At 54.9% G+C, this 41,316-nt stretch carries 41 protein-coding genes and 1 tRNA gene; 23 read left to right on the top strand and 19 right to left on the bottom strand.

Going from position 1 to position 41,316, the window contains the following annotated elements:
• The 9 genes from ACTG3X_RS12745 to rfbA form a co-directional block, all read left to right on the top strand.
• The coding region (locus ACTG3X_RS12745) for an ATP-dependent nuclease (protein WP_439111656.1) at positions 1 to 1,172 on the top strand (1,172 nt) is incomplete at its 5' end.
• A 221-nt stretch (positions 1,173 to 1,393) separates the two neighbouring features.
• Positions 1,394 to 2,617, top strand: a complete 1,224-nt coding sequence (locus tag ACTG3X_RS12750; RefSeq protein ID WP_439111657.1) for an MFS transporter — start codon at positions 1,394 to 1,396, stop codon at positions 2,615 to 2,617.
• 72 nt (positions 2,618 to 2,689) lie between these two features.
• Entirely contained in the window at positions 2,690 to 3,655 is a 966-nt protein-coding gene (locus ACTG3X_RS12755) for a KpsF/GutQ family sugar-phosphate isomerase (RefSeq protein WP_439111658.1), read from the top strand.
• Positions 3,652 to 4,443 carry a 3-deoxy-manno-octulosonate cytidylyltransferase gene (locus tag ACTG3X_RS12760; protein WP_439111659.1) on the top strand — a complete coding sequence of 264 codons (792 nt, stop codon included), beginning with the start codon at positions 3,652 to 3,654 and terminating at the stop codon, positions 4,441 to 4,443. Before ACTG3X_RS12755 ends, ACTG3X_RS12760 begins: the two co-directional genes overlap by 4 nt.
• Positions 4,440 to 5,264 (top strand): 3-deoxy-8-phosphooctulonate synthase, encoded by an 825-nt coding sequence (gene kdsA, locus ACTG3X_RS12765; RefSeq protein WP_439111660.1) that lies wholly within the window; start codon positions 4,440 to 4,442, stop codon positions 5,262 to 5,264. The genes ACTG3X_RS12760 and kdsA overlap by 4 nt, the downstream gene beginning before the upstream one ends.
• Positions 5,265 to 5,267: 3 nt before the next feature.
• Positions 5,268 to 5,828: a dTDP-4-dehydrorhamnose 3,5-epimerase gene (gene rfbC / locus ACTG3X_RS12770; RefSeq protein WP_439111661.1), complete on the top strand. Its 561-nt coding sequence runs from the start codon at positions 5,268 to 5,270 to the stop codon at positions 5,826 to 5,828.
• Entirely contained in the window at positions 5,825 to 6,862 is a 1,038-nt protein-coding gene (rfbB, locus tag ACTG3X_RS12775; RefSeq protein WP_439111662.1) for a dTDP-glucose 4,6-dehydratase, read from the top strand. The genes rfbC and rfbB overlap by 4 nt, the downstream gene beginning before the upstream one ends.
• A complete protein-coding gene (gene rfbD / locus ACTG3X_RS12780) occupies positions 6,859 to 7,692 on the top strand; it encodes a dTDP-4-dehydrorhamnose reductase (RefSeq protein ID WP_439111663.1) in 834 nt (277 codons plus the stop codon). The genes rfbB and rfbD overlap by 4 nt, the downstream gene beginning before the upstream one ends.
• Positions 7,689 to 8,561: a glucose-1-phosphate thymidylyltransferase RfbA gene (gene rfbA, locus ACTG3X_RS12785; RefSeq protein WP_439111664.1), complete on the top strand. Its 873-nt coding sequence runs from the start codon at positions 7,689 to 7,691 to the stop codon at positions 8,559 to 8,561. The genes rfbD and rfbA overlap by 4 nt, the downstream gene beginning before the upstream one ends.
• 1 nt (position 8,562) lies before the next feature.
• Here the strand turns inward: rfbA and ACTG3X_RS12790 are convergent, their stop codons facing one another.
• From ACTG3X_RS12790 to ACTG3X_RS12800, 3 genes are read right to left on the bottom strand one after another with little or no spacing between them, the layout of a single operon-like run.
• The gene (locus ACTG3X_RS12790; protein ID WP_439111665.1) at positions 8,563 to 9,147 is read right to left on the bottom strand and encodes a Smr/MutS family protein; all 585 of its coding nucleotides are present in this window, start codon (positions 9,145 to 9,147) and stop codon (positions 8,563 to 8,565) included.
• Entirely contained in the window at positions 9,144 to 10,181 is a 1,038-nt protein-coding gene (gene mltA, locus ACTG3X_RS12795) for a murein transglycosylase A (RefSeq protein WP_439111666.1), read from the bottom strand. Before mltA ends, ACTG3X_RS12790 begins: the two co-directional genes overlap by 4 nt.
• On the bottom strand, positions 10,178 to 10,834 hold the full coding sequence (locus ACTG3X_RS12800; RefSeq protein WP_439111667.1) for a Tim44/TimA family putative adaptor protein: 657 nt from the start codon (positions 10,832 to 10,834) through the stop codon (positions 10,178 to 10,180). The genes mltA and ACTG3X_RS12800 overlap by 4 nt, the downstream gene beginning before the upstream one ends.
• Positions 10,835 to 10,938: 104 nt before the next feature.
• Here ACTG3X_RS12800 and ACTG3X_RS12805 point away from each other — a divergent pair, with 104 nt between their 5' ends.
• Both ACTG3X_RS12805 and secB read left to right on the top strand, forming a co-directional pair.
• Positions 10,939 to 11,418 carry an FxsA family protein gene (locus ACTG3X_RS12805; RefSeq protein ID WP_439111696.1) on the top strand — a complete coding sequence of 160 codons (480 nt, stop codon included), beginning with the start codon at positions 10,939 to 10,941 and terminating at the stop codon, positions 11,416 to 11,418.
• A gap of 70 nt (positions 11,419 to 11,488) precedes the next feature.
• A complete protein-coding gene (secB, locus tag ACTG3X_RS12810) occupies positions 11,489 to 11,974 on the top strand; it encodes a protein-export chaperone SecB (protein ID WP_439111668.1) in 486 nt (161 codons plus the stop codon).
• A 3-nt stretch (positions 11,975 to 11,977) separates the two neighbouring features.
• Here the strand turns inward: secB and dnaQ are convergent, their stop codons facing one another.
• From dnaQ to ACTG3X_RS12830, 4 genes are read right to left on the bottom strand one after another with little or no spacing between them, the layout of a single operon-like run.
• Positions 11,978 to 12,667 (bottom strand): DNA polymerase III subunit epsilon, encoded by a 690-nt coding sequence (dnaQ, locus tag ACTG3X_RS12815; RefSeq protein ID WP_439111669.1) that lies wholly within the window; start codon positions 12,665 to 12,667, stop codon positions 11,978 to 11,980.
• Complete coding sequence (coaE, locus tag ACTG3X_RS12820) at positions 12,660 to 13,253, bottom strand: dephospho-CoA kinase (RefSeq protein WP_439111670.1); 594 nt, start codon at positions 13,251 to 13,253, stop codon at positions 12,660 to 12,662. The genes dnaQ and coaE overlap by 8 nt, the downstream gene beginning before the upstream one ends.
• Complete coding sequence (locus ACTG3X_RS12825; protein WP_439111671.1) at positions 13,253 to 14,086, bottom strand: shikimate dehydrogenase; 834 nt, start codon at positions 14,084 to 14,086, stop codon at positions 13,253 to 13,255. Before ACTG3X_RS12825 ends, coaE begins: the two co-directional genes overlap by 1 nt.
• Positions 14,083 to 14,682 (bottom strand): Maf family protein, encoded by a 600-nt coding sequence (locus ACTG3X_RS12830; RefSeq protein WP_439111672.1) that lies wholly within the window; start codon positions 14,680 to 14,682, stop codon positions 14,083 to 14,085. Before ACTG3X_RS12830 ends, ACTG3X_RS12825 begins: the two co-directional genes overlap by 4 nt.
• Positions 14,683 to 15,083: 401 nt before the next feature.
• Here ACTG3X_RS12830 and hemJ point away from each other — a divergent pair, with 401 nt between their 5' ends.
• The 7 genes from hemJ to ACTG3X_RS12865 all read left to right on the top strand — a co-directional run bounded on the left by hemJ (position 15,084) and on the right by ACTG3X_RS12865 (position 22,426).
• Positions 15,084 to 15,533, top strand: a complete 450-nt coding sequence (gene hemJ, locus ACTG3X_RS12835; RefSeq protein WP_439111673.1) for a protoporphyrinogen oxidase HemJ — start codon at positions 15,084 to 15,086, stop codon at positions 15,531 to 15,533.
• 120 nt (positions 15,534 to 15,653) lie between these two features.
• Positions 15,654 to 16,934, top strand: a complete 1,281-nt coding sequence (rho, locus tag ACTG3X_RS12840) for a transcription termination factor Rho (RefSeq protein WP_439111674.1) — start codon at positions 15,654 to 15,656, stop codon at positions 16,932 to 16,934.
• 30 nt (positions 16,935 to 16,964) lie between these two features.
• Positions 16,965 to 18,251 (top strand): tRNA uridine-5-carboxymethylaminomethyl(34) synthesis GTPase MnmE, encoded by a 1,287-nt coding sequence (gene mnmE, locus ACTG3X_RS12845; RefSeq protein ID WP_439111675.1) that lies wholly within the window; start codon positions 16,965 to 16,967, stop codon positions 18,249 to 18,251.
• 11 nt (positions 18,252 to 18,262) lie between these two features.
• Positions 18,263 to 20,125 (top strand): tRNA uridine-5-carboxymethylaminomethyl(34) synthesis enzyme MnmG, encoded by a 1,863-nt coding sequence (gene mnmG / locus ACTG3X_RS12850; protein ID WP_439111676.1) that lies wholly within the window; start codon positions 18,263 to 18,265, stop codon positions 20,123 to 20,125.
• Positions 20,122 to 20,727: a 16S rRNA (guanine(527)-N(7))-methyltransferase RsmG gene (gene rsmG / locus ACTG3X_RS12855; protein ID WP_439111677.1), complete on the top strand. Its 606-nt coding sequence runs from the start codon at positions 20,122 to 20,124 to the stop codon at positions 20,725 to 20,727. Before mnmG ends, rsmG begins: the two co-directional genes overlap by 4 nt.
• On the top strand, positions 20,720 to 21,529 hold the full coding sequence (locus ACTG3X_RS12860) for a ParA family protein (protein WP_439111678.1): 810 nt from the start codon (positions 20,720 to 20,722) through the stop codon (positions 21,527 to 21,529). The genes rsmG and ACTG3X_RS12860 overlap by 8 nt, the downstream gene beginning before the upstream one ends.
• 9 nt (positions 21,530 to 21,538) lie before the next feature.
• A complete protein-coding gene (locus ACTG3X_RS12865) occupies positions 21,539 to 22,426 on the top strand; it encodes a ParB/RepB/Spo0J family partition protein (protein WP_439111679.1) in 888 nt (295 codons plus the stop codon).
• On the opposite strand, the gene ACTG3X_RS12870 is transcribed toward ACTG3X_RS12865, so the two are convergent.
• Genes ACTG3X_RS12870 through rph form a run of 4 tightly spaced genes read right to left on the bottom strand, consistent with a single transcriptional unit; the run spans position 22,427 to position 25,245 of the window.
• Complete coding sequence (locus tag ACTG3X_RS12870) at positions 22,427 to 22,777, bottom strand: YbaN family protein (RefSeq protein ID WP_439111680.1); 351 nt, start codon at positions 22,775 to 22,777, stop codon at positions 22,427 to 22,429.
• Positions 22,778 to 23,935, bottom strand: a complete 1,158-nt coding sequence (hemW, locus tag ACTG3X_RS12875; protein ID WP_439111681.1) for a radical SAM family heme chaperone HemW — start codon at positions 23,933 to 23,935, stop codon at positions 22,778 to 22,780. It abuts the gene before it with no gap.
• On the bottom strand, positions 23,928 to 24,536 hold the full coding sequence (gene rdgB / locus ACTG3X_RS12880) for an RdgB/HAM1 family non-canonical purine NTP pyrophosphatase (protein WP_439111682.1): 609 nt from the start codon (positions 24,534 to 24,536) through the stop codon (positions 23,928 to 23,930). Before rdgB ends, hemW begins: the two co-directional genes overlap by 8 nt.
• Complete coding sequence (gene rph, locus ACTG3X_RS12885) at positions 24,529 to 25,245, bottom strand: ribonuclease PH (protein WP_439111683.1); 717 nt, start codon at positions 25,243 to 25,245, stop codon at positions 24,529 to 24,531. The genes rdgB and rph overlap by 8 nt, the downstream gene beginning before the upstream one ends.
• Before the next feature lie 112 nt (positions 25,246 to 25,357).
• On the opposite strand from rph, the gene hrcA reads away from it, so the two are divergent.
• Entirely contained in the window at positions 25,358 to 26,419 is a 1,062-nt protein-coding gene (gene hrcA / locus ACTG3X_RS12890) for a heat-inducible transcriptional repressor HrcA (protein WP_439111684.1), read from the top strand.
• 11 nt (positions 26,420 to 26,430) lie between these two features.
• A complete protein-coding gene (locus tag ACTG3X_RS12895) occupies positions 26,431 to 26,994 on the top strand; it encodes a nucleotide exchange factor GrpE (protein ID WP_439111685.1) in 564 nt (187 codons plus the stop codon).
• A 6-nt stretch (positions 26,995 to 27,000) separates the two neighbouring features.
• Here the strand turns inward: ACTG3X_RS12895 and ACTG3X_RS12900 are convergent, their stop codons facing one another.
• The 7 genes from ACTG3X_RS12900 to ACTG3X_RS12930 form a co-directional block, all read right to left on the bottom strand.
• On the bottom strand, positions 27,001 to 28,998 hold the full coding sequence (locus tag ACTG3X_RS12900; protein ID WP_439111686.1) for a hydantoinase/oxoprolinase N-terminal domain-containing protein: 1,998 nt from the start codon (positions 28,996 to 28,998) through the stop codon (positions 27,001 to 27,003).
• A gap of 45 nt (positions 28,999 to 29,043) precedes the next feature.
• Positions 29,044 to 30,096 carry a tRNA epoxyqueuosine(34) reductase QueG gene (gene queG, locus ACTG3X_RS12905; RefSeq protein ID WP_439111687.1) on the bottom strand — a complete coding sequence of 351 codons (1,053 nt, stop codon included), beginning with the start codon at positions 30,094 to 30,096 and terminating at the stop codon, positions 29,044 to 29,046.
• Between the two features lie 15 nt (positions 30,097 to 30,111).
• Positions 30,112 to 30,777, bottom strand: coding sequence for an FtsZ-binding protein FzlA (fzlA, locus tag ACTG3X_RS12910; protein ID WP_439111688.1), 666 nt, complete (start codon positions 30,775 to 30,777; stop codon positions 30,112 to 30,114).
• A gap of 56 nt (positions 30,778 to 30,833) precedes the next feature.
• Positions 30,834 to 31,559: a monofunctional biosynthetic peptidoglycan transglycosylase gene (gene mtgA, locus ACTG3X_RS12915; RefSeq protein WP_439111689.1), complete on the bottom strand. Its 726-nt coding sequence runs from the start codon at positions 31,557 to 31,559 to the stop codon at positions 30,834 to 30,836.
• A 96-nt stretch (positions 31,560 to 31,655) separates the two neighbouring features.
• Complete coding sequence (gene gltB / locus ACTG3X_RS12920; RefSeq protein ID WP_439111690.1) at positions 31,656 to 36,194, bottom strand: glutamate synthase large subunit; 4,539 nt, start codon at positions 36,192 to 36,194, stop codon at positions 31,656 to 31,658.
• Positions 36,195 to 36,198: 4 nt separating this feature from the next.
• On the bottom strand, positions 36,199 to 36,624 hold the full coding sequence (locus ACTG3X_RS12925; protein ID WP_439111691.1) for a GFA family protein: 426 nt from the start codon (positions 36,622 to 36,624) through the stop codon (positions 36,199 to 36,201).
• Between the two features lie 143 nt (positions 36,625 to 36,767).
• Positions 36,768 to 38,201, bottom strand: coding sequence for an NAD(P)-dependent oxidoreductase (locus ACTG3X_RS12930; RefSeq protein ID WP_439111692.1), 1,434 nt, complete (start codon positions 38,199 to 38,201; stop codon positions 36,768 to 36,770).
• Positions 38,202 to 38,417: 216 nt separating this feature from the next.
• On the opposite strand from ACTG3X_RS12930, the gene ACTG3X_RS12935 reads away from it, so the two are divergent.
• Entirely contained in the window at positions 38,418 to 39,224 is an 807-nt protein-coding gene (locus tag ACTG3X_RS12935; RefSeq protein ID WP_439111693.1) for an undecaprenyl-diphosphate phosphatase, read from the top strand.
• Here ACTG3X_RS12935 and ACTG3X_RS12940 read toward each other — a convergent pair.
• On the bottom strand, positions 39,221 to 40,201 hold the full coding sequence (locus tag ACTG3X_RS12940) for a complex I NDUFA9 subunit family protein (RefSeq protein ID WP_439111694.1): 981 nt from the start codon (positions 40,199 to 40,201) through the stop codon (positions 39,221 to 39,223). The genes ACTG3X_RS12935 and ACTG3X_RS12940 overlap by 4 nt on opposite strands.
• Positions 40,202 to 40,348: 147 nt before the next feature.
• On the opposite strand from ACTG3X_RS12940, the gene ACTG3X_RS12945 reads away from it, so the two are divergent.
• Positions 40,349 to 40,434 (top strand) — tRNA-Leu (locus ACTG3X_RS12945).
• Positions 40,435 to 40,499: 65 nt separating this feature from the next.
• The coding region (locus tag ACTG3X_RS12950) for a DUF6538 domain-containing protein (RefSeq protein ID WP_439111695.1) at positions 40,500 to 41,316 on the top strand (817 nt) is incomplete at its 3' end.

Here is a 41,316-nt window from a genome sequence, read left to right on the forward strand (position 1 = left end):
AAAACCCACTAAAAGGAGCAGTCAAAGCAGCTTTGGCTGAAGCTCAATGTAAGATCCGTGAAATCGAAGCTTTGGTACAGGAAAAGGCAGAAGAAATTGCACGGCTAACACACGATGCATTAAAGGATATTGATCCCAAACTCGCCGAAACACTAACGCCAAAGTATAATCCTCCCGTGGACTCAAAATGGGCGAGTTTGTTCTCAATTGGAATGGAAACAAATAACGGAATTTCACTAAACAAGCGTGGTAGCGGTGCTCGCCGTATGATCCTTGTCAGTTTTTTCAAAGCTGAAGCAGAAAGGAAAATGCGTAACTCTAGAAAATCAAATATAATATATGCTATTGAAGAACCTGAAACTTCCCAACACCCCGCCAACCAAAAAATTCTTGTCAGCGCATTCCGTGACTTGGCAGTATTACCTGGGTGTCAGGTTCTATTAACGACTCATAGTCCAGGTCTAGCAGCAGAACTTCCCACTGATAGCATTCGCTTCATACATGCACCCGAACAAGGAAAAAATCCCGTCATCTCAACTGGAGATGACGTTTTCGGTGAAGTGGCATCTGTTCTAGGCTTAATACCAGATAGTAGAGTAAAAGCCCTAGTTTGTGTTGAAGGCTATACAGACGTCGATGCTTTGAAAGCTCTAAGTCACATAATACATCTCTCAAACAGCGAGCTTCCTGATTTATCCAGCGACCCTCGCTTTGCTTTCATAAATTTAGGTGGATCGAATTTGGTCCACTGGGTAAATAATCACTATCTAAAAGCACTAGGCCTTCCTGAAGCACACATTTACGACGCTGATGTACCAAAATATCAAAAGCACGTGGAACTAGTGAATGCTCGCAACGATGGATCATGGGGAACTCTGACTAAAAAACATGAAATAGAATGTTACCTCCATCCTGATGCTATAAACGATAGATTTGGCTACACATGCCAAGTTTATGACCAACCAGACGATTCAAATCCATCTGTACCAACCGCTTTTGCTCTAGCTTGGCAAAATGCAGAAAACTTAGATGGAAAGCCTAGTGATAATAAGGCTAAGGCAAAGCTAGTAACTGCATTTCCACATATGACACTTGATCGCTTGATAGAGCGGAACGCCAAAGACGAGGTCGAGGACTGGATGAAAAATATCCTCAAAATGATTAGCGACTAGCCTTATTAAAAAATAGGACTTCGTAATCACCCCCCACCGAACGCCCCGTTACCTAATTTTCTGTTAAAATCTCTCTCCAACAGGCGGTGCACGGGGGGTGCACGCGTGGTGCACGGGTTTCACCCCCCTGTTTCGGGGGGCTTGGCGGGCATTAACCCCACCGTGCGCTTGGCGGGCGTTTTGGGGTTTTCATTCGCTCACTTATTGGCAAAAGCTGGCAGATGGACACGCTTTCTTTCCTCAAGCTCAACAGTCGCTGGCTCGCCGCGGGGGCTTTGCTCACCTTTATGTCGAGCTTCGGGCAGACGTTTTTTATCTCTATTTTTGCTGGTGAAATCCGTGCTGAATTTGGGCTAAGTCACGGAGATTGGGGCGGAATTTATGCGCTCGGGACTTTGGCTTCGGCGGGGGTGATGGTCTGGTCTGGCGGGCTGACCGACCAGTTCCGCGTGCGCGTTCTGGGCCCCGCCGTGCTCATCCTGCTCGCCTGCGCCTGCGCCTTCATGGCCACCAACCACGCCGCATGGCTCCTCCCCGCCGTCATCTTCACCCTGCGCATCACAGGGCAGGGCATGACCAGCCACATCGCCCTGGTCGCCATGACCCGCTGGTTCCAAAAAACCCGAGGCCGCGCCCTCTCCATCGCCACGCTCGGCTTTGCTTTGGGTGAGGCTGTACTCCCGTTACTCTTTGTTTTTCTTCTGGTTTTTTACGACTGGCGGCTTTTGTGGGGGGCTGCAGCGATTGTTGCTGTGCTCGGTGTCCCCCTGCTCGTTAGCCTTCTTAAAGAAGAGCGCACACCGCAGTCTATGGCCCAATCCTCGCAATCAGTTGGCATGAACCGCCGCCACTGGACCCGCAATCAAGCCATGTCCCACTGGCTGTTCTGGGTCATGGTGCCCAGCATCCTCGGCCCCTCGGCCTTCGGCACTGCGCTCATGTTTCATCAAGTTCACTTCGCCGACGTCAAAGACATCTCTCACCTGACGTTTGTAGCTATGTTTCCGATTTACACAGCCGTCACGATCTTTTCGATGGTGCTGTCGGGTTGGGCGCTTGACCGTGTCGGAACGCCACGCCTCATTGTATATATGTACCTACCCGCAGTCGCTGCCTTTCTGGTATTTGGCCTTAGCTCTGGTGCAAGTGGGCTGCTTCTGGGCTTTGTACTTTTTGGCCTGACCTCAGGCGCAAACTCTACGCTCCCCAATGCCTTTTGGGCCGAGTTCTACGGAACAGCCTCTATTGGCTCGATCAAAGCCATGGCAGCCGCCATCATGGTGCTTGGTTCTGCGATCGGGCCTGGCCTTACCGGCTGGGCAATTGATGCGGGTATCGGTCTTGAAGCACAGTATGTTGCCGTTGCCGCTTACTTCCTTTGCTCAAGTGCGCTCTTATTTTTCGGGGTTCGCAAGGCTGCAGCTCTGCTCCCCGGTAGAGGCTAGCACGCTTGTTATTAAGGCTCGTGCCCGCTATGTGCTTAGATCAGGAAATGCCGTACAGAGCCAAGGACACCCATGACCGAACCCAACAATAACCCTGCGATCCGCTCGGCGAGGCGTGTTCTGACAACCGAAGCCAATGCCATCCACAAAATGGTTGAACACCTGCCAGACGACTTTCCAGATGTGGTTGACCTTGTGCTCAAAACCAAGGGGCGTGTGATTATTTCCGGCGTTGGGAAATCCGGCCATATTGGCCGCAAAATCTCGGCTACACTGGCAAGCACAGGCACACCCTCCTACTTTGTTCATGCCTCCGAAGCCAGCCATGGTGACCTTGGTATGATCACCGAAGATGACATTGTTGTACTCATCTCAAACTCTGGCGAAACGCAGGAGTTGCGGGATATTCTCTTGCACACCCGCCGCTTCAACATCGCGCTGATCGGAATTTCATCCAAGATCAACAGCACCCTTTTGCAATCGGCTGATTTCAAACTCAATTTACCCGACCTACCCGAGGCTTGCGCCATCGGTATGGCCCCGACAACATCTACAACGCTCACATTGGCAATGGGCGACGCCCTCGCCGTGGCCGTGATGGAGCAGCGCGGATTTGGCTCTGAAGATTTTCTCAAGAACCATCCGGGTGGAAAGCTTGGGGCCCAGCTCTCACGCGTTGCCGAGTTGATGCACAAGGGGGATAAAGTTCCAACTGTTGATGCTGATACAGCGATGTCTGATGTGCTTTTGTCGATGACATCCAAGGGGTTTGGTATCACTGGTGTCGTCAAAGACGGCACGCTGTTAGGTGTCATTTCCGACGGGGATTTGCGCCGCCACATGGGCAACCTTATGGAAAAGACAGCTGGTGAAATTGCCTCGCTTGACCCTGTCACAGCCACTCCCGATCTCTTCGCCGCAAAAGCTCTGGCTATTCTGAACGAGCGCAAAATCTCGGTGCTCATGGTGGTTGATGAAGCCAAGCGACCCATCGGTATTGTGCATATTCATGATCTTCTTCGCGCAGGTGTCGCATGAAAACAGTCGTTCTCATTCCCGCTCGCTATGCCTCGACCCGCTACCCAGGCAAGCCGCTCGTACCCCTGCGCCAAAAAGATGGCCGCTCAAAAACGCTGATAGAGATGAGCTATGACGCCGCCTCCCAGATTGCAGGTGTCTCCGAGGTTTACGTTGTCACCGATGATGCGCGCATCCGCGATGCCGCTGAGGCATTCGGTGCAAATGTTATCATGACAAGCCCAGAGCGTGAGAACGGAACCGCGCGCGTGGCAGAAGCCGTGGACGTAGCTGAGCTTGATGCGGATCTTATCGTCAACTTTCAGGGCGATGCCCCCCTGACTCCACCATGGTTTGTGGAAGATCTGATTGCTGCAATGAAAGCTGACACCACGGCGCAAATGGCTACGCCCGTCTTGCAGTGCGATGCGCAAACATACGCCATGTTCAAGGAAGACCGCGCCGCTGGACGCGTTGGCGGCACAACGGCTGTCTTCGGCGCCGAGGGCCGTGCGATCTATTTCTCCAAAGAAGTGTTGCCATATATTGATGCAGGCAAGGTGCCGTCAGAGAACATCCCTGTCTATCACCACGTGGGCGTCTACGCCTACCGTCCCGAAGCGCTCAAATCTTATATCTCATGGCATGAGTGCCAGCTCGAGAGGTTAGAAGGGCTGGAGCAACTGCGCTTTCTCTACAACGGCGTCGCTGTGAAATGTGTTGAAGTAGATGCAAAAGGCCGCCTTTTCTGGGAGTTGAACAACCCCGAAGATGTGGCACGAATTGAAAAGGTATTGGCAGAGCAATGACCAAAGTTATCGACGTCCAAGGCATAAAAATCGGCGGCCAGGAGCCATTCGCGCTTATCACCGGCCCCTGCCAGCTTGAAAGCCTCGATCACGCGCGCATGATGGCTGAAAAAATAGCCGAAGCCTGCGCGCCCACAAATACTGGCTTCATATTCAAGGCCAGCTATGACAAGGCCAACCGGTCATCCATCACCACAAAACGTGGTCTTGGTATGCAAGAAGGCCTGACGATCCTCTCCAAAATCCGCGACGAGTTTGGCTGCCCGATCCTCACCGATGTGCATGACGCACACCAATGTGAGCCCGCAGGACAAGCTGTTGATGTCATCCAAATTCCTGCGTTTTTGTGCCGCCAAACAGATCTACTGCTTGCAGCCGGCGAGACAGGTGCGGCGATCAACGTGAAAAAGGGCCAGTTTCTCGCACCATGGGATATGGGCAATGTTGCAGAAAAAATCGCCAGCACAGGGAACGAGCGGATCATGCTCTGTGACCGTGGTACAAGCTTTGGCTACAACACACTCGTCAGCGATTTCCGTGGCCTGCCTATCATGGCTCAGACGGGCTACCCTGTTGTGTTTGATGCAACCCATTCGGTGCAGCAGCCAGGCGGCCAAGGCACAACCTCAGGCGGTCAGCGGGAGTTTGCACCCGTTCTGGCCCGCGCGGCAGTGGCTGTAGGTGTTTCCGCCCTCTTTATCGAAACACATGAAGACCCTGATAATGCGCCCTCAGACGGACCAAACATGATCCCGATCGAGCAAATGCAAGCGCTCATCGGCAATCTTGCCCGCTATGATGCGATCAGCAAAGAGGGCTAACCTATGAAAGTTACGCCTACGGCCTTGCCTGATGTTATTGTTTTTGAGCCCGCCCGCCACGGTGACGCGCGCGGCTTTTTTTCTGAATGCTGGAACAAGGCACGTATGGCAGAGCACGGGGTCGACATAGACTTCGTGCAAGACAACCACTCACTGTCCTCAGCAAGCGGCACGGTGCGCGGTCTGCACTTTCAGGCGCCACCCTACGCGCAGGCCAAACTGGTGCGTTGTGGGCATGGTACGCTCTTTGACGTTGCCGTTGATATCCGCAAAGGCTCGCCCACCTATGGCCAATGGATAGGTGTTGAGCTCAGCTTTGAGAACGGCAAGCAGCTCTTCATCCCCGAAGGCTTCGCCCACGGCTTCATCACCCGCACACCAGACACCGAAATCATCTACAAGTGTAGCGCTTACTATTCTCCCGAGGCAGACGGTGCGATCTTGTGGGACAGCTGCGGCATTGACTGGGGCTTTGATGGCGCACCAGGGTTGAGCAGCAAAGACGCCAGCGCGACACCCTTTGACAGCTTTGACTCCCCCTTTATCTGGGAGGGCTCAGCATGAAGCTGCTTGTCACAGGCGGCGCTGGCTTTATCGGCTCAGCCGTTGTGCGCCTCGCTGTTTCGCGCGGGCATGAGGTTGTGAACGTAGATGCGCTCACCTACGCCGCGTGTCTTGAGAATGTGGCCAGCGTTGCTGACAGCCCACTCTACAGCTTTGAGCAAGCCGATATCCGTAACATAGCAGCGCTTGAAGCAATCTTCGCGCGTCACAAGCCCGATGCGGTTATGCATCTCGCTGCTGAGAGCCATGTAGATAGAAGCATCGACGGCCCCCAAGCCTTTATAGAAACAAACGTGATGGGCACGTACAATATGCTGCAAGCTGCGCGGCAGTATTGGGAGGCCGAAGGCAAGCCCGAGAGCTTCCGTTTTCATCACATCTCAACCGACGAGGTCTTTGGCTCGCTCGGCGCAACAGGGCAATTTACCGAAGAAACACCCTATGATCCGCGCTCGCCTTACTCTGCCTCAAAGGCCAGCTCCGATCACCTCGTGCGCGCTTGGGCAGAAACCTACGGGTTGCCAGTTGTTCTCACCAACTGCTCCAACAACTACGGCCCCTACCACTTCCCGGAAAAACTCATCCCTGTTGTGATCCTCAACGCGCTGCATGGTCGTCCGATCCCGATCTATGGAAAGGGTGAGAACGTCCGCGACTGGCTTTATGTAGAAGATCACGCCGATGCGCTGTTACTTGTGCTCGAAAAAGGCCAGCTCAACCGCAGCTACAACATCGGCGGCGAAAACGAGCGGAGCAACCTGGAGCTGGTTCAGACAATCTGCGCAACTCTTGACAGACTCAAGCCCGCCACGGCGCCCTATGCTGAGCTAATCGAGTTTGTCACAGATCGCCCCGGTCATGACCTGCGCTACGCGATTGATCCGACCCGCATCCGCACCGAGCTTGGCTGGCGGCCCTCCGTCACCGTTGAGGAAGGCTTGGAGAAAACCGTGCGCTGGTACCTTGAGAACGAGGCATGGTGGCAACCCCTTTTGGCCCGTGAAGGTGTTGGGAAGAGGTTGGGCAAAGCATGAGTGTGCTAGTCTTTGGTAAAAGTGGCCAAGTCGCGCAAGAGTTGCAACGCGCCTACCCCGAATATAGCTACCTCAGCCGCGCCGATGCAGACTTGTCACAACCAGCAGATTGTTCTGCTGCCATTTTTGCCAAAACGCCCATCGCCGTGATCAACGCGGCAGCCTATACAGCTGTTGACCGCGCTGAAGACGAAGAGGCCCTGGCCCACATAATCAACGCCGAGGCACCCGCTGCCATGGCTCGTGCCTGTGCAACACTTGGCATACCCTTCATTCATATATCGACAGACTATGTCTTTGATGGCAGTGGCAACACTTCACGCACACCTCAAGCCCCTACCGCTCCGATCAATGCCTATGGCCGCACCAAGCTGGCAGGCGAAGAGGCAATCCGCGCAAGCGGCGCGCTTCACGTGATCTTGCGCACGTCTTGGGTTTTTTCCGCCCATGGAAATAACTTTGTCAAAACCATGCTACGCCTGTCTGAGACACGCGATACCTTAAGCGTGGTTGGTGACCAGATCGGCGGCCCAACACCCGCAAGCGCCATCGCCAAAGCCTGCGCCCGAATGGCCGAAACCACGAAAACCAGTGGCACCTATCATATCACTGGCGCGCCCGAAGCGAGCTGGGCCGAGTTTGCCCGCGAGATTTTTGCGCAAGCAGATCGCAAAGTTGACGTGAAAGATATCGCAACCGCTGACTACCCAACACCAGCAGCGCGCCCGCTCAATTCTCGGCTCGATTGCGCCTCACTCCTGTCAGATTTCGGTATTAGCCAACCATCATGGCGAGAGGCTTTGGCCGAAACAATCAGAGAGCTGACATGACACAACGCAAAGGCATCATTCTGGCAGGCGGATCAGGCACACGGCTTTACCCCATCACCATGGGTGTCTCAAAGCAGCTCCTGCCAATCTATGACAAACCAATGATCTATTACCCGCTGTCTGTGCTCATGTTTGGCGGTATCCGTGAGATTGCGATTATCACAACCCCGCAAGACCAGGACCAATTCCAGCGTACGCTGGGTGATGGTTCTCAATGGGGCCTGTCGCTCACTTATATCACACAGCCCTCGCCTGACGGGCTTGCTCAGGCCTATTTGCTTGCAGAACGCTTTCTTGATGGTGCGCCAAGTGCGATGGTTTTGGGTGATAATATCTTCTTTGGGCACGGCTTGCCCGAAGTTCTCGCAAAGGCCGATACTTTAGAAACAGGCGGCACAGTCTTTGGCTACCGTGTCGCCGATCCCGAGCGCTATGGTGTTGTCGATTTTGCCAAGGATGGCACCGTAAAGTCGATCATCGAAAAGCCGGAGATTCCACCGTCAAACTATGCTGTGACTGGTCTCTACTTCCTTGACGGCTCAGCACCCGAGCGCGCAGCCAAGGTTCAGCCTTCTGCCCGTGGAGAGCTTGAAATCACATCGCTGCTGGAGAGCTACCTTAACGACGGGTTGCTCAATGTGCAGCAAATGGGCCGCGGCTATGCATGGCTTGATACCGGCACACATGGTTCACTTCTGGATGCCGGCAACTTTGTGCGCACAATCTCAGAGCGCCAAGGCCTGCAGGTGGGCAGCCCCGAAGAGATCTCCTATGCAAACGGCTGGATCACCGCTCAGCAGCTACAAGACCGCGCAGAGCTTTTTGGCAAAAATGCCTATGGCCAGTATCTTCTGAACCTTCTGAAGTAACTCAGCGCTGGCGCCGCAAGTACACATAGTACGCGCCACCACCGCCATGGCGCAGATGCGCTTCTGTCATCTGTAAAACAACCTGCGCAAGCGGAGGTGTTGTCAGCCACTGTGGAACCTGATGGCGCAACACACCGAGGCGCACAGGAATTGGCCCGCCATCATCCCTCATCTTGCCCTTACCTGTCACGACAAGCACAAGGCGCTTCTGGCTTTGGTAGGCTTTCAAAATAAACGCGGTCAGTCGCGGGTGAGCCTGATCCAGCGTCATCCCATGCAAATCAAGCTTTGCTTCGGGCTTGAGCTTCCCTTGTTTTAGCTTGCCATGTGCTTTCTTATCCATCTGGACAGGCGCTTTTGCCACACGTTCGCGAATATCAGGCAGAATATCATGCGCCGGCTGAAACGACCGTGCGCGCGCACTTACCTCAAAAGCAGCAATAGGCGATGCAGGCGTTTTTGCTGGCGGCTTTGGCGCGCGCAAAGTATCTTGCGGCTTCCTGCGCTTGGGGTGCATAGGTACGGCGGTTTCCGCAACCTTGCCCCAAAGCTCCAGCTCATCCTTATGTAGCTTGCGGCGGCTCATTGTGCATCGACAGGCAGGTAAGCATAGGCCCGCTGGATTGGCATAAGCACAACCATGCGTCCAGGGTCTTTGAGCCGTCCGGCTTTGCGGCCAGCCGCATCACCTGTGCCAAAAAAAATGTCCGCCCGCTGCGCGCCCTTGATAGCCGAACCCGTATCTTGAGCAATCATAAGGCTTCTGATCTTGGTCTTTCCGTCTTTTTCCACCCAAACAGGCGCACCAAGCGGGGTATAGCGCGGGTCTACGGCAACGGTGCGCATCGTGGTAACCGAGCGGTTCATCGCACCAAGCGGCCCCAAATGCGCAGGCACTTCACTCACTTCGCGAAAAAACACATAGGAGGGATTGTGGCGAAGCAACTCAAGTCCGTCTATCGGATTTCGGCGCACCCAATTCTTGATCACCTGTGCAGACACCTGATGAACGTTGTATACGCCACGGCGCACCAGCTCCTGACCAATCGAGCGGTATTCGTGGCCGTTTTTGCCGCCATATCCAACACGGATAAAACGGCCATCTGGCAACCTGATCCGCCCTGACCCCTGGATCTGCAGAAAGAAAAGCTCAACCGCGTCATCAACCCAAGCTATCTCGAGGCCGCGCCCCTCCATCGCCCGTGTCTCTTCCATATCACGGCGGCTGATCCATCTGCCGTCGCGCGCTTCCGGCGGCAAAGCATAGACAGGAAAGCGGAACCTGTCCGAGCGATACAGATCACCATCAAGCTCAGGCTCAAAGTAGCCTGTGAAAAGCGCAGGCTTCCCATCACTTATCTCAACAGGGCGAAAAAACAGTTCAAAAAATGCTTTGGCGTTGGTCTGCTCGGCGGCCACGCGGCAAAGCCCCTTCCAGTCGGGGCTTTTCATATCACCACATGTGCTCAGAAATACCTTAAGCGCTTCCGCATGATCGTCACTTTCCCAACCATCCAGCTGGGAAAACTCGAGAATACGGTAGTCCGTCTCTTCAGCGGCTTTCCCTGCTCCGGTCATTGCAAGCCCAGCCGTTATTGCCGCTAAAAGAAAACGCTTCATTCACCTGTGGCAACCAAAATCCAGTTTGGATCGTTCACACCCATTTCGCGCTCGAACGTCCAGATATCTTTCTGGGTTTTGACTTTACCTTCCTTACCTTCAACAACATCGCCAGCATTGTCTCGCACAATGTAGGTAAGCTCGCCAACAAACTTTACAGATATTTCCGCTGTACCGCTCGCATCATGGAAATCAGCCGCGTGAAGCGTCATCTCGCGAATACCAACAAAATCAGCCTCGACTTTGAGACCTTTCTTTTCACGTGCTTCAACAACTTCTGCAAAGACTTCATACACATCATCAGCCAGAAACGGCTTGATCTCGGCCAATTCGCCGCGCTCAAAGCCCATCAGGATCATCTCATAAGCGCCCCGCGCACCAGACAGGAACGTGCCGACAGCAAATGAAGGTTCACGCTGCTTCATGCGCGCGAGCGCTTTCGCGGCATCGCTACCATCTTCGACATGGTCGGTTATATCCTCATCAGGGCCACCTTCGATCACGTCAAACTTACGTTTGCGCTCATCAAGGCCAGCTGGAGGAACCTGTGGCGCTTCATAGCCATCTCGCGTGCCCAGAACACTGCGCAACCGAAGAATGAGAAAAATGGCAATTCCCGCAAGGACGAGCAGTTGAAGAATAGGCGAATTCATGAAGACCTCATTAAGTGAGCGTGCAAATGGCGCTATCTGCACTTATGTAGGGTATGGGCGTGGTCAAGTCTACTACGCCCAAAGACATGCAGGAGATCAACAAAATGTGGATTTTGATGGCGTTTATCGCCGTACCCCTCATCGAAATCGCTCTTTTCATTCAGGTGGGTGGGGTTATTGGCCTTTGGCCTACGTTGCTGATTGTGGTTCTCACCGCGTTTATTGGTACATCTCTCTTGCGAAAACAGGGCTCACAGGCGCTCAACAACCTGCGACGCTCGTTTGGCGAGCTACAAGACCCAACCGAGCATTTGGCTCATGGCGCGATGATCCTGTTTTCCGGGGCTCTTCTTCTGACGCCGGGGTTTTTCACCGATGCTGTCGGTTTTTTGCTTCTGGTCCCCGCCGTTCGCAGCAAAGTATTTCACTACATGCGCTCGCGCGTGAAAGTGCAGAGCTTTTCAGCTCATTCCCATGGAGAGCAGCCGCACAAAGCGACAGATGATATCATTGAAGCCGAGTACCACGAAGTTGACAGCAACAAACGTCCAACACACCCAAGCTCTGGTTGGACAAAACACTAACACAGCAGGCATTGAGACCAGTGCGCCTTCTTGCTAAAGGCTTGGGCAAGACTTTCACTAGGAGAATACCATGGCCGAGAATGGCGCTGTAGAAACACCCCAAGTCAAAATGAACGTGGTCAACCAGTTCATTCGTGACATGTCGTTTGAAAACATCCTTGCTCAAAAAGGCGTGCAAGGCGAAGTGACCCCTGATGTAAACGTACAGGTCAACCTCGATGCAAAGAAGCGTGCGGCAGAGAACCAGTATGAAGTTGCTATCAAACTGATCGTGACATCAGTGAACAAAGAGAACACAGCTGAAAAGCTGTTCCTCATGGAAATTGACTATGTTGGCATCTTCAACATCGAAGGCGTTCCGGACGAACAGCTGCACCCCTTCTTGCTGATTGAGTGCCCCCGTCTGCTGTTCCCGTTCCTGCGCCGCATCGTTTCAGATGTGACCCGTGATGGCGGCTTCCCACCGCTCAACCTTGAGAACATCGACTTCATGGCGCTTTACCGCCAAGAGCTTGTGCGCCGTCAGGCCGAAGAAACACCAAAAACAGTTTCTTAAAGCTTAGCCAAACTTCTTCCAAAGCGCGCCGTCGCCCAGGCTTTCAACAAAAGCCGAATGGGCGGCGGCTTCTTTTTCAGTAATACGAGCCGGCAAAGCAGCGCTCCGTGGCTGCGCACGCCACCGTGTTTCACCAGGTTTTGCCTCTGTCTCGGTGTTCGCCGAGAGGCCAAAGTCAGGCTGTTTGCCACCGATCAGCTCGAGATAGACCTCCGCAAGAATTTCAGAGTCAAGCAAAGCGCCGTGCAATGTGCGCGACGAGTTATCAATGTTAAACCGTCGGCAAAGCGCATCAAGCGAAGCAGGTGAGCCGGGGAACCTTTTGCGCGCAATATCAAGCGTATCAAGCGCTTGGCTCATAGGAAGCTGCGGCGCATTCATCCACTTTAACTCGGCATTGAGAAACTTCATGTCAAACGCGGCATTGTGAATGACCAACGTGGAATCTTGGATAAAATCAAGAAACGCCTGCCCGATCTGGGCAAACTTTGGCTTATCCGCCAAAAACTCATCCCCCAACCCATGCACTTCAAAAGCCTCTTGGGGCATTCCGCGCTCTGGGTTGATATATTGGTGATACGTGCGGCCCGTGGGCATGTGGTTGAAAAGCTCAACCGCCCCGATCTCGACAATGCGGTCACCTTGCATTGGCTCAAAGCCTGTTGTCTCGGTGTCGAGTACAATCTCACGCATCGGTTAGCCCTGCCCTTATCTCTTTTACAATTTCTGCCACCTGCGCCTCAGCGCTTTCAAGCGTATCAGTTGTCACAATATAATCCGCTCGCGCACGCTTTTCCACATCTGGCATTTGCTTGGACTTTATAAGCTCAAATTGCTCAGAGGTCATGGTGCCGCGCTCAAGCACACGGGCCCGTTGACTTGCCTCATCGGCACTCACCACAACAACGGCATCCATATTGCCCTCGTTTCCGCCCTCAAACAGCAACGGAATATCAAAAACAATGATATCCGCCTCTGCAGCCTTGGCAAATGCGGCGCGGTCAGCCGCAACAAGAGGATGAACGATCTGTTCTATTTCGCTTAATCGCGTCGGGTTGGCAGAAAGTATCTCTTTCAGCTTTGCGCGCGAGACCTCGCCATCAAAAACAGCCTCTGGAAAGGCGTCTTCCATTGGGCCAACAGCCGCTCCACCCTTTGCATAAAGCCTATGCACGGCTGCATCAGCATCCCAGAGCGCACAACCTTGGGCCGCAAACATCTTGGCGGTGGTGGATTTCCCCATGCCGATAGAGCCCGTAAGACCAAGCCAAAACGCCATCAGCGCAAGACCGCCGCGCGTGTTTCGTCTGTCACTTGTGGGCGCACCCCAAACCAACGTTCAAAAGCAGGTACAGCTTGATGGAGCAGCATACCAAGACCATCAACCGTGACACAGCCCGCTTTGTCGGCCTCGTTCAAGAAGTGGGTCATCAAGGGTGCATAGACAAGGTCTGTCACCAAAGCGCCCTTCTGAAACCCGTCAAGCGGCACACGCAGAGGCGGCTTACCCACCATTCCAAGAGATGTCGTGTTGATAACAGTTGAAGCTTCTTCAAGCATGTTGCCAGCCTGCACCCAGTCAACAACACGAAGCCGTTTGCCAAAGTCCGATTGCAACTGCTCGGCTCGCCCCTTTGTACGGTTTGAAATAAGAATTTCTGGCACTCCCACTTCGACAAGCGCAGCAATAACGGCGCGTGCAGCGCCACCTGCCCCAAGAATAGCCGCTGGCCCGGCTTTCGGGTCCCAGTCCGGCGCTTTGTGCCGCAGATTCTGAATAAACCCGTAGCTGTCCGTATTGTCTGCGTGGATCTTCCCATCTTTACGAAAGATAAGCGTATTGGCCGAACCAATTAGCGCGGCACGGTCTGTCACCAGATCAGCCAGCTCCATGACTTTTTCCTTATAGGGAACCGTCACATTCACGCCGACAAACCCCATTTTTGGGAGCATCCGAACAACCTGCTCAAGGTCTTCATGGGCAACATCCATCGGAATATAGTGCCCAGCGATACCAAGTGATTTGAGCCAATGTGTATGAAGAGCCGGTGATTTGGAGTGCGCAATAGGTGAACCGATGACCCCCGCCAAAGGAATTTTGTTCAAGCTCATCCGTCAAGATCTCCCGCAAGTGTTAAATGGTTAATGAGTTCTATAAGGGGCAAACCAAGAATGGTGAAATAGTCCCCCTCAACACGGCTGAAAAGCCGCACGCCCTCTTCTTCGAGCTTATAGCCACCAACCGAACTTTGCAGACTTGGCCAGTTTCGCGTGACATAGTCATCAAGATAAGCATCCGAAACATTACGCATATACAGGCGCACTTGCCCGACATGGCGCCAAACCGGCTTAAGCTCATGATAGAGAACAATGGCTGAGAGCAAGCTGTGTCGCTTGCCGCGCAACGCCTTTATCTGAGCGATAGCTTCTTCTGCTGTCGCTGGTTTGGAAAAAATCTGCCCCTCAAAGTCCAAAACCTGGTCGCACCCAACAACCAACTTTTCAGGGTGCTTGCCACTCACCTTACGCGCCTTAGCTTCAGCGAGCGCATCGGCCATATCTCTGGGGCTTGCATCCTCGGCTTTCAGGGCTGCTTTAAGCATCTCTTCATCAACGCGTGGCATAACACTCTCAAAGGGTATGCCTGCGTTCTGAAGCATCTGCCCCCTGATTTGAGAGCCAGAGGCCAAAATGATCTGCCGTGCCATGTGGAAAACTCCAGTAAAGTTGTGGAACAGTTAATGCACAAACAGGAGCACAATCAACGCCACAGCCAAATATGAGGAAAACTAAGCCATTTCACCAAGCTTTGCCTTTTCTAACCTCAAGTGGATAAGAATAACTGTGCGTTGCCCGGTCGTGTATCTCAAATCAACTCATACACAGATTCTCCACAACCGAATCTGATCAAGGTTTTTACATTTTGTTAACGAAATCAAATTGTTAAAAATTCCATACCCACAGATATCTCGAAATGAACTTAAATTATTCACATATGGGTAACTCCTAGGATAACTCAGTAATCCACAGGCAAGGCAATCCCTACTTAATCATCAACCTTTTCTTCTTTTATATTTATTTATAAGGGGAGATAGAAAGGATGGTGGATATGTCTGATCTTCTCGCTGAGCTCTACCCTTGGACCAAGTCGTTTCACATTATGTCTGTGCTCGCATGGATGGCAGGCTTGTTCTATTTGCCCAGACTCTTCGTCCACCACACCGAACAAAGCGAAACAGGCGATGAAAAGGATGCCTTGTTTCAAATGATGGAGCTGAAGCTTCTCAAGCTCATCATGAACCCGGCTATGATATCAACTTGGCTTTTCGGTCTACTGCTTGTCCTTACACCAGGGATTGTTGACTGGTCGTCAATCTGGCCTTGGACAAAAGCTATCAGCGTATTGGCTATGACATGGTTCCACATGTGGTTAGGCCTTCGCCGCAAAGACTTTGTGAACGGGGTTAATAGCCATACTGGCCGTACCTATCGGATGATGAATGAGCTCCCGACAGTCCTTATGATCGTGATTGTGCTTTCGGTGGTCGTAAAGTTCTAATTCATTGACTCAAGCGCCCCCCGAGCGTATTCCACACACAAGCCTGCCCGTTCTGGGAGAACAGGTATTTCCAGATTTAAACCAGCACATCGCCTCAATTGAGGGCGTAAAGGTATTCCTATGACAGAAGAAACCCAAGAACAGCTTCACCTTGCCGAGCTTAAAGCCATGCACCCTAAAGAGCTGGTGACAATGGCAGAAGAGCTCGAGATCGAAAACGCCACGACAATGCGAAAGGGCGAGATCATGTTCTCGATCCTGAAAGAGCGTGCTGAAGAAGGCTGGATGATCGGTGGTGAAGGCGTTCTTGAAGTGCTGCAAGACGGCTTCGGTTTTTTGCGAGCGCCAGAGGCCAACTATCTTCCCGGTCCTGACGATATTTACGTGTCACCAGACATCTTGCGTAAATTCTCATTGCGTACAGGTGACACAATCGAAGGTCATCTGAAGCAGCCAGAAGACAACGAGCGTTATTTTGCTCTCACTCACGTGACCAAAATCAACTTCGAAGAGCCTGAAAAAGCGCGCCACAAGATTGCCTTTGACAACCTGACACCGCTCTATCCGGACGAGCGGCTGAAAATGGAGATCGAAGATCCGACGATTAAGGACAAATCAGCGCGTATCATCGACTTGGTTGCGCCGATCGGTAAGGGCCAACGCTCGCTCATCGTGGCACCGCCGCGTACTGGTAAAACTGTTCTGCTCCAGAATATCGCCCACAGCATCGAAAAGAACCACCCTGAGTGCTATCTCATCGTTCTGCTGATAGATGAGCGCCCAGAGGAAGTTACGGACATGCAGCGCTCTGTTAAGGGCGAGGTGGTCTCCTCGACATTTGACGAACCTGCAACGCGCCACGTCGCCGTGTCAGAAATGGTCATCGAGAAGGCCAAGCGCCTTGTTGAACACAAACGCGATGTGGTGATCCTGCTCGATTCCATCACGCGCCTCGGTCGCGCATTTAACACGACTGTGCCGTCGTCAGGTAAGGTTCTGACGGGTGGTGTTGATGCCAACGCACTCCAGCGCCCCAAGCGCTTCTTCGGGGCCGCACGTAACATCGAGGAAGGTGGCTCTCTGACGATTATTGCGACAGCTCTCATCGACACGGGTTCACGCATGGATGAAGTCATCTTTGAAGAATTCAAAGGCACGGGCAACTCCGAGATCGTCCTTGACCGTAAGGTGGCAGACAAACGTGTTTTCCCGGCGATGGATATTCTCAAGTCGGGTACACGGAAAGAAGAGCTGCTTGTTGAGTCAAAAGACCTGCAAAAAACCTTCGTTCTGCGGCGTATCCTCAACCCGATGGGTACAACCGATGCTATTGAGTTCCTGCTTGGAAAGCTTAAGCAAACCAAAACAAATGGTGAGTTCTTCGACTCAATGAACACATAAAATCTGTTCAATAACAACAGGTTATGAGAAATGAGCACGATTTTTGCCCAAGCCACAGCGGCTGGTAAAGCTGGCGTCTCTGTGGTCCGGATATCTGGGCCACAGGCTTTTTCTGCGGCGCATGTTTTGTGTGGGCATCTGCCGTCTCCGCGTAAAGCGGCTCTAAGGGATGTCCGCTCGGCTTCAGGCGAAAAGCTTGATGAGGCTCTGGTGCTTTGCTTTGCTGATAAAGCGAGCTTTACGGGTGAAGAAACGGTCGAGCTACAGCTTCACGGGTCTATCGCGGTGGTCAACGCAGTGCTGGCAGAACTAGGCCAACAAGACGGTCTTCGTCTCGCAGAGCCTGGAGAATTTACCCGCCGCGCTTTGGCCAACGGTCGGCTGGATCTGGCACAGGTCGAGGGTTTGGCTGACCTTATCGCATCAGAAACCGAAGCACAGCGGCAGCAAGCGCTACGCTTGTTTTCGGGTGGTCTTGGTGATCTGGCGTCAGCCTGGCGTGAGCGTCTCATAAGGGCCAGTGCACTTCTCACAGTCACCATTGATTTTGCGGATGAGGATGTCCCTGTTGATGTCTCGCCAGAAGTTCTCGCGCTCATTGATGAGGTACAGACTGGCATGCAGGCGCAGCTCGACGGGTTCGGCGCGGCTGAGCGTATCCGAACGGGCTATGAGGTGGCTATCGTCGGGCCGCCCAATGCAGGCAAATCCACCCTTCTCAACGCACTTGCTGGCCGCGATGCAGCGATCACATCGGAGATCGCCGGAACGACGCGGGATGTCATAGAAGTGCGTATGGAGCTTGGCGGTTTGCCCGTCACACTGCTCGACACAGCTGGTCTGCGCGAGACGGATGATGTTGTCGAAAAGATTGGTGTTGCACGCGCGATGGAACGTGCCCGAGCAGCAGACTTGCGCGTGTTTCTCGTAGAGCACGGTGCTGTACCTGAGTTTACGCCTCTGCCCGACGATATTGTCATCACGGCGAAAGGTGACCTGTTGAGTGATGATGTAGGGGCGGTCTCTGGTAAAACTGGGCAGGGTTTGTCGCAACTCACACGCCAGATCGCCGACACTCTTTCAGCCAAGAGCGCTCAGGCAGGACTTGCCACGCGCGAGCGGCACAAAGCGGCTATGCAACGCTGCATAGCATCCCTAGTGGCAGCGCGTCAGCTCATTGCGTCTGACTTCGAATCCACAGATATTGCTGCAGAAGAGCTGCGCATCGCGTATGATACACTGAATTCGCTTATTGGGCGGGTTGATGTCGAGCATGTTCTCGATGAGGTTTTTTCCAGCTTTTGTCTGGGCAAGTAGGAGTGTTTCACGTGAAACATTTTGATGTCATCGTTGTTGGAGGCGGTCACGCGGGCACAGAGGCGGCACATGCTGCCGCGCGTATGGGTGTCACTACAGCTCTGGTCACACTGCGACTGAACGATATTGGTGTAATGTCCTGTAACCCGGCTATGGGTGGGCTTGGCAAAGGCCATCTTGTTCGCGAGATCGATGCGATGGATGGCGTTATGGGCCGGATGTCTGACAAGGGCGGGATCCAGTTCCGCCTGCTCAATCGTCGCAAAGGCCCGGCGGTTCAAGGCCCCCGCGCCCAGCAAGATCGAGAGCTCTATCAAAAGGCTATGCTCGCGGAGACACTCGCACGCCCCAACCTGACAGTGATTGAGGGTGAGACTGTTGATTTCATTATGGAGTCTGGTCGCGTAGCGGGTGTCGTGCTCGCCGACGGCTCCGAGGTCCATGCCAGCGAAACCATCCTAACGACAGGCACATTTCTTCGCGGCCTGATACACATTGGTGATGTGTCGTATGCTGGCGGCCGCATGGGCGACAAGCCGTCCATCAAGCTTGCGGAACGTATGGATGATTTCGGCCTGCCCAAAGGACGGCTCAAAACAGGGACGCCTCCCCGTCTCGACAGTAAGACCATCAACTGGGATATTCTTGAGATGCAGCCGGGGGACGAAGAGCCATCTTTGTTTTCATTTATGTCCAAGTCGCCCGAAGCGCGACAAATCTCCTGTGGTATGACTCACACCAATGAGCGCACACATGAAATTATTGCGGCCAATCTTGAGCGCTCTGCTATGTATGGTGGTCATATTGAAGGTGTTGGCCCGCGCTACTGCCCGTCGATTGAAGACAAAGTTGTTCGCTTTGCTGATAAGACATCCCACCTTATTTTCCTTGAGCCAGAAGGCCTTAACACCAACACGGTGTATCCAAACGGCATTTCCACGTCTCTCCCCGAAGATGTGCAGCACGATTATGTACGCTCTATAGTGGGGCTGGAAAACGCAACAATCCTGCAGCCAGGTTACGCGATTGAATATGACTATATTGACCCCAGAGCGCTGACGACAGCTCTAAGGCTGAAAGAGGTTAAGGGGCTTTTTCTCGCTGGCCAGATCAATGGAACAACGGGGTATGAGGAGGCGGCGGCTCAAGGCCTTGTCGCTGGCCTAAATGCTGCGGCGGCTTGCCTCAACAGAGAAGCGGTGACGTTCAGCCGCGCTGAGAGCTACATAGGCGTGATGATCGATGATCTTGTAACTCGCGGTGTTACAGAGCCCTATCGGATGTTTACCTCGCGCGCAGAATTCCGCCTCTCGTTGAGAGCTGACAATGCTGATCAACGCCTGACACCGTTGGCCTTGCAGCTCGGCTGCGTCTCTGATGAGCGTAAGGCTGTCTTTGACGCGCGATTGAATGCGCTTGAAGCGGGTAAGGCGCTGCTGCAAACGAAAAGCTTCACGACGAATGAATTGAAGAACGCCAATTTGAACATCAAACAAGATGGGACACGCAGAACAGCTTACGAGCTCCTTGCGATCCCAGAAGTTGATTTCCCCGCCCTCATGGAAATTGACCCGGATTTCGGGGGCATAGCGCCCGAGACCCAAGTCCAGCTCAAGAAAGATGCGCTTTACGCTATCTATATCGAGCGTCAGAAAAAGGACGTAGAGGCAATGAAGCGGGATGAAAACCATGCGATACCGCTCGGGTTTGAGTACGCACCTCTCGATGGTCTTTCAAATGAGCTCAAGTCGAAGCTCACGTCCGCGCAGCCTCAGAACTTGGCGCAAGCAGCGCGGATTGATGGGATGACACCGGCAGCAATCGCTTTGCTCATGGCGAAAATTCGACAGGCAACGAAGGAGAGATCGGCATGAGCGCTGCGTTGAATGTTTCACGTGAAACATTGGAGCGGCTCGAGATTTATGCGGAGACGCTGAAGAAGTGGAATCCGCGTATCAACCTTGTTGCCAAGTCCACGATCGCAGATCTGTGGTCTCGCCATATTCAAGATTCACTTCAAGCGCTGGCGCTCATTCCTGCCTCAACGGGCCACCTTGTTGATATGGGAAGCGGCGGTGGCTTTCCGGGGCTTGTTCTGGCAATTGCTGCTGCAGAGCACGGTTACCCCTCCAAAGTCACGATGATAGAGAGTGACCAACGGAAATCGGCTTTTCTACGGACTGTGCTGCGTGAAACAGGTGTTTCTGGCACCGTTCTTACTGAGCGGATCGAAGTGGCTGAGCCACAGAGCGCTGATGTTGTTACAGCGCGGGCATTGGCCGACCTTGCTTTGCTTTTGGATTATGCCAATATCCATCTGGCGCCGGAGGGCAAGGCTGTCTTTCTCAAAGGCAGAAATTGGCGCAGTGAGTTGGCCAAGGCGCAAGAGTCGTGGCATTTCGAGTTTAATGAGTTACAAAGTGAAACAAGCGAAGACGCTGTTTTGCTTGAGATTAAAGGATTAACACGTGTCTGATTTGTCGCGCCCGCCTGCTGCAAAAATCATTGCGATTGCCAACCAAAAAGGCGGTGTCGGCAAGACAACGACAGCGATCAATCTGGCAGCCGCTCTGGCCGAAACGGGCGAGAAAGTCCTGCTTGTTGATCTTGATCCGCAGGGAAACGCCTCCACTGGCCTTGGGATAGACCGTGAAGATCGTGAATACACCACCTATGACCTTCTTCTTGAGGATACCCCTCTTGAGGAGATCATCCTCCCAACGGAGACTGAGAATGTCAGCATCATTCCAGCAACAGTGGATCTGAGCTCGGCTGATATCGAGCTCTATTCCAACGAAAAGCGCAGTCATCTTCTGAGAGACGCCCTCAAGCAGACGGACATCGACAGTTTCGGGTTTGACTACATCCTGATTGACTGCCCGCCGTCCCTGAACCTTCTCACAGTAAATGCGATGGTTGCGGCTGACTCTATTCTCGTGCCGTTGCAAAGCGAGTTTTTCGCGCTTGAAGGCTTATCACAGCTTATGCTGACCATTCGAGAGATGCGAGAAACAGCGAATCCTGCGCTCCGTATCGAAGGCATTGTTCTGACGATGTATGACCGGCGCAACAACCTGTCGCAGCAGGTTGAGCAAGATGCCCGCGAAAATTTGGGGGATCTGGTCTTTAAGACACTGATACCTCGAAATGTCCGCGTGAGCGAAGCACCATCATTTGCGATGCCCGTACTCAGCTATGACCCCAATTCCAAGGGCGCAGTGGCCTATCGGGCGCTTGCCAGAGAAGTCCTCAAAAATAACGCGAAAACAAAGAGATAGGAGCCAGCCATGTCCGATAAGAAGAGCAAGTCACGCGGCCTCGGACGAGGGCTGTCAGCGCTTATGGCCGAAATGCCAGCCGAGACAGAGAAGGCCGCGGTTCAAAGTCCGCGCGGCGATATCATGGTGCCGATTGAGCGGGTTAAACCCAACCCCGATCAGCCGCGGCGCACATTTGATGCTGTTGCGTTGGCTGACTTGGCTGAATCGATCCGTGAGAAGGGTGTTATCCAGCCTCTGATCGTGCGCCCGCATCCCAATGAAAGCGGGGTTTACCAGATCGTGGCTGGCGAGCGTCGCTGGCGTGCGTCTCAAAAAGCCCAGCTTCACCAAGTACCTGTTATCATTAGAGATTTTGATGATGTTGAGGTGCTTGAAGTCGCCATCATCGAAAACATCCAACGCGCCGACCTCAATCCAGTTGAAGAGGCTGTTGGGTACCGTCAGCTGATCGAAAAATTCGGCCACACACAAGAAAAGCTCGCCCAAGCGCTTGGCAAAAGCCGGAGCCACATCGCCAACCAGATGCGCCTCCTCGCACTGCCCGACTCGGTCTTGTCGCTTCTGGCTGAAGGGCAGCTTTCAGCCGGCCATGCTCGTGCGTTGATCACCGCCGATGATCCAGCGGCGCTAGCGCGTGAAATCGTCAGCAAGGGGTTGTCCGTTCGGGCAACAGAGCAGCTTGTGAAAAAAGCGGGTAAGCCCGCAACCGACTCAAAGCCACGCGGCAAGCCCACCGCAAAAGATGCAGATACGATCGCGCTTGAGGGTGATCTTTCGGCAAGCCTGGGAATGAAGGTCTCAATCAATCATTCAGAGGGTGCCGAAACCGGCCAGATCACGATCAGCTATACATCGCTCGATCAGTTGGATGAGCTCTGTGGCAAGTTGTCGTAGTTAGTTTGGCCGCGTCCAGATAAACAGCATGACACATCCAAGCGTTATCGCTTGGATGACCAGCACGAAGGGCTTTAGCCCGAGTATAAGCGATAGCGTGAAAACTACGGCAACAGACAGAGTTGCGAGCTTTTTTGCCTTGGGTGTGATGGCGCCTCGGGTCTGCCAGTCCAGTATCGGTGGCCCAAGCTTGGGGTGAGTGACAAGCCAGTTGTGCAGCCGTTCTGATGACCGCGCAAAACAGAAGGCCGCCAGCAAAAGAAACGGCACCGTTGGCAGAAGTGGCAGCACAATGCCAATAAAGGCGAGCCCGACACAAAGAAGACCGAAGGTAACCCAGAGAAGCTTCATTCAGTCCTCCAACAGCCGTGCCAGAACAGAGTTCAAGATAAACCGTCCCTTCTGGGTTGCTTTGAGGCGTTCGCCTTCAAGCGTCACCATTCCAAGCTCCTGAAGGTCCGTTAAGGCGTCAGCTTTCAGGCTTCGCCCAGACAGGCTCACAAAGCGATCAAGGCTCACACCCTCTGACAGGCGCATCCCCATCAGGAGAAATTCTGTCGCTTGATCATCGTTCGTCAGGGCCTCGCGCAGCTTCTCGCCATTGCCGCGTTCTGCAGCTTCCAGCCATGCATTGGGCTGCATGAAGCCTTCTGTTGCAAAGCGCCCGTTTGGTAAAGATATACGGCCGTGCGCTCCGGGGCCAATGCCAGCATAGTCGCCATAGCGCCAGTATATTTCGTTGTGCCTGCATTCAGAGCCGACTTGCGCGTGATTGGAAACCTCATAAGCCAAGAGGCCCGCTTCGCCACAAATGTCCTGCGTGATCTCATACATCTCGGCTGAGGCATCATCGTCTGGAAGCCCTCGCAGCTTGCCTGCGTTGTAGCGGTCTCCAAAGGCTGTGCCCTGTTCGATGGTCAGCTGGTAGAGCGAAAGGTGATCTACAGCCAAGCCCAATGCTTGCTTTAGCTCGTCACGCCATGCTTCGGGTGTTTGCCCTTGCCTCGCATAGATGAGGTCAAAGCTGACCTTATCAAAGCTCTTGCGCGCAATTTCAAAGGCAGCTTGCGCCTCTGCGACTGTGTGTATCCGCCCCAAGCGCCTGAGGTCGTCATCATTCAAGGCTTGCACACCCATCGAAATACGCGTCACGCCCGCATCGCGGTAGCCCTTAAAGCGCCCCGCTTCTACAGATCCGGGGTTTGCTTCGAGCGTAACTTCAAGGTCGTTGGCCACGGGCCAAGTTGCCTTGATCTTGTCGATCACTCCGGCAACCACCTCTGGCTCCATGAGGCTTGGCGTGCCGCCACCAAAGAAAATGCTCGAAACAACGCGCCCTGAAAGCGCTTCACCGTAGCGTTCTATCTCTAAAAGATAGGCTCTAAGCCAGCGCAACTGGTCTATTTTGCGCACAACATGACTGTTGAAGTCGCAATAGGGGCACTTGGCCTCACAGAAGGGCCAATGCACATAAATGCCAAAGCCCCCATTCTGCCAGTCGTTATTCAAAACAGCCCGTCACAAGCTTGTCAAAAGCGTCTTGGCGGTGGCTCATCGCGTTTTTCTCGGCGGGGTCCATTTCTCCAAATGTCTCGGCTTTGCCATTTGGCTGAAACATCGGGTCAAAGCCAAATCCGCGCGTGCCACGCATCGGCCAGACAACCTGTCCTTCTACACGCCCCTCAAAAACTTCGTCGTGCCCATCTGGCCAAGCCAGACACAGCGTCGCGTTAAACGCCGCAGTGCGCGGAAAAGGCGCCATCTTGGTGTCGAGCAATGTCCAGACTTTCTCCATTGCCATGGCGAAATCCCGGCCATTTGGGGTCTCGGCCCAATCAGCTGTATAGACGCCCGGTGCGCCGTCCAGCGCATCAACGGTAATACCACTGTCATCAGACAGCGCAGGCAGCCCTGTGGCCTTGGCGGCAAAATGCGCCTTAATGCGCGCATTGCCAACAAAGGTGTCTTCGGTTTCTTCTGGCTCTTCCAGGCCGTGTTCGGCCGCAGAGCTGACCTTTACCCCAAAGGGCGCAAGCAGCTCTGCGATTTCACGCAGCTTGCCAGCATTGTGCGATGCAATGACCAGCTGATCTCCGTCAAACTTACGCACCCGTCGCAGCCTTCTGAAGCAGAACCAATTCGCTAACGCCTTTTTCAGCGAGGTCCATAAGTTGGTTCATCTGGTCGCGGCTAAAGGTCTGGCCCTCGGCAGACATCTGCACTTCGATCAGCTTCTTGCTGCCCGTCATGATGAAGTTGCCGTCAACGCCAGCTTCGCTGTCTTCAGGGTAATCAAGGTCAAGGACGGGTTGGCCCGCATAGATTCCGCAAGATACAGCTGCAACAGGGTCAACCAGTGGATCAGAGATTACATCGCCAGCCTTGATCAGCTTGTTCACGGCCAGTTTCAGCGCAACCCAGCCACCGGTGATTGAGGCGCAGCGCGTGCCGCCGTCGGCTTGAATGACATCACAGTCAATCGTGATCTGGCGTTCGCCAAGCGCAACACGGTCAACACCCGCGCGCAGTGAGCGGCCAATCAGGCGCTGGATCTCAACAGTGCGGCCACCCTGCTTGCCGGCCGTCGCTTCGCGGCGCATACGGCTTGTCGTCGAGCGTGGGAGCATCCCGTATTCAGCCGTGACCCAGCCAAGGCCTGAGCCCTTTACAAACGGCGGTACACGCTCTTCCAACGTGGCGGTGCACAGCACATGGGTGTCGCCCATACGGATCATGCAGGAGCCTTCGGCATGTTTTGTAACATCGGTCTCGATGGAGACGTCGCGCATTTGGTCTAGTAGTCGGCCTGAGGGTCGCATTTGAAATTCCTTTTCTTGTTCGTGTCGGGATACAAGGCGAAAGCCCTAAAACACAAGCCCGATTGACCTTTCGCGCCCCTTGGTTCTTAAATGCTGCGCGAGGAATGCAACAATGACCGACAATACACAGCTTCTATCCGAGATGAACGAGCGCACCCGCGAGGTGTTTCGCCGTGTGGTGCAGGGCTATCTTGATTCAGGCGATCCTGTCGGCTCACGCACCCTCACCCGCACGATGAGCGAAAAGGTCAGCGCAGCAACCGTGCGCAACGTCATGTCTGACCTTGAGTTCATGGGGCTGCTCGGAAGCCCCCACACAAGCGCTGGCCGTGTCCCGACCCAGCAGGGCTTGCGCATGTTTGTTGACGGTTTGCTTGAAGTAAACGAGCTTGAAACAAACGACCGCCGCAAGATCGACGAAACCATGGGCAAAAACTCGGGCGATGTCTCGGGTTTGCTTGACCGTGTCGGCGCTGCTCTGTCGGGTGTCACCCAGGGGGCATCGCTTGTGCTCGCGCCCAAGCATGAGGCCGCGATCAAGCATATCGAGTTTGTGCCTTTGGCTGCCGACCGTGCGCTTGTTGTGCTGGTGTTTTCCGATGGCCACGTTGAAAACCGTGTGTTCACCCCGCCCCTTGGCGCTACCCCCAGCTCCATGCGTGAAGCGGCCAATTTTCTCAATGCTCTGGCCGAAGGGAAAACGCTCACCGAGCTTGGCACAACCATCCGCCGCGAGATCAGCAACCGTCGTCAAGAGATTGATGTTCTGGCGCGCCAACTTGTGGATAGCGGCCTTGCTGTTTGGGAGGGCCAAGGCGAAAGCTATGAGCGCCTCATCGTGCGTGGCCGCTCAAACCTGATCGGTGAAGGCGAAGAGGAAGGGCTGGAAAAGATCAAAACCCTGTTTGACGACCTGGAGCGCAAGCGCGATATCGTCGAATTTCTTGAACTCGCCGATGAAGGCGAAGGCGTGCGCATTTTTATTGGCTCTGAGAACAAACTTTTTTCACTTTCGGGTTCCTCTTTGGTCGTCTCTCCCTATATGAACGCTGATCGTAAGATTATCGGTGCAATTGGTGTTATTGGCCCCACGAGGCTAAATTACGGTCGCATTGTTCCGATAGTTGATTATACAGCACAGCTGGTTGGCAAGCTTATTTCCAACAGAAGTTAAAGGTGACGGACATGGCAGATCGCAAAGAAGACGATTTCCTTGATGATATCGAGCAAGCAGAACTTGACGAACTTGAGCAGGAGCTTTCCGAAGCTCTTCCCGAGGAAATAGAGATCGACGAGCTGCGCGCAGAGCGGGACGCTTTCAAAGACAAATTCATGCGCGCTTTGGCCGATGCCGAAAATGCGCGCAAGCGTGGCGACAAAATGCGCCGCGAAGCCGAGCAATACGGCGGCTCCAAGCTGGCTCGCGACATGCTGCCAGTCTATGACAACATGAAGCGCGCTCTTGAGGCCGCAACAGAAGAGCAGCGCGCAGGCGCCAAAGCTATCATTGAAGGCATCGAGCTTACCATGCGTGAGCTGGTCAATGTCTTTTCAAAGCACGGCATGACCGTTATCGCGCCGCAGGTCGGTGACCGCTTTGACCCGAACATTCACGAAGCCATGTTCGAAGCGCCCCTGCCGGGGACAAACGCGGGTGATATCATTCAGGTTTCAGCCGAGGGCTTCATGCTCCACGATCGCCTCCTGCGCCCTGCGCAAGTTGGCGTGTCGTCGATGCCAAAGTCCTAAACTGGTTTAGTCAGCAATTCGGGGTCGCCCGGCGGCCTCGACTGTGACAAGACCTTCCACAAATATCTCGCGGGCTTCGGCCTCACTGCGCCGAAGCTCCCGCGTGACCGATGTTTCAATATCGCCTGCCCCAGCGTCTTTTGCCGCCTTGATAACGGCTGCGCGCAATAGGGTTTCCGCGGCCATAAGCGCGGGCTCAAGGTCGGCAAAATCCTCAGGGCCGGTTTCTGCATGAAGGCGGAACCGTCCTTCTGATGGGCTGGTAACACTCAGGCTCTGCCGCATGGTCACCCGCCCGACAACCGCGCCGAGCGCGTTGGCCACGCCTGCATGCTCAGGTAAGATCATCTCACAGCCCAGCTTTGTGCCGACATCGGGGTAATACGTGCTTGCCGAGGCGCCTAAGCCCACAACAGGCACATTCACCCGCGCAGTCATCGCAATAAGCCCTGAGTGGTTTCGCAACGCTGCGCGCAAAAGCTCATGGCGCGCGAGCCGGGCTGGTTCCCCCTCAAATGTCTCGCTCTCCTCGGCAAAAACAGTCTCTAACAATGCCAAACTTGTTTGCTCGGTCATCTGCTTAAGGATCAGCTTGGCCAGCGCTTCCGGTTCTCTCGCCAGCCGCTCGCCATCTCCTTTGCGCCGCCTGCACAGCAGCTCCAGCGCCAGCCGCGCGGCCTCGTTATGCCAGCTGTCGAGCAAGCCAAGCACATGGCTGGCATCTGAGGGTGTCACCCCAGAAACCTGGACAATCCCCCGCTCTACAAGCCTGCGAATAGACTGCGTCTCAATCCGTGTGCGCACCACTTTGCTCAGCGGCATCACGCCTTGCACCCGCTCCAGAACCCCGGCATCGCGCTCACTCAATCCATCGGCGCTTACACCGTCCACCCGCTTGATGAACTTTGCGTCAAACTCGCTTGGCGCGACGGCGCGCAACTGGGCTTCGAGCGTGCCAATCACAAGCTCAGGGTCATCCAGCGCAATCAGGCTCACAGGCAAAACACGCCTTGGCCCCAGCGTGAGCCCGCCTTGCAACCCCTCGGTGATAAAGTGCACCTCGCTGTCGCCGCCGAGCCCGCTTGTGCGCATTGCAACAGCTTCCACCATGGTGCGATACGGCCCCACGCGTGCGCCTTCAGGGTCAATCTTGGGCCGCCCACCGCGCAACAGGGCGATATCGGTTGTCGTGCCGCCGATATCGCTCACAAGTGCATCTTGCGCTCCGGTCATCCACTGCGCCCCGACGATAGAAGCCGCAGGGCCGCTCAGGATCGTTTCAATCGGTTTCTCGCGCGCCTGTGCTGCGGATATGAGCGCGCCATCGCCGCGCACCACCATGAGGGGGGCTGTCACACCAAGGTCGCGCAGCCCGTCTTCTGCCCGCACAATCAGTTTGTCGATCATCCCGATCAGCCGCGCATTGAGAAGCGCTGTAAGCGCGCGCTTTGGCCCGTTGAGCTTTGCCGAAAGCTGGTGAGAGGCCGAGACAGGCGCGCCTGTTGCTGTTCGGATAAGCTCCATTGCCGTTTGCTCATGGGCTGGGTTTCGTGTTGCAAATTTGCTTGCCACAGCAAAGGCAGAAATGCCGGAAACAGTCTCTAACCAAGCTGAAAGACCCGCTTCATCAAGGCTATGCGCCTCCCCACCTGCGTGGTCGTGTCCTCCTGTCAAAACGATATGGGGGTCGCCTTTGAGCGCGTCGCTTAGCCCGTGTTTGGCCAGATCGCTTTCGGGAAAGCCGATATAGACAAGCCCGACACGGCCGCCCTGACCTTCCACCAACGCATTGGTCGCAAGCGTGGTCGAGAGCGAGGCAAGGCCGATTATAGACGGGTCAACGCCAGAGGCATCAAGCACCGCTTGCACTGCCTTGCCAATCCCTATGGCAAGGTCGTGCCGCGTTGTGAGGGATTTGGCCGACGCCAGAACTTCCTCTTCGTCACGAAGCAAAACCGCATCGGTATATGTGCCGCCTGTGTCGACGCCCAGCAAAATGGCCATGTCGCTTCCCTACTCTGTTCGCCTCAAGGGTTTAGCCTTTTGGCCCTATCCGTCCTGCCCGTTTGCGGCGCTTTGAAGTCGCTTGCACGCCCAATCCGCCGCGTCACGCACGGTTTCGTCCTCATCGGTGCGCAGGCGTTCTGCGGTTTCGCGCAGGGCTGCACTGCCAGAGTTGCCGATGGCGTAAAGCACATTGCGCACAAAGCGGTTCCGCCCTATCCGTTTGATAGGGCTGCCGGAAAACCGCTCTCGAAACATAGCATCATCCAGCAGTGCCAGCTCGGCAAGCGGCGGGCTCTGAAGATCAGCCCGTGGCTTCAGCCGCATCTCGCGGGCCTCCACAGCAAACTTGTTCCAAGGGCACACGGCGAGGCAGTCATCACATCCATAGATGCGGTTGCCCATCAGCGGGCGCAGCTCTTCGTCAACCGGCCCGTGATGTTCGATGGTGAGATAAGAAATGCAGCGCCGCGCGTCGAGTTTATAGGGGGCGGGAAAGGCCTGTGTCGGGCAGATATCGAGACAGTTACGGCAGCTTCCACAGTGGTCTTGTTCTGGCGTGTCTTTGGGCAGCTCGAGCGTGGTGAAGATCGAGCCAATGAAAAACCAGTTTCCCAGCTCGCGGCTCACAAGGTTTGTATGCTTGCCTTGCCAGCCAAGGCCAGCCGCCTCTCCAAGCGCCTTTTCAGGCACGGGGGCTGTATCCACAAAGACCTTCACCTCACCCCCTGCTTCCGCAATCATCCAGCGCGCCAGCCGCTTCAGCGCCTTTTTGATCAGGTCGTGATAATCCTTGTTTTGGGCATAAACAGAGACTGTTCCGGCCTTTTTATGCTCCAAAGCGGCCAGCGGATCGGTATCGGGTGTGTAGCTCACTGCCAGCATGATCACCGAGCGCGCTTCGGGCCAGAGCGCGGCGGGGTTGGCGCGCCAATGGGTGCGCTCGGCGAGCCAGCCCATCTGCCCGTGGTAGCCTTTGGCGAGAAACGCCTCCAAACGTGCAGGCACTTGCGGCACAGAATCAGGCGCACAAATGCGGCAGGCGTCAAAGCCTTCAGCCCTTGCTTGGGCGCGCAGTTTTTCAGCGAGCGTGTCCATCACGCTGCCACCCTATCAGAAATCAAGGTCGGCGTAATGTGGCGGTGGCGGAAAGCCAGGCACCTGATCCGCCAAAATCGAGCGAAACGCGGGGCGCGATTTGATCTTTGCGTACCAGTCTTTCACCGTCTCAGACCGGTTCCAATCCACGTCGGAGATATAATCCAGCGAAGAAAGATGCGCAGCCGCAGCAAAGTCGGCGAGCGTCATTTCGTTACCAGCCAGCCAGCGGCGGTGCTCCAAAAGCCAAGTGAGGTAATCAAGATGGAACTTGATCGCTTTCGCACCGGCTTTCACATTTTTACTGTCGGGGTAGCCCTGCCCCATGACCTTCTTGTTGACGCGCTCGTAAACAAGGTTGGCCGTCACTTCGCGGTGAAACTTGTCGTCAAACCAGCCAACGAGGCGGCGCACTTCGTAGCGCTCTTCTGCCTTTTGCGGCATCAGGGCGACGTCTGGGTAAACCTCTTCGAGATATTCACAGATCGCAGCACTTTCCGAAAGTGTGCGCCCGTCGATCTTGAGAACAGGGACTTTGGCCGCAGGGTTGCGGCGCAAGAAGTCTGCGTCCTGCTCCCAATAGCGCTCTTCGATCAGCTCACATTCAATACGCTTTTCAGCCAGACTCAACCGCACCTTGCGGCAAAAGGGAGAAAGCGGAACATGATATAAAGTGGCCATAATAGAGCGCTCGAAATGTTGGGACAGCTCTTCAATGCAACTTTAACGCGGGAGTTTCAACTCGAGAAACAGTCGGCGCGTCCGTCTCGGCGGATTGTCTCAGCCCCGTCCATGATCTGGCGGGTGCGGTTGCGCACATAGTTTGAGGGCCGCGAGGCGGAGCGGCTCTTTGGCGCGGGCAAGATAGCAGCTAGCCGTGCCGCCTGCAGCGCGCTCAGCTTGTTGGGCTTCACACCAAAATAATGTTGCGCGGCGGCTGTCACACCAAAGATGCCTTCGTCAAACTCGGCCACGTTGAGATAGACCTCTAAGACCCGCCGCTTGCTCCAAAACAGCTCGACAAGCGGGGTGAGCAAGGCTTCAAGCGCTTTGCGGCTCCAGTCACGGCCATGCCAGAGGTAGGTGTTCTTCACCACTTGCTGCGTGAGCGTTGAAGCGCCCCGCCCCGTGCCATCGGCAAGTGCCGCGCGAATGGCGCGCATATCAAAGCCCCAGTGCTGACAAAAGCTCGCGTCTTCTGCCGCCACGACCGAGCGCAGCATGACAGGTGCGATATCGCTGGCTGGTGTCCAGATCCGCTTCACCTCGCCAAGGCGCTGCGCCTCCTGGCGCATGTAGATCCCTTGAGGCGGGTTAAAGTAGCTATGTGCCGCAATCACGCAGGCAGGCAGCACAATGGCCAGCAAGCACAGACGGAACATCCACCGCTTGAGCCATTGCAGCGGAGTAAAGCGGCGTTCGCGCTTTGCCTTCTGTTTGGGTTTTGTCTTCCTAGCCACCATGCCTCTATACTGGCCAAGCCCCCGCGCGAAAAGCAACTACATATAAAAAAGGCGGCTCGCTCGCGCGGCCGCCCTTTTGTGTTGCTTTGCTGCGCCTTACTCGGCTGGAACAGCCTCTGACTCGTTGGTCAGCGGATAGGCCAGCTTGTTGAGCATTTCTTTAGGGCAGATTTGCAGGAAGTTCTGCTTTTCAAAGTCCCAATGCAGCAAGATTTCTTCCGCTTTGCGGCTGCCTGTTTCTTGCGCGTGGCGCTCGATAAGACCTTTCAGCTGGTCTTCCCAGTGGCTGACGCTGACAGAGCAGGTCACAAGCGTTTCGCGGTTCATCAGCTTTTCGGCTTTGCCCTCTGGGTCATAGACATAAGCCATACCACCCGTCATGCCTGCGCCAAAGTTTGCGCCGATGCTGCCAAGGATCACAGCGACACCGCCTGTCATATATTCACAGCCGTTGCTGCCGCAGCCCTCGATAACCACTTTCGCGCCCGAGTTACGCACCGCAAAGCGCTCGCCCGCGCGGCCGGCGGCAAAAAGGTGGCCGTCGGTTGCGCCGTAGAGCACAGTGTTGCCGATGATGGTGTTGTCGCTCGCGGTCAGCTTGCTCGCCATAGGGGGGCGCACCACGATTGTTCCGCCCGAGAGGCCCTTGCCGACATAGTCGTTGGCATCGCCACTCACTTCAAGCTTGAGGCCGGGTGCAGCAAAGGCACCAAGAGACTGGCCCGCGCTGCCTGTGAGCTTCACGGTCAGGTGGTTTTCCTGCAAGTTGTTGCGCATTCCGAACTTACGCACAATGTGGCTGGAAGTGCGTGTGCCCACGGTGCGGTGCGTGTTTTGCACAGCGTAAGAGAGCTGCATTTTCTCGCCATCTTCCAGGAAGCGCTGCGCGTCGCGCACGATTTCTGCATCGAGCGTATCAGGCACAGCGTTGCGCGCGCGGTCACGGTCGTACTTGATCGCCTTTGCGCCATCCACGGTGATGAGAAGCGGGTTGAGGTCAAGGTCATCAAGGTGCTCTGCACCTCGGCTGACTTGGCTCAAAAGGTCTGCCCGCCCGATCACGTCATCAAGGCTCTTCGCGCCGATTTCGGCCAGAATCTCGCGCACTTCGGTCGCATAGAACGTGATGAGGTTTACAACCTTGTCAGCATTGCCAGTGAACTTTGCGCGCAGGTCTTCATCTTGTGTGCAGACACCTACGGGGCATGTGTTGCTCTGGCACTGACGCACCATGATACAGCCCATAGCAATCAGCGCAGCTGTGCCGATCCCGTATTCCTCAGCGCCCATCATTGCGGCCATGACAATATCGCGACCGGTGCGCAGCCCACCATCTGTGCGCAGCGTGACACGCTCACGCAGGTTGTTCATGGCAAGCACTTGGTGCGCTTCGGTCAGGCCCATCTCCCATGGCAGGCCAGCAAACTTGATGCTGGTTGCAGGGCTCGCGCCCGTGCCGCCGTTGTGGCCCGAAATCAGGATCACATCGGCCTTGGCTTTGGCCACACCTGCCGCAATCGTGCCAACGCCTGACTGTGCAACCAGTTTCACCGTCACTTTGCAGCGCGGGTTGATCTGTTTGAGATCATAGATCAGCTGGGCAAGGTCTTCGATGGAGTAGATATCGTGGTGCGGTGGCGGGCTGATCAGCGTCACGCCTTTGGTTGAGTGGCGCAAACGTGCAATCAGGTCTGTGACCTTCATGCCCGGAAGCTGGCCGCCCTCACCGGGCTTGGCGCCCTGTGCAACCTTGATTTCAAGCTCTTCACATTGGTTGAGGTATTCCGCTGTCACACCAAAGCGCCCTGACGCCACCTGCTTGATCTTTGCAGAGGGGTTGTCGCCGTTCGGCTCCGGGTGGAAGTGTGCCGGGTCTTCCCCGCCTTCGCCAGAGTCAGACTTTGCCCCGATACGGTTCATCGCCACGTTGAGGGTCTTGTGCGCTTCAGGTGAGAGCGCACCAAGGCTCATGCCCGGTGTGACAAAGCGTTTGCGAATGCTGGTGATGCTTTCCACGTCTTCGATGGGAATAGATTTGCCCAGCGGTTTGATAGCGAGAAGATCGCGCAAGTGAATGGGCGGGTTGGATTGCATCGCTTTGGAGTATTGCTTCCACATCTCGTAGGAGGCGCGGTTACAGGCGGTCTGCATGATATGCATGCTGCTTGCGCCCCACGCGTGTGTCTCGCCCGATTTGCGCGCTTTGTAAAAGCCGCCGATGGGCAGAACATCAGAGCTGGCAGCAAAGCCTTTGGCGTGGATAGAGACTGCTTTTGCCTGAATCCCGCGGATACCAATTCCGCTGATACGGCTTGTGAGGCCGGGGAAATATTCGGCACACATTGCGCGGCTCAGGCCCACGGCCTCAAAGTTCATGCCGCCACGATACGAGCTGATAACGCTGATGCCCATCTTGGCCATGATCTTGAGCAAGCCTTGGTCAACAGCTTCACGGTAGCGCGCCATGTTTTCGGTGAGCGTGCCATCCAGCAGGCCGCGGCGGATACGGTCAGCGACCGAGTCTTCTGCGAGATACGGGTTTACCGTGGTCGCGCCACAGCCGACGAGTACGGCGAAGTAATGTGGGTCAATACACTCAGCCGAGCGCACGTTGAGCGAGCAGAACGTGCGCAGGCCCTTGCGTGTGAGCCACGAGTGCACCGCACTTGTCGCCAAAATCATCGGGATCGCAACGCGCGCATCTGTCTGGTGATGGTCGGTCAACACAAGGTGGCCCGCGCCCGAGCGCACAGCATCTTCGGCACGCTGACGGATCAGCTCGAGCGCGTCGCGCAGCGCATTTTCGCCGGCGCTTGCGTCAAACGTACAGTCGATCTCGACCAGATCGGCGTTGAAATGCCGCGTCAGCTCGTCCCATTGGGCGTTGCCCACAAACGGGCTTTCCACGACGATAATCTCGGTCTGGGCGCTGCTCTGGTCGAGCACGTTCTTGAGGTTGCCAAAGCGCGTTTTCAGGCTCATCACGCGGAATTCGCGCAAAGAGTCGATGGGCGGGTTTGTCACCTGAGAGAAGTTCTGGCGGAAATAGTGGCTCAGCGGGCGGTACTGCTTGGACAGAACCGCGCTGGGCGTGTCATCGCCCATAGAGGCCAGTGCTTCCTTGGCGTCTTCACACATGGGCGCAAGGATCTGCTCCAGCTCTTCCATCGTGTAGCCAGCCGCAACCTGCCGCTTGCGCAGCTCTTCGCCGTCAAACATCTCTTTCTCGGTGATGCGCGCAAGCTCGTCGTCCAACTCGTTGATCTTGCCAACCCAGTCGCCAAACGGCTGCGCGGCTGCGAGCTTGTCTTTGATCTCGGTGTCGTGAAAGAGGCCACCCTCTTTCATATCCACAGCAATCATCTGCCCTGGCCCAAGCGCACCCTTTTCGCGCACGCTGGCCTCGTCAATCGGCACCATGCCCGCTTCAGAACCGGCAATCAGCAGCCCGTCACCTGTCACAACATAGCGCATGGGGCGCAGGCCGTTGCGGTCAAGGCCCGCACAGACCCAGCGACCATCGGTCATCGCCAGTGCGGCGGGGCCATCCCACGGCTCAATCACAGAGTTGCAGTAGCTGTACATATCGCGCCACGCTTCGGGCAGCTCTACGGCCTGCTTGCTCCAGCTTTCAGGAATGAGCATGGTCTTTGCCATCGGCGCATCGCGCCCCGCGCGCACGAGCACTTCAAACACAGCATCAAGCGCAGCAGAGTCCGAAGAGCCGGGCTGAACGATAGGCTTGATATCTTCGGCCAGCTCGCCAAAGAAGTTGCTCGCCATGCGGATTTCGTGGCTCTTCATCCAGTTGACGTTGCCTTTGAGCGTGTTGATCTCGCCGTTGTGCGCCAACATGCGGAAAGGCTGGGCCAGCCACCACTGCGGAAAAGTATTGGTGCTGTAACGCTGGTGATAGATCGCAAAAGCACTTTCAAAGCGCTCATCCATCAGATCAGGGTAGAATTCGGCGACCTGCTCGGCCAGCATCATACCCTTGTAAATCACAGAGCGGCACGACAGCGAGCAAACATACAGCCCTTGGATGCCTGCGCCTGTCACGGCTTTCTCGATACGGCGGCGGATCACGTAAAGCTCGCGCTCAAACTGCTCTTCATCCACGCCTTTGGAGTTAGAGATCAGGATTTGCTCGATCTCGGGGCGCGTTGCATTGGCCTTTTCGCCAAGGCAGGCAATATCAACAGGCACATGGCGCCAGCCATAGATGTAGTAGCCCATGCGCAGAACTTCGGTTTCCACAATCGTGCGGCAGCGCTCTTGGGCGCCAAAGTCGGTGCGCGGCAGGAAAATCTGGCCAACAGCAATCAGCTCGTCCATGCGTGGCTCATGGCCCGTGCGGCGGATTTTGTCGTAGAAAAACTTTGCAGGGATTTGCACATGGATGCCTGCGCCGTCACCTGTCTTGCCGTCTGCATCAACAGCGCCACGGTGCCAGATCGCTTTGAGCGCTGCGATCCCGTTTTCAACAACCGAGCGCTTTGGCGCCCCATCAAGTGAAACAACAAGGCCAACACCGCAGGAAGAATGCTCTTCCTCTTCGCTGTAAAGCCCGTTTTCAGCCATCCATTTGCGTTTGGCTTCTTCTTCACGCACCCAGTTTGCATCATATTTGGTCATGGCTTCAGTCCTCCTCAGGCGCAAAGAGCGCGATCGTTTCGTCAGTTGTCATCCGTCTATGATTACCCGCAAAGGCGTAGCCCGTGGGGCACATATCGGAAAAGAATTCGGTTGTGAGCGGCGCGCCGCCCGCGTTGTCAAAAAGCCCCGCAGCAAGATTGATCTCGCCTGTCTCGACAAGCCCGTACCAAAGCGTTGAGCCGCAGGTGGGGCAAAAGCCGCGCTCGGCCCAGTCTGATGAGCGAAACCGCGTGGCAGGCCCGCTCACGCGGATGCTGCCGTCGTCGGTCTTGATCGACATAAACATGCTGCCCGTATGGCGGCGGCACATGTCACAGTGACAGGCGCGCATCGTTGGCTCTGTCACAGTGGCTTGCACCGTGACAGCTCCGCAGAGGCATTGGCCGTTTATGTCGCGTGTTTCGCTCATTCGGTGTTCGGGTCTCACTAGGTCAGTCAACTTGCCCAATGGGGGCAGCGTACGGTCGGGTTACATTTGGCACGTTTCAAAAAACGCGTTTTGGCGGTGCACAGGGGGTGCACGCATGGTGCACGCTTTTCACCCCCCTGAATTTACTCCGCAGCGATTTGGTTAACGGTCATGAACTTCTTCAAGATCGCATCTGCGCAGTCGCGGCCATCGCGGATCGCCCAGACAACAAGAGAAGCCCCGCGTACGATATCGCCAACGGCATAGACGCCTTCAAGATCGGTTGCGCCTGTCTCGTAAGCCGCCTTTACAGTGCCCCAGCGGGTCACGGGCAGCTCTTGACAGCCCCAGAGCGTTGGCAGGTCTTCTGCCTCAAAGCCAAGCGCCTTGATCACAAGGTCAGCCGCTTCGTTATAGTCGGCTCCTTCGATAACTTCAGGGCTTTGGCGTCCGCTTACATCAGGTGCGCCAAGGCGCATTTTCTGCACTTTTACAGCATTTACTGGGTTGCCCACAAAGCCTGCGGGGGCAGCCAGCCACTCAAAGATAACGCCTTCTTCTTCGGCGTTGTTCACTTCGCGCTGGGAGCCGGGCATGTTCGCACGGTCACGGCGGTAAAGGCATTTTACGCTTTCCGCACCTTGGCGGATCGCTGTGCGAACACAGTCCATTGCCGTATCACCACCACCGATGACGACGACCTTCTTGCCAGCCGCGTTCAGTTCGCCGCTCTCGAATTCTGGTACAGCGTCGCCAAAGCTGAGGCGGTTGGATGTGGTGAGATAGTCAATTGCGTTGACGATACCATCTGCTTCCGAGCCTTCGCCGCCAAGGTCTCTTGTCTTATACACACCTGTCGCAATGATCACCGCGTCATGCTGGCCGCGCAGCGCACCAAAGGTGATGTCAGTGCCGATGTTGCAGTTGAGCTTCATCGTCACACCGCCCTGCTCCAGCTGGTCAATACGGCGCATGACCACATCTTTTTCAAGCTTGAAGCCGGGGATACCGTAGGTGAGCAGCCCGCCTGCGCGGTCGTAGCGGTCATAGACCGTGACCTGCACACCCGCGGCGCGCAAACGCTCGGCGGCTGCCAAGCCGCCGGGGCCGGCGCCAATAATGCCGACGCTCTCGGTGCGCTCTTGGGCGGGCTTAACGGGGGTGACCCAGCCTTCTTCCCAAGCGGTATCGGTAATGTATTTTTCGACAGCGCCGATTGTCACAGTGCCGTGGCCGGACTGTTCAATAACGCAGTTGCCTTCGCACAGGCGGTCTTGCGGGCAGATGCGGCCACAGATCTCTGGGAAAGTGTTTGTCGCCTGGCTGACTTCATAAGCCTCTTTAAGGCGGCCCGTGGCCGTGAGGTTGAGCCAGTCTGGGATGTTGTTGTGAAGCGGGCAGTGGCTCTGGCAATATGGAACACCACATTGGCTACAGCGGCTTGCCTGCTCCTCGGCCTTGGCTTTAGCATATTCTTGATAAATTTCGCCGAAGTCTTGCTTACGCGCTCCCGCCGTCCGCTTTTCGGGCATGTCACGTTCTACAGTTACAAATTTCAGCATCGGTTGCTTTGCCACAGCCAAGTCTCCTATTTCCGTCTCAAAACCTCATAATGCACCTTCAAAATAAAGAAAAGTCATAAGCACTGACCTAAATAAAGAAAAGAGGGTGTCAGCATTGCTAAAGTGGATGATTTCGGGAAATACTATGTCCGAATCGGACATATCATGTGACTTTCCTTTTTCTCATAGCGCTTTATAGCTGCGGGAAAGCCAAGCAAAGCAGGGCCGCATATGCCGTTTTACTTATTGATTCTCGTTGCGCTGGTGCAAGGCATCACCGAGTTCTTGCCCGTGTCATCTTCTGGCCATCTCATTCTGATCTCCGAGCTGTCGTCGGCACCAGACCAAGGCCAAGCTATCGACGTCGCTGTTCATATCGGTACGCTTTTCGCTGTTGTCATTTTCTTCTGGCGTGATGTCGGTCTTGGCCTCGCTGGTATCCCGCGTATGCTCACGGGCCGCATTGATACCAAAGGTTCCAAACTTGCTTTCTTGCTGATGATCGCAACGATCCCGGCCATCATCTTCGGCCTTATTCTTAAGCTCACGGGCCTGTCTGATGCCATGCGCTCTATGACAGTGATCGGGTGGACAATGCTGCTGTTTGGCCTTCTGCTGTGGTGGGCAGATCAACGTGGAAGTGTTGAGAAAACCGACGCTGACTGGACAACCAAAGACGCGATCAAGATGGGCCTTTGGCAAGCCGTTGCGCTTGTTCCGGGAACGTCTCGCTCAGGTATCTGCATCACAGCGGGGCGTATGCTCGGCTATTCACGAGCTGACTCTGCCAAGCTTGCCATGCTTATGTCGATCCCGACAATTGTCGCCAGTGGTGCGCTCTTGGGTGTAGAAGTTGCTGCAACCGCCGACGCCCAAGTCGCGCGCGACGGTGCTATTGCTGCGGCAATGGCCTTTGTCGCGGCGCTTTTTGCATTGAGCTTTATGATGCGTCTCCTGCGCAGCGTCAGCTTCACGCCGTACGTGGTCTACCGCGTTGCACTCGGCGTTGTCTTGTTGGTGATTTCGTACAGCGCTTAAATCTTGAGATTCTTGGCCGAGTCACGGATCGCATCGTACTGGCCTGATGGCCGGTAGCGCCACAGATAGGTCTCGATGATCGCCTCTGGCGCCGTCGCATTGATGCCAAGGTCTGCAAGCGTTTTGGCTCCGTCTTGCACAACATTGTCAATCTGCAGCTGTTTCACCTGATCCCGCGTGATCAATCCGTTTTTAGCAAGACCAAACGTCAGCGTTTGCAATAGATCAAAGCTCCAAGCCATCATGCGGCCAACAAACATTGGCGCGTTCAAGACAGGCTTTTTGCGCAGAACTTCATCGAGAATAACATCTACCCAGCCGCGCAGGCTTTTCACTTCGGGGCCGCCCAGCTCATAGATGCCGTGGGCCTTGCCCTCAACACCCATCACAGCCGCCGCAGCCACGTCCATCACATACACGGGCTGAAACTGAGTTGATCCGCCGATCAGCGGGAAGATCGGGCCCATGCGCGCCATTCCCGCAAAGCGGTTGAAGAACCCGTCTTCAGGCCCGAACACAACAGAAGGCCGCAAGATCATCGCATTCGGGAATTCAGCAAGGATACCTTCTTCACCCGCGCGCTTGGTGCGGGCATATTCGCTCTCTTGGTCACGATCCACGCCAAGCGCAGACAAGTGGACAAGCGTTTCGACTCCCATCAAAGCCGCAATGCGCGCAACCCGTGCAGCGCCTTCGGCCTGAACAGCGTCAAAGTTGTTCTTGCCCTTGCGATCAAATGTACCAACACAATTGACAACAGCATCCGCGCCACGGGTCACAGCCTCAACACTTGCGTCATCGCGAATGTTACAAAACACCGGCTCGACTTGCCCAACAGCTCCATAAGGCCGCACATACAAAGCTTCGTTTGGACGGCGCACAGCAACACGCACGCGCCAACCCTTCATAGCAAGCTGCTGCGCGATATAGCGTCCGACAAACCCCGAGCCGCCGAAAATTGTCACTAGCTTGGACATGAAAAGCCTCCGTTTGCCAAAAAACTTGTCTTTTCCTACGCTCAGCGCAGACATTGGGCAAGGCGATATGGAGACTTTGCGTGCAAAACCCTTTGAATCCCGTTGACAGCGGCTCTGGCCACGCTTAAAGCGCTGGCATCGACACCTGCCCAGGTGGCGGAATGGTAGACGCGCTAGCTTCAGGTGCTAGTGTCTGTATGGACGTGGAGGTTCGAGTCCTCTCCTGGGCACCAATAACCAGTCGATTTCCCGATAAAACCTAGCAAACGTTGATGGTGGTAAGGCTTAAACTGCTCCATTGCTACACAAAAGTCAGGATATTGCTACACATCAGCAGGTTTCTTTGGTAGTTTTCCTCATGCCTAAGAAAAGCCAAAACTCTTACTTGTTCCTACGAAACAATGGATACTGGCAGTATCGTCGCAGGATACCGTTAGACATCTTAGATACATGGGATGCTAACGGTAAGCGTAAGACTGAGCATGTTGTATCGCTAAGAACAAAGGATGAGCGGGAGGCCCGAAAGTTAGCGGCCCAGCAAGAAACTCTGTTTAATGATAAAGTGCGCCTGAAGCGCCAAGGCTTGGTTGTTAAAGGGAGCAATCATCCGAAACGCCTTGATGCGTTTTACATGCATGAACATGAACTCAGAGAACTTGGTATTCACCCTGATCAAGCACCAAACGTGAATGCGTCTGAAGCTGATAAGAAAAAGTACACTGATGCAAGGGAGGCATTTCTGTATGGGCGCTGGGATGTCCAAGGCCAAGAGTTTGTAGGTGGACTAGTACATGTTCAACAAAGCGTAGGAGTTGATGAAACTGGCCCTAACGAACTCTACGACGTAATTCAGCAGGACATAGACTTTGTGCTGGGAAAGGCTGCTATAAGTTCAAGCTCAAGAGTTGGAGCGCCTACACTGTATGTTGCTCTAGATGAGTATATATCGAAGATTAACGCCAAGGGCTTTGCTGCCATAAAACTCAAGAAAGAGCGGCAACGAATTGAACGCTTAGCAAAGCAGTTAGCTGTTCAGCTTGGTGCGGGAAAGGAATCTACAGGTTGGTCTCGAAAGCTTGATACTATTGACGTTAGAGATGCGGACCTGTTTCAAG

This window comes from Lentibacter sp. (assembly GCF_965658795.1).
In the GTDB taxonomy this organism is placed as follows: Bacteria; Pseudomonadota; Alphaproteobacteria; order Rhodobacterales; family Rhodobacteraceae; genus Lentibacter.

What these genes read in the sequence shown, in the direction of transcription:
- ACTG3X_RS12750 (WP_439111657.1), top strand. Translation starts at nt 1,394, where the DNA reads ATGGACACGCTTTCTTTCCTCAAGCTCAACAGTCGCTGGCTCGCCGCG.
- ACTG3X_RS12755 (WP_439111658.1), top strand. Translation starts at nt 2,690, where the DNA reads ATGACCGAACCCAACAATAACCCTGCGATCCGCTCGGCGAGGCGTGTT.
- ACTG3X_RS12760 (WP_439111659.1), top strand. Translation starts at nt 3,652, where the DNA reads ATGAAAACAGTCGTTCTCATTCCCGCTCGCTATGCCTCGACCCGCTAC.
- kdsA (WP_439111660.1), top strand. Translation starts at nt 4,440, where the DNA reads ATGACCAAAGTTATCGACGTCCAAGGCATAAAAATCGGCGGCCAGGAG.
- rfbC (WP_439111661.1), top strand. Translation starts at nt 5,268, where the DNA reads ATGAAAGTTACGCCTACGGCCTTGCCTGATGTTATTGTTTTTGAGCCC.
- rfbB (WP_439111662.1), top strand. Translation starts at nt 5,825, where the DNA reads ATGAAGCTGCTTGTCACAGGCGGCGCTGGCTTTATCGGCTCAGCCGTT.
- rfbD (WP_439111663.1), top strand. Translation starts at nt 6,859, where the DNA reads ATGAGTGTGCTAGTCTTTGGTAAAAGTGGCCAAGTCGCGCAAGAGTTG.
- rfbA (WP_439111664.1), top strand. Translation starts at nt 7,689, where the DNA reads ATGACACAACGCAAAGGCATCATTCTGGCAGGCGGATCAGGCACACGG.
- ACTG3X_RS12790 (WP_439111665.1), bottom strand. Translation starts at nt 9,147, where the DNA reads ATGAGCCGCCGCAAGCTACATAAGGATGAGCTGGAGCTTTGGGGCAAG.
- mltA (WP_439111666.1), bottom strand. Translation starts at nt 10,181, where the DNA reads ATGAAGCGTTTTCTTTTAGCGGCAATAACGGCTGGGCTTGCAATGACC.
- ACTG3X_RS12800 (WP_439111667.1), bottom strand. Translation starts at nt 10,834, where the DNA reads ATGAATTCGCCTATTCTTCAACTGCTCGTCCTTGCGGGAATTGCCATT.
- ACTG3X_RS12805 (WP_439111696.1), top strand. Translation starts at nt 10,939, where the DNA reads ATGTGGATTTTGATGGCGTTTATCGCCGTACCCCTCATCGAAATCGCT.
- secB (WP_439111668.1), top strand. Translation starts at nt 11,489, where the DNA reads ATGGCCGAGAATGGCGCTGTAGAAACACCCCAAGTCAAAATGAACGTG.
- dnaQ (WP_439111669.1), bottom strand. Translation starts at nt 12,667, where the DNA reads ATGCGTGAGATTGTACTCGACACCGAGACAACAGGCTTTGAGCCAATG.
- coaE (WP_439111670.1), bottom strand. Translation starts at nt 13,253, where the DNA reads ATGGCGTTTTGGCTTGGTCTTACGGGCTCTATCGGCATGGGGAAATCC.
- ACTG3X_RS12825 (WP_439111671.1), bottom strand. Translation starts at nt 14,086, where the DNA reads ATGAGCTTGAACAAAATTCCTTTGGCGGGGGTCATCGGTTCACCTATT.
- ACTG3X_RS12830 (WP_439111672.1), bottom strand. Translation starts at nt 14,682, where the DNA reads ATGGCACGGCAGATCATTTTGGCCTCTGGCTCTCAAATCAGGGGGCAG.
- hemJ (WP_439111673.1), top strand. Translation starts at nt 15,084, where the DNA reads ATGTCTGATCTTCTCGCTGAGCTCTACCCTTGGACCAAGTCGTTTCAC.
- rho (WP_439111674.1), top strand. Translation starts at nt 15,654, where the DNA reads ATGACAGAAGAAACCCAAGAACAGCTTCACCTTGCCGAGCTTAAAGCC.
- mnmE (WP_439111675.1), top strand. Translation starts at nt 16,965, where the DNA reads ATGAGCACGATTTTTGCCCAAGCCACAGCGGCTGGTAAAGCTGGCGTC.
- rsmG (WP_439111677.1), top strand. Translation starts at nt 20,122, where the DNA reads ATGAGCGCTGCGTTGAATGTTTCACGTGAAACATTGGAGCGGCTCGAG.
- ACTG3X_RS12865 (WP_439111679.1), top strand. Translation starts at nt 21,539, where the DNA reads ATGTCCGATAAGAAGAGCAAGTCACGCGGCCTCGGACGAGGGCTGTCA.
- ACTG3X_RS12870 (WP_439111680.1), bottom strand. Translation starts at nt 22,777, where the DNA reads ATGAAGCTTCTCTGGGTTACCTTCGGTCTTCTTTGTGTCGGGCTCGCC.
- rph (WP_439111683.1), bottom strand. Translation starts at nt 25,245, where the DNA reads ATGCGACCCTCAGGCCGACTACTAGACCAAATGCGCGACGTCTCCATC.
- hrcA (WP_439111684.1), top strand. Translation starts at nt 25,358, where the DNA reads ATGACCGACAATACACAGCTTCTATCCGAGATGAACGAGCGCACCCGC.
- ACTG3X_RS12895 (WP_439111685.1), top strand. Translation starts at nt 26,431, where the DNA reads ATGGCAGATCGCAAAGAAGACGATTTCCTTGATGATATCGAGCAAGCA.
- ACTG3X_RS12900 (WP_439111686.1), bottom strand. Translation starts at nt 28,998, where the DNA reads ATGGCCATTTTGCTGGGCGTCGACACAGGCGGCACATATACCGATGCG.
- queG (WP_439111687.1), bottom strand. Translation starts at nt 30,096, where the DNA reads ATGGACACGCTCGCTGAAAAACTGCGCGCCCAAGCAAGGGCTGAAGGC.
- fzlA (WP_439111688.1), bottom strand. Translation starts at nt 30,777, where the DNA reads ATGGCCACTTTATATCATGTTCCGCTTTCTCCCTTTTGCCGCAAGGTG.
- mtgA (WP_439111689.1), bottom strand. Translation starts at nt 31,559, where the DNA reads ATGGTGGCTAGGAAGACAAAACCCAAACAGAAGGCAAAGCGCGAACGC.
- gltB (WP_439111690.1), bottom strand. Translation starts at nt 36,194, where the DNA reads ATGACCAAATATGATGCAAACTGGGTGCGTGAAGAAGAAGCCAAACGC.
- ACTG3X_RS12925 (WP_439111691.1), bottom strand. Translation starts at nt 36,624, where the DNA reads ATGAGCGAAACACGCGACATAAACGGCCAATGCCTCTGCGGAGCTGTC.
- ACTG3X_RS12935 (WP_439111693.1), top strand. Translation starts at nt 38,418, where the DNA reads ATGCCGTTTTACTTATTGATTCTCGTTGCGCTGGTGCAAGGCATCACC.
- ACTG3X_RS12940 (WP_439111694.1), bottom strand. Translation starts at nt 40,201, where the DNA reads ATGTCCAAGCTAGTGACAATTTTCGGCGGCTCGGGGTTTGTCGGACGC.